Consider the following 43,944-nt stretch of genomic DNA (forward strand, 5'->3'; position numbering starts at 1 on the left):
GTCTGCTGGTCCGGGCGCGCCGGCTCGGGAGCCGGTGTGGTCGGCCGGTCGCCGCCGGGCTTGGCTTCGGCAGGCTTGTTCTGATCGTCGGACGGCGTGCCCTGGAGCGGCGGCGTCGCCTGCGCCAGCTCCACGCGACCATCAGCGCGGATTTGCGCGATCGATACCCCCGATATCACGACGCCGGCCGCAAGCATCGAGCAGGCGATCATGAAGTCGAGTTTCAGTCTGCGCTTGTCATTGCCGATCATGTCGATCACCGCCTTTTGTCTGCGAGATCAACGAAGTCGCCGGGCCGCGGTTCCGCAGCCGCTCAAGCGGGAACCGCGCGCTCGCGCGCGAAAACGCCGCGCTCAGTCCGAAGTGCTGACCTCCCAAGTGGCGTGGCGTACGCCCGGCAGGTGCTGGAGAGCGGTCGCAGCCGCGTTCAGCTCGTTCGGATCGACAGCCGTCGCGACCAGCTTGGCTACGATCTCCAGATTGTCTTCGCCGATCTCGACCACGTCGATATCGGCCACAGGATATTTCGCGGCCTCCAGCTTTTCGACGAGACGATCACGCATATCGGGGAGCGCGTCGGTGGCGACAGCGAGCTTGAAGTAATAGGTTGCCTCGGAGGCTTTCTCGTTCAGCGGGATGCGGTTGATGGCGTTGACCAGCGGGCGCAGCATGGTGTTGCCGGCGATGACGAACACGGTGAGCGCCGCGGCCTGCGCGATCATGTCGGCACCGGCGCAGGAGCCGACCGCAGCCGAGGCCCATAGCGTGGCGGCAGTGTTGAGTCCGCGCACGTCCATGCCCTGCTTCATGATGACGCCGGCGCCGAGGAAGCCGATGCCCGAGACGACATAGGCGATCACCCGGACCGCGCCGTCGGCGCCGTCCAGCTGCATGGCGAGATCGACGAAGGCGGCAGCGCCGACCGCAACCAGCACATTGGTGCGCAAGCCGGCGGTGCGCTGGCGATATTGCCGCTCGGCGCCGATCAGCGTGCCCAGCACGAAGGCCGTGAACAGGCTGACCAGCGTGTCGGCGAAGTCAGCAATCTCGAACGTCGTCAGAAACCGCATGGTCCCCCTATACGGTCAGAACCATGACAGATTAAAGCTCGAGAAGGCCGCCGTCCCCGTTTTCATCCGCAAATGCGAGCAGCGTGCCCTTGGCGTTCCAGGCGAGCGCGGCCACGGGCGGGGTGCCGTTGCGGCGGACCAGGATTTCCGCACCATCCTCCAGCCGCACCATCAGCACGGTGCCGTCGCTGTAGCCGGCGGCGAAAATGTCGTTCTTCGGATGACAAGCGACCACTGACACGCGCGCTTGCAGCGGCGCCAGCATCGCGGGCTCCTTGCCCATCGGGCCGTCCTTGCTGGCGAACGGCCATATGATGACGGTGTCGGCACCCGAGGTCGCCAATCCCTTGCCGCCCGCGCTCCATGACATCGAACGGACGCGGCCGGGATAGCCGGTCATGCGCATGTGCCTGTTATCGGCGAGGCGCCAGCCGTGCAGCGCCGACTCGTGCATCGTGGTGACCAGGAATTTGTTGTCCGGGCTGAAGGTAACGCCGAGATGCGAGCCGGCCCAGGGCAGGAATTCAGCCGAGTCCGCCATGTTGGGAAACCACAGCGTCGCGCCGTTGTAATGCGCGATCGCGAGGCGCAGCCCCTTGGGCGCGAACGCAAGCCCGCCGACGGTCGAGGGCACCTCGAGCGACCTCTCCTCGGCCTTGCCGCTCTTCACGGTCGCCGTCTTGCCGGCCGACCAGGCGAAGGCGCCGTCGGGATGCAGCGCCACCGCATCGATCCAGCGCCGCTTCGGATCGGTGGCGAGCAGCGTCACCTCGCCCTTGGCGTCGAGCGAGACGACCTTGCCGTCGTCGCCGCCCATCACGAGGCGCTTGCCGTCGCAGGCGGTGGAGAGAATGCCGCCGCTGTGAACGGTGACGGTGCTGATCTCGCCCTTGCCATCGACGAACGCGACGTTCTCCTCGCCACCGACGAAGGCGGCGCGATCCCCGAGGAAATGCACCGAGGTCACGCCCATACCGAGCGTAACGGGCTTGACGCGATCGGTGACGGAGACGATCGAGGCGGAATCGGGGGCCGGCGTAAACTCTTTCATCACGAGACGATGCAGCTCTCGAAACCCTCGCGGATGGCCTTCTCCGGCAATTCGCGGCCGATGAAGACGAGACGGCTCTGGCGCGGCTCGCCCTCCCTCCACTTCCGCTGATGGTCGCCCTCCAGCATCATGTGGACGCCCTGGAAGACGTAGCGGTCGTCGTCGTCGTGGAAGGAGAGAATCCCCTTGGAGCGCAGGATCTTGCCGCCCTCGACCTGCACCAAATTCTGCAGCCAGGGCATGAACACGTTCGGATCGAGCGGCTTGTCGGTCTTGAGCGACAGCGACTGCATGTCCTCGTCGTGATAGTGCTTCAGGCCGTGGCCATGATCATGATGATGGTCGTGGCCGTGGTGGTGGTGATCATGGTCGTGGTCATGATCGTCGGCATTCAGAAAGTCCGGCTCGACTTCGAGGATGCGGTCGAGGTCGAACGCACCACGGTCGAGCACGTCGGCCAGGGCCACCGCGCAGCGCTCGGTGCGATGCAGCTTGGCATAGGGGTTGATGGCGCGAATGCGGGCCTCGACCTCGGCAAGCTCGCCCTTGCTGACGAGATCGGTCTTGTTCAGCACGATGACGTCGGCGAAGGCGATCTGGTTCTTGGCCTCGGGCGCGTCCTTGAGCCGGTCCGACAGCCATTTGGCGTCGGCCACCGTGACCACGGCGTCGAGCCGCGCATTCTTCTGCACGTCCTCGTCGACGAAGAAGGTCTGGGCGACCGGCGCCGGATCGGCGAGGCCGGTGGTCTCGACGATGATGGCGTCGAACTTGCCCTTGCGCTTCATCAGGCCGTCCATGATGCGGACGAGGTCGCCGCGCACGGTGCAGCAGATGCAGCCGTTGTTCATCTCGAACACTTCCTCGTCGGCGCCGATGATGAGATCGTTGTCGATGCCGATCTCGCCGAATTCGTTGACGATCACGGCGTATTTCTTGCCGTGGTTCTCCGACAGGATGCGGTTGAGGAGCGTGGTCTTGCCGGCACCGAGATAGCCGGTCAGGACGGTCACGGGAATTTTCTGGGACGCTTCAGACATAACAACTCCGACATCGGGCTTTTTCGCGCGACGCGAGGCGGGGTGGCCCCTGCCTTAGTGGTCAAGCGCGCTGGTCATGGCCTTTATATTGTGCCTGACCATATCAATGTAAGTGGGTGCAGGCCCCTTTTCGCCGGTCAAACCATCCGAAATCAGGGTCCCGCCTACTTTTGAGCCGGTCTCCGCCGCGATCCGCCGGATCAGCCGGTCATCGCTGATATTTTCCAGGAACACGGCCGGTATTTTCTGGGCCTTGATCTGGCCGATAATGGCCGCGATGTCGCGCGCGCTCGGCTCGGTTTCGGTGGAGACGCCCAGGGGGGCGATGAACTGGATACCGTATTCGGCGGAAAAATAGCCAAAGGCGTCATGGGTCGAGATCACCTTGCGCCGATCCGGCGGGATCTTGGCCACGGCCTCGCGGACCTCGCGGTCGAGCGTTTCGAGCCTTTCCAGGTAGGCTTTTGCCTGGGCCCGGAAGAAATCCGCATCATCCGGCGCGGCCACGGCCAGCGCATTGGCGATATCGGTCGCGTAGACCTTGGCGTTGGGGACGGACTGCCAGGCATGGGGATCGGAGGCCGAGCCGAGCTTCAGCGGCGTGATGCCGGCGCTCGCGGTGACGACTGTTGCCTTGCTGCCGGAGGATTGCACGAGGCGCGGCAGCCAGCCTTCGAGACCGAGCCCGTTGACGACGACAAGCTTCGCATCAGCGATCCTCTTCGCATCGCTCGGTGCCGGCGTATAGACGTGGACGTCGCTGTCGGGGCCGACCAGCGTCGTGACGTTGACCCGGTCGCCGCCGATGGTGCGGACGAAGTCGCCGAGGATCGAGAAGCTCGCGACGACGTTGAGCCGCTCCGCGGCGCGCAGCGGCGAGGCAGCCAGCAACAGCACACAAAGCAGGATGAGCCGCATCACCGTCACGCTTCCAGATGCCGGCCGGGAAACAGCTGCCGGACGATGCCGCCGACGCGGCCGAAAAGCACGGAGACGATGTAGAGCATGGTTGCGACCAGGATGATCGCAGGGCCCGAGGGCACGCGGGTCTGGAACGACAACACGAGGCCGGCATAACCCGAGATCGCAGCCGCGACCACCGCGATGCAGATCATGGCGGTGAGATCGCGCGACCAGAACCGCGCGATACCCGCCGGCAGGATCATCAGGCCGACCGCAAGCAGCGTGCCGAGCGCCTGAAAGCCGTTGACGAGGTTGATCACGACCAGCGCAAGGAAGGCGAGATGCGCGGGACCGCCGGCGCGGCTGATAGTGCGCAAAAACAAGGGATCGACGCTCTCGATCACCAGCGGGCGGTAGATCACGGCGAGCACCAGCAGCGTCACCGTGGCGTTGAAGGCCACCACCAGCAGCGTCTGGTCGTCCATCGCGAGGATGTTGCCGAACAAAACATGGAGCAGGTCGATATTGGTGCCCTTGATCGAGACGATGGTGACGCCGAGCGCCAGCGAGGCCAGATAGAAAGTTGCGAGCGAGGCGTCCTCCTTCAGCCCGGTCGAGCGCGCGACCACGCCGGCGAGGATCGCAACCGCAAAGCCGGCGATCAGGCCGCCCGCGGTCATCGCGAACAGATTGAGGCCGGAAAGCAGGAAGCCGACAGCGGCGCCCGGCAGGATCGCATGCGCCATGGCATCGCCGACCAGGCTCATCCGCCGCAGCATCAGGAAGACGCCGATCGGCGCGCCCGCCAGCGCCAGCGCGATCACGGCGGCAAGCGCGCGCCGCATGAACTCGAATTCGGTGAACGGGCCGATCAGCGCGTCATAGAGCATTGGTGATCACGCCGCCCGCGAGCTGATATCGTCGCCTGCGCACGCTGCGGCGGTGTCGTCGAACGCCTCGCACATCCGCATCGCCACCAGCAGGTTTTCCGGCGTCAGCACCTCCGCCGTCGGTCCCCACGCGACGGGGCCGCGCGCCAGCACCAGCGTTTCGCTGAAATGGTTACGCACCATCTCCATGTCGTGCAGCGCGGCCAGCACGGTACGGCCCTCGCCGTGCCAGCGCTCGACCAGCGCGAGCAGGTCGGTCGTGGTCTTGCTGTCGATGGCGTTGAAGGGCTCGTCGAGCACGATGAGCGAGGCGTCCTGGAGCAGCACGCGCGCGAACAGCACGCGCTGCATCTGGCCACCCGAGAGCGTGCCGATCGGACGGTTCTCGAAACCGTTGAGGCCAACGGCGCCGATCGCGCCCAGGATCTTCCCGCGCGCGGCCTTGCCGATGCCGCCGAACAGGCCGGTCCCGCGCCACAGCCCGGTGCCGACGAAGTCGAACACCGAGATCGGGAAGCTGCGGTCGATCTCCGCGCTCTGCGGCAGATAGGCGATATCGCGGGAGTCGAGCCCGCCGAGATGGATGCTGCCGTCGAGCGGCCGGAGGATGCCGACGATGCCGCGCAGCAGGGTCGACTTGCCGGCGCCATTCGGTCCGATTACGGCGACCAGCGCGCCCCGCACGACCTCGCCGTTGAGATGGTGCACGGCCGGGTGCCGGTCGTAGCCGAGCGTGACATTGTGAAAGTGCAGCGCCGCCATAGTCACCTCATCGCCAGCAAGACCACGCCCCAGAGCACGGCACAGACGGCGAGCGCGGCCAGAAGGCGCGCGGCCATCGTCATGCGCAGGATCGACCAGTGCGCCGTTTGGGCGGGATGCGGAGAGGCAGCGTCGTGGACATGGGCATGGCTGTGGTCGTGCCCGTGAGCATGCCCGTGGCCATGGGAGTGGCCGTCGGCATGGTCGTGATGATGGGCGTGAGACACGGCGGGAACCATGCTAAAGACGTTATATTATAACATTACCCCTGTCCACGCCGGGCTCAGGGCTTGCCGATCACCATCGCGATGGCGGCTGCCACGAACGGAAATGGCACCGACACCGCACAGCGGAACCAGACGAAACGGGCCGGCATGAACGGGATTTCCCACAAGATCACCCGCTGGAAGGCAAACAGGGCCCAGGCGACGACATAGGCCACCACCTGCGGCACCCCGCCGCCCGACTTCAGCGCCACGGTGCCGATGGAGAAGCCGATCACGGGCCCGCCGGGCGTGGCCGCGCCGGCGACCACGGCGGTCGCAACGCCGAGCCAGCCGCTGTCCGGCCCGAGCCAGCCGGTGATCACCTCCTGCGGGATGATGGCGGCGATGTAGCCGGAGCCGATCACCCCTAACGCGATGCGCGGCACGATGTTGATGAAATCCATCGAGCCTTCGCGCAGCGAGGCCTTGAACACCGGAGGGCCGCGGCGAAAGGCGATCAGGCCGACGCCGAACACCGAGCCCCACAGCAGGATGTCGATGAAAAGCGCGGCGCTCAAGTCTCGTCGTCCTTGGTCTGGGGCTGCGGATACAGCCGGACATAGACGAAGCGGCCGAGGGCCCCGGCGAGGACCGGCAGCGGCAGCGAGATCAGAATCCGCCACAGCGTGAAATCTGTGCCCATGATCGGGATTTCCCAGGCCACCGCCCGGCCATAGCCGATCAGGGTCCAGCTCACGACCATGGCGATGGTGGCGCCGAAATCGGCGCCGACCGCGAGCAGCGCGCTCGCCACGGGATAAGCGGTGAAGGGCCCGCCGGGCAGGATCGCACCAAAGGCGGTGCCGATCAAAAGCCCCTTCAGGCCGGATTTCGGCCCGAGCGAGCGCGAGACTTTTTCGTGCGGCAGGATCTCCGAGATGAACGCGCCAAGCAGGCAACCGGCGAGCACGCGCGGCAGGATGCCTGAGAACAGCGAGAGATCGTGAGTGAGAATGTCGAGAACGCCGTCGGTGCCGTCACGCCGCCAGACCATCGCCGCACTCACTGCGACCAGCGCTGCGATGATGATGGTCGACCAGCCGATTGGCTTGCGGATCCGCCCCGGACGCGGCTCGGACTCCGCGTCCTCGGCAGGCGCCGGGTTCTTCGGGAAAGGTTCTGGCAATGGGTGTGAGCGGCTCGAGGGTGATGCCCGTCCTGATTAAGGGCGGCATCCGTTCGATGCAAACGGTACCATCACAGGCTGATGCGCGTACTGTGCAGGACTCGTTCAATCAATTCCGCACAGCAAAAGGGCGGCCGCGCATGCGACCGCCCTTTTGTCATTCCGGGGCGGCGAAGCCGAACCCCGGAATCCATGTATCCGCTCGGGCTGACGCCCGATGGATTCCGGGCTCGCGCGTCGCGCGCCCCGGAATGAGGCTTACGCCTTCTCGTAGAGGGACTCGACGTATTCCCAGTTCACGAGGTTCTCGACGAACGCCTTGAGATAATCGGGGCGGCGGTTGCGGTAGTCGATGTAGTAGGAGTGCTCCCAGACGTCGCAGCCGAGGATCGGGGTTGCGCCGTGCACCAGCGGATTCTCGCCGTTCGGGGTCTTGGAGATCTCGAGCTTGCCGTTCTTGACCTGGAGCCAGCACCAGCCGGAGCCGAACTGGCCGACGCCGGCCGCCTGGAAGTCGGTCTTGAACTTCTCGAAGCCGCCGAGGTCCTCGTTGATTTTCTTCTCGATCTTGCCCGGCAGCTTGGTGCCGCCGCCATTGGGCTTCATCCAGCTCCAGAAGTGGATGTGGTTGTAGTGCTGGCCGGCATTGTTGAACACCGCGGGGTTCTTGCCGAACGAGCCCTTGACGATCTCTTCAAGGGACTTGCCTTCCCATTCGGTGCCCTTGAGCGCGTTGTTGCCGTTGGTGACGTAGGCCTGATGATGCTTGTCGTGGTGGAATTCCAGCGTCTCCTTCGACATGAACTGGCCGAGGGCGTCATAGGCGTAAGGGAGGGGGGGCAGCGTGAAGGTCATGGGATGTTGTCCGCGACTGATGGGGAACTGGCTTAACGGGGAGTCTTATAGAAGGTTCCGGCGCCGTTAAATACCGCCAATTTGCGAAAAGGCGCGATGGGACGGCTTGGCCGGATTGCACAACTTCGCCGCACAGAGCGACGATCAACCCGGGCCGGTCAGCCACCGCAAAATCTCATTGCCTTTGAAGCGGTTATGACAGAACGAATGGACCGCGCAGCCGCGTTGCGAGAGACAGAGCCATGAGCATCGAGATCGACATTTTGAACGGTGACGCCTCGTGGCGAATCGCGGAGCCGCTGCATCAGGCGGTCTGGGGCCCGCAACAGGTTGCGGACAAGCCCTGGGCCCATGTCAAATGGGCCAATGCCGATTTGCGCGTGCTGATCGAGACGCCCGAGGACGGCCTCGTCTGTCATGTCGGCATCTATTTCCGCACCGTCACCTGGAATGGGCAGAAGGTCCATATCGGCGGCATCGGCGGGGTCTGCACCCGCGAAGACCGGCGCGGCCGCGGCTATGCGACCGTGGCGATCGACGCGGCGGTTCACACCATGCGCGCCAACGAGGCCGTCCGCTTCGCGCTGCTGTTCTGCGAACCGCACAATTTCTCGTTCTACGAGACCCGGAGCTGGCTGCCCTTCAAGGGCGAGGTCTATTGCGAACAGCCGGAGGGGCAGATCCGTTTCACCGACATGGCGCCCTACGTCTTCAATATCGTCCGCGCGCCGACGCTGGGCACCATCGACCTATGCGGCCTGCCCTGGTGAGCCCTGCGTGAGCGAGGGCTGCGCCGGCCGCCTCGCGACCTATAATATGTCGATCATCATCCAATATTCCGCCCGGTGAACATGACGATCGACGCCCCCGTAGACGCCGTCCCGCCGCTTGCGCCGGTCGCCTCCCCGATCGCCAGTCTGCTGAGCGCGCCGATCCTGCCGACGCTGCTGCGGCTCGCGATCCCCAACATGATCGCGATGGTCGGCAGCACGCTGGTTGCGATCGCCGAGACCTCCTATATCGGCCGGCTCGGCACCATACCGCTCGCCGCGATCGCGCTGGTGTTTCCGTTCGCGATGCTGACCCAGATGATGAGCGCGGGCGCGATGGGCGGCGGCGTCTCGTCCGCGATCAGCCGCGCGCTCGGCGCCGGGGATCGCGACCGCGCCGCGACGCTGGCGCTGCATGCCGCCATCATCGGCCTCTGCGGCGGGCTGTTCTTCACGGTGATGATGCTCGCCTTTGGCCGCTCGTTCTTCACGCTGCTCGGCGGACGCGATCGCGTGCTCGAGGAGGCCAGCGGCTATTCGCAGGTGCTGTTCTCCGGCGCGGTCGCGATCTGGCTCGTCAACACGCTGGCCTCGGTGATCCGCGGCACCGGCGACATGCGCCTGCCCTCGATGACACTGATCGGGGCCAGCGTGCTGCAGATCGCGCTCGGCGGCACCTTGGGGCTCGGCTTGTTCGGCGTGAAGGCCTTCGGCATGCCGGGCGTCGCCAGCGGCCAGTTGATCGCGTTCACCTGCGCCGCGATCTTCTTCCTCTGGTATCTCGCGTCCGGCCGCAGCCGGCTGCCGCTAAACTTGCGCGCGTTTCATTTCGAGCGCGCGATGTTCCTGGACATCCTCAAGGTTGGTGCGGTGGCCTGCCTGTCGCCGCTCCAGACCGTGCTCACCATTTTGATCTTTACCAAGATCCTGGCCACGTTCGGCACCGAGATGCTGGCCGGCTACGGCATCGGCTCGCGGCTGGAATTCCTGCTGATTCCGATCACCTTCGCCATCGGCATCGCCTCGGTGCCGATGGTCGGCATGGCCATGGGCGCCGGACATGTGAAGCGGGCGCGCCGTGTCGCCTGGACGGCGGCCGCGGCCTCAGGACTCACGGTTGGTCTGATCGGGCTCGTCATTGCGCTCGATCCCTCGCTGTGGGTTGCGCTCTTCACGCAGGATCCCGGCGTCACCGCCGCCGCGCACAGCTATTTCCACTGGGCCGGCCCGGCCTTCGTGTTCTTCGGCATCGGCGTGTCGCTCTACTTCTCCTCGCAAGGCGCCGCGCGTGTCGGCGGCCCCGTGCTCGCTTCCACCGCGCGGCTTCTGATCGTCGCCATCGGCGGCGTAGTCCTGATGACGGCGCAGGCGCCGGCCTGGACGTTGTTCGCATTGGTCGGCGGCGCCATGGTCGTGTTCGGCCTGTCGACCGCAGCCTCGGTCGCCTTCGCGCGCTGGGACAAATGAGCGCAGGCAAGTAGGCAACCGAACAAATGGGCGGGCCAGATCTACAATGCCGACAATGGCAGGACCTATGCCAGCAGCGTCACCGTGACGGGAGCGGAGTCGCTGCGGGTCGAAGGCTGCGTTGGCGCGCTCTGCGGCGGCGAGACCTGGACGCGCGCGGGGCGCTAACTCGCGACCATCATCTCCTTCAGCGCCGTCGCCGCAGAAGCGTAGCCGCCTCGTGCACCGTCGATGAAGTGCACGTGATCGCTGCGCAGCACCGACGGGGTGAAGCAGGTCATCATGGCGGCGTCCTGCTGATGAAGACCGTAGCGCACGATACCCTCACGTGCGGCCGCCGCCAGACGACCGCTGAGGGCGCGCTCGAGCTCCGGCGTACAATCGAGGATCATGCGCAGACCGTCATCGTATTTCCTGAAGTCGGAGTTCTCGACCACCTGCCGCTTGTAGACCTTCGGCACGAAGCCGCCGACCTCGAGGTCGAAGCGCATGACCAGATAGATGAACAAGTTGTAGGCCAGCACGCTGGCGCGGCGCGCGAGCAGCGGACCACCGCGCCTGGTGCGGGCTTCGTATTCCACCCCCTGCGGCGGCCATTTCAGCGGCGGCCCTTGCGCCGGCACCGGACGGGCGCCGTCCGGGCTGCGTTCGACGAGGTGAACGATGTCCTCGATCACCTTGCGGAAGGCATGCGGGTCGGCGCCACGCGCCGGCATCACCAGTACTGACAGGATCAGCCCCCGCGAGGCCGGCATCACCTCGAAGCGGCAGGACAGGCCCGAGAGATCGGGCTGCGTGCCCGCCGGGGCTTCCGGCACGGCAAACTCGCCGCGTTTCATCGCGGCATCGGCGAAGGCGAGCCCGCCGCCCGAGAACATCGCATAGGACAGGTTCGCGGACGGCCCGAAGCGCGCGACCCGCACGTCGAGGCCCTGCGCGCGGATGGCGCTGACCGGCACCAGCGCGACGCGCATCGTCAGATCGAGATCTTCCCGCACCCAGGTCGCGGTTGCCGCCAGCGCGTCGCGCGCAGCATCAAGGTCGGAGGACGCAACCGCAAAGCTGGCGCCGTCGCCGCCAAACACGAAGGGGAATTCGCGGCCCTCCAATGCGTTCGTCACCGCCGCAATCACGGCAGCGCCGGCCATGTTCACCGCCTTGTAGCGCTCCGCCGCGATCGCCTTGGTGGAATCGACGATGTCGGCAACGCCGATGCTCCAGTCGTCCGGCAGCGGCGCATAGAGCGCGGGGTCCATCAGGCTGGTGAAGCCCCGGAAGACCGGAATGCCGCCATAGAAGGAGTCGCCTGAGGTCATCGGGGATGCCGTATGGTTGGAATGCGAAACAAATACGTAGCGGGATCGATCCGGGTTCGCCGGCCGGGGGCTCTTTGCGATCATTGGCCGAAACGGGCCAGGACAACAAGATACGGCAACAACAGGATGCGGCCGCGTTGCAATGCCGCAGCGTGTCATTGATCGGCATCAAGCGACCTGCCGGAAAGAGCGGCTATCGTCCTCAACTCCAATGGTTGCATGGGATGATCGAGGTGTCCGACTTCGGCAACAAGGACTCCGCCTCTCCGGTCCGCCGGCGCACGGGCGTCGACCCGATCAGCGCGGTGAAGATGCCCGAACGGCTGACGGAAGCCGTCGATGCCTGGGCGGAAGCTCATCGCCTGACCCGCGCAGACGCAATCTGCAAGCTGATCGAGCTGGGCCTGCAGATCGCAACCCCGGTCCTCACGTCGGAGCATCCGATCGCATCGGACGCCACCAGGATCGAAGAGATCGCAGTCCACGAGATCGAGGCGCTGCTCGATCCGGCATTGCCGGCCGACGAACGCGAACGCCGCATCCGCCGCCTTACCGAAGGGCCGCCGGAATTTTCACACGAGCGGATCGACCTGCCGAAGGACCCGCCGAAGCACCGGACGTGAGGATAGCTAGTGCAGCTTCTCGTCCTGGCGCTTGCGCAAGCTATCGAGAGACGCATCGTGGCAACCGACCAGACGTACGAATTGCTGCGGATACATCTCGTGGCCGTGGTCACCGGAATTCTGATGCGCCATCGGCGGGCAACGGACGTCGTCCGGCTTGCCGCGGGATTGCTCCGTCCGGCCCTGACCTGAAGCGGTTACGTTGGGCATGGTCATGGACTGCTCCCTGTCGATTAGGGCAGATCGATTGACGTAACCCAATCGATTGCGGGGCATCTTATGACCAAATCCGGCTGAATGTCATTGTGCCGGATCAATTCAATTGTGGCGGCGGAGTTCCGCTTACGCCGTGTTTCCCGCATCAATGGTGAACACGGTCCCGGTGACGTTGCGACCGCCCTCGCCGAGCAGATATTCCACCATGCGCGCGACGTCGTCCGTCTCCGGCAGGCGGCGCAGCGCGCTGCGGCCGGCGATGCGCTTGCGCGCCTCGTCGGACAGGTTGTGCGTGAGCTCGGTGTCGATGAAGCCCGGCGCGATCGCGTTCACGGTGATGCCGAGCTTGCCGACCTCGCGCGCCAGCGAGCGGGTGAAGCCGGTGGCAGCCGCCTTGGTCGCGCCATAGACGGACAAGCCGTTGTAGCCGGTGGTCGCGATGATCGAAGAGATGTTGATGATGCGGCCGGCGCCGTCGGCCATCATCTGCCGCGCGACATATTTGGTGAGGATGATCGGCGACAGCACGTTGAGCTGCACCAGCGCCTCGATCTCGGAATTGTGCATGGTGGCAAGCAGGCCTTCGGTGCCGAGGCCGGCATTGTTGACGAGGCCGTAGGTCGGCCCGAATTCGTCGCGCACGAGTTTTGCAAGCGCCGGAATGGCGTCGATCACGGCAAGATCGCAGGCGCGGAAATGCAGGCGCCCGCCCGACTCGGCAATCGCCGCCTTGAGCTCGTCGCTCTCTCGTCGCGCCGCCGCGATCACGTTGTAGCCGGCGCCGACCAGGCGTCTGCCGATCGCAAGACCGATGCCGCGGCTGCCGCCGGTGACCAGAACATTATCATGCATCGGTGCGCGCCAGTTTTCCGGCCGGGGTGACGTCGAGCGCATCGACGAAGCGGATCACCGCCGGCACCTTGTGAGACGCGAGCTGCGCGCGGCACTGATCGAGGATCTGCTCGCGGATCTCCTTCGCGCGGGCGGGATCGGTGCCCTCAGCGAGGATCACGTCGGCGACGACGATGCCGCCGGTGATCGGGCTCTTGCGCGATTTGGCCCGCGACATCCGCACGTCGGCATGGCGGTTGATGACCGCCTCGATCTCTTCGGGGTGGACCTTCAGCCCGCCGATATTGATGATGCCGCCGCGGCGGCCCACGAAATAGTAGCGCTCGCCGCGCAGCTCGACGATGTCGCCGCTGTCGACAAATCCATCGCCATCTGTGAGCGCGGCGGCATTGCGGCCGACATAGGCGTGCGCGGTACGCGTCGAACGGATACGGAGCGAACCGTCGACCACTTTCATCTCGACGCCATTGCGATTGCCGAGATAGTCGGCCGGAAAACCTTCCAGCCCGTCATTCACGGCGAAACCGACACCGGCCTCGGTCGAGGCATAGGCATGACCGACGGAGGAATTGGGGAATGCCGCCTTCAGCCCGTCGAGCACCGCCTGGTCGGCGATTTCGCCGGAGAGGCGGACATAGCGAGGTGTGAACTGCGCGGCCGAACCGCTCATCAGGAGCTTGCGCCAGTGCGAGGGGGTGCCGGAGATGTGCGAGACCCCGCGCGCCTTCAGCCGCGCGACTTGATCGCCGAGCGCTTCGTGCGGGTCCGACAGCACCATCGAGCCGCCGGATAGGACGGCGCGGAGGAAGATCTGCAGGCCGCCGTAGCGGCGAATGTCGTAGAAGGTCGCCCAGACCGGCGCAGGTCCCCGTGCGGAGCCCTCGGCAACGATCGCACCGGTCAGCGCGTCCAGCGTGTGGCCGACGATCTTCGGCACGCCTGAGGTGCCCGAGGTGAGCATCAGCCATTCCGTCGCGCGTTCGGTCTTGGCCGGCGCGGTCGCTTCGAGCGGCAATTGCGCGGTGACGATGAGCGGAACGCCTGTGCTGGCCCAGCGATCAGGCTCGTCGGTCACGACGGCATCGATCTCGGCATCGGCGATCAATGCCTCCAGATGCGCCGGGTTGAGATCGGGTGGGCACAGCAACATACGAGGGGCGATGCCGTCGAGCTCGATCATCGCGAGGCCCGACCGAAGCTGATCGGACAATTTGAGCAGCACGGAGCGGCCGGACAATTCGCGTAGGCGGCCGCCCAGGACCGTCTGCGACAGGATATCGGTCAGCGACACGCTGGTCCGCGCATCGGACAGCGTACGGCCGGTCAGCTCCGCGCCGAGATGGTCGCGAAGCGCGAAGATCTCACGCGGGGACATTTTCGTAGGCCCGCACGAAATCACCCACCGTGGCGGGAAACGCTGCGTCCTCGGAAATGGTGAAGGGATCGACGCCGGTCTCGTCCTCGAGACGCGCGACCAGAATGGCGAAGGCGAGCGAGTCGAAACCCGTCTCGTGCAGCGACAGATCGTCCGAGAGTACGGGAAGCGTGACGTGCTGCTCTTTGGCGATCTGCTGGATCGCCTCAATGACCTTAGACCTTACCGACATGGCTGGCTCGCTTTGTTATCATTGGTGTTGCGGCGGCTCTTGCTGGCCGCCTCCCCATGGCCGCTTGTTTACCCGAGAGAAGTAAATGGCTTCTTGGACAATTCAGATAAAATTGGACCTATCAGCGGATTTTGGCGGCATCTACAGCCTGATCGAGCCGTCCACGATCCGCGCATGGGCCTCCGTATCCAACGCCACATAGGTCCCGGACTTCGGATCTGCCATGAACAGCGGGTCGGAGATCGCGCCGGGATCGAAGCCCTCCCGTGCGAGGTCGCCCTTCTTCTGCTTGAACGTCTCGGTCGCATCGATCTCGCTGGAGATGCGAATGAAGACCGGGCGCGCATAGGCCGGCAAGCGTTGCGCCAGATGTGCGGGCAATGCCTCGATCTCGAAGCCCCCATTGACGACGATCGCGCTCATGCCGGCGCGGCCGTCCGCGCCGGGAATGTTGACGCCGTAGGTGGTGGCGTCGACCACACCGGTAAAGTCGCGCATCGCGTCGTTCACCTCCGAGGTCGCGACGTTCTCGCCCTTCCAGCGGAAGGTGTCCCCGATCCGATCGACGAAATGGAAGAAGCCCTTGTCGTCGATCCGCATCAGATCGCCGGTGCGAAACCAGGCATCGCCGCTGGCGAAGACATCGCGAAGAACCTTCTTCTCGGTCTCGCCGGCATCGGTGTAGCCCTCGAAGCGGCCACCGCCTTCATCGGCGGTGCCGATGCGGCCGATGGCCTCGCCAGCCTCACCGCGGGCGCAGGCGAGGCAAAACCCCTCTTCGTTGCGCAGCGGCACGCCGCTGTCAGGGTCGAGCTTGACGAGATTGGCGGGAAAGCGATGCGCCAGCAGCGGCGGGATGCGGCCGATCGCGCCCGGCTGTCCCTCGACGTTGAACAGCGAGAAATTGCCTTCGGTGGCCGCATAGAATTCGAGGATGCGCGGAATGGCAAAGCGCGCCTGAAAGTCTTCCCAGATGTCGCCGCGCAGGCCGTTGCCGCAGACGAGGCGGAGACGATGCCGGTTCTCATATTCCGAGGGCGCCGCCTTGAGCAGATAACGGCAGAGCTCGCCGATATATTGAAACAGCGTGCAGTCATGCCGCACGATGTCTGACCAGAAATGCGAGGCCGAGAATTTCTCCGCGATCACCACCGAGCCGCCGGCGGCCAGCATGCTGCACGGCGCGACGATGCCGCCGACCGAGTGGAACAGCGGCAGGCAATCGTAGAGCCGGTCTTGCGGGCTCGCGCCGGTGAGACCGGCGAACCAGAAGCCCCAATTGAGAATGCGGCGGTGGCTGATGCTGGCGGCCTTCGGCAGGCCTGTCGTGCCCGAGGTGTAGATCAGCAGCGCACGGTCGTCGATGGTGACCTCACCGCGCTCCTCCGGCGACATGGGAGCATCGTCCAGCGCCGCGAGGGCGACGTCGATGGCGCGCTCGCTGCGGGCATCGCCATGAGTCCAGACCTTGGCCTGCGTCTTCAGATGCGGCGTTGCACTCTCCAGCATCTCCGTCAGCTCCTGCGCAACGATGATATGCGAGGGCTTTGCGACGTCGAGGCAATGCGCGAGCGACTGTCCCACCAGCTTGGTGTTGAGCAGCGCGGCCACGCCGCCGATCCGGCTGATGCCGAGCCATGCCGCGACATAATCGACGCCGTTCGGCATGATCAAGGCGACCGTATCACCCTTGGCCACGCCGGCCGAGCGCGCCCAGCGCGCGTAGCGGTTGATGCGCTTCGACAGGCCTTCATAGTCGAGACTTGCGTCGTCCGTGATCAGCGCGACGCGGTCGGGCTGCCGCTGCGCCCAATCGTCGATGACGTCCGCGAACAGACGTCCCGGCAGCGTCTCGATCCGCGCGGTGAGCTCGATGGCCTTCAGCCAGATCTTTGAAGCCGAAGGCGCACGCGCGGCTTTCGGGCGCTCGATGATACCGGTCGTCATACCGTTCATGCTTTCGGGGCTATCTGCTGTCTTCCGAAGCTTAGCCCGCGCGCCCTGCCCAGGTGTTAAGAGACAAGGTAAAACCCGGTTAGGACGCGATTAACTCTAGCGATCCTTTACCACGCCAATGGGATCGGCATGCGCGGTTGCAGAGTATCGCGCTGCCTCAATCCGCCGTGAATTCGAGATTGAACCGGATCGGATTGATCGGCTTCGTGACGAATCCGACCGTCTTGCCGTTCAGGCCGGCGAATGGGCCGGATGCGAACTTGACGATTCCCTTGCCCACGGATTCGACGCCAACGGGCTTGCCGTCCTTCATCACGGCCTTGGCGGAGCCTTCGGTCAGCTGCGTCACGAGGCGTCCGCCGGGAATGCGGTGCACGCCGCCACCCATCACCATCGTCGCCTTGGGGCCGTCCCACTCGACGACATTCGACGCGGAATAGACCGCGCCCTTCAGCAATCCCTCGACGCCGACGCAGACATAGTCCTGCGCCACCAGATTGTGATCGGGATGGTCGCCAATCGGCTCCTCGGTGAAGAAGCCGGCAAGGCTGCATTCCTAACGCGCGATCACGTCCGCGCGGGCCGGCTGGACGGCGATCATGACAAGGGTCGAGCCGACGAGCGCCGTAAGGGTGCACCTGTTCATGGAATCCTCCTCGCGTCATGCGCCCGATCTGAAGGGCCGGCATGACGCCGGCCTCCTGACGTCGGGCTGCGCGCCGAGAGTGTCCGGGGACGCAGATGCAGACTTTGACCTAGCTCAACGGTCGTCGCCGAGGGGAGCCCAAAGGCTAACGGCCGCGCGGCTTGCGGGAATGGTACGATGCCGGCGCGTGGACCGGATAATACGGGTTGATATCGCAGATTGCGGAGCGGCCCGATGCGGTGGCGCGGCACTGCGGCAACGAGGTGAAGGAGCAGTCGTACCACTCCCCGCCGCCCCCGTTCGCACCTGAATAAACGTGCATGCAGACGGGGTACCGCGGATCAAAGGTCTGCGCATGCGAGGACGCGGGCGTGAGCAGCGTCCCGGCGATCATGATCAGGCCGAATGAGAAACGCATGAGCTGTGTTCCGATACCCTGCATTGCGGATCCTCAATGCTGTTTCTTGTGACGCCGGCGCGGCTGCTGCGGCGGCTGGTCGAAGCGGTAGTAGGGGTTGACGTCGCAGCTCGCCGAGCGGCCCGACGCGGTCGCACGGCACTGCGGCAGCGAAGTGAAGGAGCAGTCGAAATAGTCGCCGCCGCCACCGCCGAAGCCGCCGGGCGTATAGACGTGCATGCACACGGGGTAGCGCGGATCGTAGGTTTGGGCGCTGGCATCGGCCGCGACCAACAGCGTGGCAATCGCGGCGAGAGTCAGAATCGGCAAGCGCATGAACTTCATCCTCGAATCGGCGGCCCGGCTGATGCCGACGACCTGCTATGGCATAACACGAGGCCGACGGCGACTGTTCCTAGGACAGATGACGGCAAGGTGAGTGCTGGGACTGCGGCGCTAGGCGCCAAGCCCTTGCAACACCAGCCGGTTCAGCCTCGCCGCAAACGCGGCCGGATCCTCCGGCAGTTCACCGTCCAGGATCTGCGCCTGCTCGAGCAGGAGCAGGCTGAGATCGTCGACCGCCTTGGAGCCGGCTTGCGCCTTGGTGATCGCGCCCACCATCGGATGGCGCAGATTGATTTCCAGGATCGGCTTGGTCTTCACGCCGCGGTTCTGCTGCGACAGGATGCGCTCGAGCTCGCGGCTCGGGCCCTGGCTGTCGGCGACGAGGCAGGAGGCCGAGCTGGTGAGGCGCGTCGAGGCCTTGACGTCACTGACGCGCTCGCCGAGCGCGGCCTTGATGACGGCGATGGTGGCCGCTTCATCGGCCTCCGGCTCGTCCTTCTTTGCTTCATCGTTGTCGTCGACGCGCGGAATCAGGTCGAGATTGAGATCGCCCTGGCTCAGCGACTTCAGCGGCTTGCCGTCGAACTCCGACGGCATCGAGGTCCAGAACGCATCGACGGGATCGGACAGCAGCAGCACCTCGATGCCGCGCGCGGTCGCAGCCTCCAGCCGCGGATTGGATTTCAGCCGCTCGATGCTGTCGCCGACGAGATAATAGATCTCGGTCTGGTTCGGCTTGAAATCGGCGATGACCTGCTTCAGCGACCGCTTCTCGCCCGATGTCGTTGTGAAGCGTGACAGTGCCAGCAGCTTTTCGCGGCGCTCGAAATCCTCGTAAATGCCTTCCTTGAGCACCGCGCCGAAGGCGTCCCAGATCTTCGCAAAATTCTCGGCGTCCTTCTCGGCGAGGCTTTCGAGCTCGTTGACGACGCGGGTCGCCACCGCTTTCCGGATCTGCGCCAGCTGCGGATTGTTCTGCAACATCTCGCGGGAGATGTTGAGCGGGAGGTCCTCGCTGTCGACGACGCCACGGATGAAGCGCAAGTATCCCGGGAGCAGATCGGCATCGTCGGTGATGAAGACGCGGCGGACGTAGAGCTTCACCCGGCCCTTGCGGTTCGGCTCGAACAGGTCGAATGGCTTGGTCGAGGGCGCGAACAGCAACACGGCGTAAGAGTAGCGGCCCTCGGCACGGTAATGCAGTGTCATCGCGGGATCGTCGAAGGCGGATGCGATCTGCTGATAGGCCTTCTTGTAGTCGTCCGCCGTCAGCTCGGATTTCGAGCGTTGCCACAACGCGCTCGCCGAATTGATCTGGCGCGGCTCGCCTTCTTCCGGCACCAGCTCGATCGGGAACAGGATGTTGTCGGAATAGGCACCGATGATGCGCTCGATCTCGAAGGCCTCGAGATATTTCTTGGCGTCGTCTTTCAGATGCAGGACGATCTCGGTGCCGCGCGTCACACGCGCCGCTTCCTCGTCGCTGGCACGGGCGATCTCGAAGCCGGAGCCGCCGGAGGACGTCCAGGTCCAGACGTCGCTCTCGCCGGCGCGGCGGCTGACCACGACGATCTTATCGGCGACCATGAAGGCGGAATAGAAGCCGACGCCGAACTGGCCGATCAGGCCGAGGCCGTCCTTGGCCTCCTTCAGCTTGGACACGAACGCCTTGGTGCCGGAGCGGGCGATGGTGCCGAGATGGTCGATCAGCTCCTGCCGCTCCATGCCGATGCCGTTGTCGGCGATCGTGAGCGTCCCGGCCGCCTTGTTCGGGATGATGCGGATCTTGAGCGCGTCGCCCTCGCCCAGCAGCGAAGGACTTGCGATCACCTCATAGCGAAGCTTGTCGCAGGCGTCCGAGGCGTTGGAGACGAGCTCGCGCAGGAAGATATCGGTCTCGGAATAGACGGAGTGCACCATCAGGTGCAGCAGCTCGGAAACCTCGGCCTGGAAAGGCTGTGTATGCACAGCCGTGTCTGACGTCGTCATGCGTTTACCCGGTCAAAACGAAAGGGAAGAAACCCGGGATATAACGCGAGCGTACAGGGGATCAAGTGGATGTGAAGAATCGCCTCCGGCCGGATAACGATCTATCCGGCGCCCCGGCGGGTCAGGTCACGCAGCGGCCCGGTTGGAGCAGCTTTGCGACCTCGGTAAGGGAGCTGACCATCGGCTCGCAGGCGATCGTCGGCTTGTTTCGGCCCTGCTTCTGCAGCGTGAGCGGCGGCTTGGCACTGCCGGTCTCGATGACTGCGGGGACGCGGAGCAGCACTGACGTAGCGGGAAGGTCATTCAACCGCATTGAGACGGTGCGGGTGGGAACTCCCTGCTTGATGTCGGCGAGCCGGTCGGACTTGCCGGAGCGGTTGATGTTGTGGCCGGGCTGATCGGCTTTGCCGGCGACCGTCTGCCAACGGTCGGCCAGATCGTGGCCGGAGGCCAGCTGCGCAGCGCCGAGCGCGAATGTAATCGAGGCGGCACCGAAAAATGCTTTGTAAATCTGTGACATGGCTGTCGATCCCTCGCCCCATGGCGATCGCGGGAACAACGCCGGGGGAGGATCAGGGGTTCTCAGCGGTTACGATCACTTAACCGTGTCCGATACGCGCGACAGCGTACGCAAAAAATTTCGCCAAAATATTTCGCACGGCGTGGAACGTCTCGCGCAGGCGGGAGTCGTCTCAACAGCCGGCTATTCCCCCCTGCCCCATAAGCCGGCGACGTAGGGCGCGACTGTGGTGATGCCAGTCGCGCCTTACTCTTGTCTGGGGTTCACTTCCCCGCCAGCCATTCCCGCCCTTCGCCGTAGAGCTTCTCGACCTCGGGACCAATCAGGCCCGGCATGTCGCGCTTGACCTTGTAGCCGATCAGCTCCTGCATGTAGGCGAGGTGGCGATAGCCTTCAGGGAGCGCGGCGAGCGCTTTCTGGTCGAGGCGGAGCTCTGCTGCGGGATCGACCGGGTCGATCCGGTCCTTCTCATAGATCGGCTGGCGGCGGACGATGCCCCAGCGCCCCTGTCGCTTTTCCAGGAAATCGTAGAAGCGGCCGGTACAGACGACATCGCAGACCACGTCGTGCACCGGGGCGCGCTGCGAGATCGTCATCTTGGTCTGGGCGATGGCGCGCGCGCCTGCGAGATCGATGCTGGTGCCGCCGAGGAAATGCAGGATGCGAACGCCCCTGGTAAACCCCTCCTGGCTGACGCGCATGAAATCCCGCGCCGGCCCCTGAAACCAGGTGGCCGACATCCAGCCCTCGTCGTGCCAGACCGTGGCGAAGCGCTCCCAATCACCGGCATCGCGCCAGACCGCCCAGTTCTCGACGAGGTCGCGGATGGCGAGGCGGTCGAGCAACTGCTGGTCCATGGGCACATCTCATCTCCGGCTGGGATCCCTGCAGGAGGTATGAGCGGCGGAGCCGGCACGCGTCAAGCACGACAGGCGGTCACGAAAAATGCGACGTGCCTTGCGGCACGCCGGATCGGATCGTTTCGCCAAATGGCCGGCGCTGTTAAGCCGCCGGCGCCTTCGGCGCGCGGTTGCGCGAGTTGCGCTGGAAGAATAGTGCCTGGCTCGCCACCGCCGACACCATCGCGGGCTGGAACGGCTTTGAGATCAGGAACGCCGGCTCGGGGCGCTCGCCGGTGAGGAAGCGCTCCGGGTACGCCGTGATGAACACCACAGGCACCTCGAAGGTGCGGAGCAGCTCGTTGACCGCGTCCAGGCCCGACGAGCCGTCGGCGAGCTGGATGTCGGCGAGGATGAGGCCGGGCCGCTTGTTCTTGGCCAGTGCCACCGCATCAGCATGCGTGCGGGCGACGCCGACGACATTGTGGCCGAGATTCTTCACCAGGCTCTCGAGGTCCATGGCGATGAAGGTCTCGTCCTCGATGATCAGCACGTCGGTGGCGATCTCGGCGGCCATCTCGCGTCCCGCGGCATCCGCAAGCCGCCGGGTTTCGGCGACGTCGGTGCCGAGGATGTAGCCGACTTCCTCTTCCGAAAATCCCTCCAGCGAGAGCAGCAGGAACGCCTGCCGCGGCAGCGGCGTGATGTTCGACAGCCGCCGCTCCGGCGGCATCGGCAAGGTCGCCACCTCGGAATCGTCGTTAACGGAGACCGAATTCCAGATCTGAGTGAACAACCGGAACAGGCCGACGCGCGGCCCATGGCTCTCGTCGAGCACCGCCGGATCCCCCAGCATGGCTTCCAACATGGCTGCGACATAAGCGTCACCGGAGGCCTGGCTGCCCGTCAGGGCGCGTGCGTACCGGCGCAACAACGGCAAGTGTTCAGCAACAAGCTGTGAACGGGACATCCCCACTCCATTCATCTTCGGACCTACCTTGACGTCCAGGCAATCGGAGGGGGGCCCGGGTTCCCCTGCTGGGCTGTTTACGCCTCAGGCCAAGAAAAGTTCCGCTTGAGCGGGAACTATTTATCGAACCTGGAATTGTGCCTATCCAGGGAACGGCTCCCGGTTGAGAAAACTTCTCGATTTTACAGTCACTTAACTCGGGGAAACGTGGAACAGGTCATGAAAGATCTCAAGTCTCAAGCCAGCAGAAGCACGACCCCCGGCAAGGGAGGCCTTACTCCGGAGATACAATCCCGGATAGGGCATCAGTTGCGCGCCATGTACGACGATGTCGTGCGACAGGGGGTTCCGGATCGGTTCGCCGAACTGATCAAGAAGCTTGATGCGCCGGGGGCCACACCCCAATTGGGCGAAGAGGGCGGATCCAACGACAACAATGGGAGGGATTAATGCCTCTCACGGACTCCCTGCGTAACGACATTCTGGCGGCCGTGCCGAGCCTGCGCGCGTTCGCCATTTCGCTCAGCGGCAATGCGGACCGCGCCGATGATTTGGTCCAGGAGACGCTGCTCCGCGCCCTCGCCAACATCGACTCGTTCCAGCCCGGCTCCAATCTGCCGGCGTGGCTGTTCACGATCCTGCGCAACCTGTTCCGCTCCGACTATCGCAAGCGGCGGCGCGAGGTCGAGGATGCCGAAGGCAACTACGCCAAGACGCTGAAGACACAGCCGTCGCAGAACGCGCATCTCGAATTCGAGGAATTCCGCACGGCGCTCGAAAAACTTCCGCAGGACCAGCGTGAAGCGCTGATCCTGGTCGGCGCCTCCGGCTTCTCCTACGAAGACGCGGCCTCGATCTGCGGCTGTGCGGTCGGCACGATCAAGAGCCGCGTCAACCGCGCGCGCTCGAAGCTCGCCGCGCTGCTCTATGTCGACGGCGCCGAGGACTTCGGGCCCGACGAGACCATTCGCGCCGTAATCGGTGGCAGCGGCGGATAGCGGCCGGCGTCAATCGATCGGAAACGATGTAAAGGCGGCCGTTTCGCGGCCGCCTTTACGCGTCTCGATCACTCGTCGGCGAAAGTTACCGTTTCAGCCACGCTCGCACGCGAGGTGCGGTAGCTGTTGACCTTGTGCGCGTTGTCAGCGTAGCCGAACGAGATGCCGCAGACGATGCGGCGATCGTCAGGCAGATTGAAGTGGCGGCGGATCAGGCCGGAATGCCGCGCAAGCGCCGCCTGCGGAATCGTGCCGAGCCCGAGCGCCTGCGCAGCCAGCATGAAATTGGAGACATAGGCGCCGCAATCGATCGCACCGTAGATGCCGAGCGGCTCGTTGGTGTGAATGACGGCGACATGCGGCGCGCCGAAGAAATTGTAGTTCTCGAGCGCCTGCCTGGCGTAGGCGCTTCTGTCGCCACGGGCGATGCCGAGCGTGTTGTAGAGCTGAAAACCGCTTTCGCGGCGGCGATCGAGATAGACGCCGACATATTCGCGCGGCGGGGTGAAGTCGTAATCGTCACCGAGACCGCCCGAGGCCTCCTTGTAGATCGCCTGGCGAAAGCGCTCCTTGGCCTCGCCACTGGCGATGATCACCTGCCAGGGCTGGCTGTTGCACCAGGACGCCGTGCGCTGTGCGGTCGTCAGCACATGCTCGATAGTCGCGCGGTCGACCTCTTTGGGCAGGAAGGCGCGGACGGAGTAGCGCTCGTTGAGCAGCTCTTCGAGCACGCCGATGCGGTCGTTTTGTTTCACTTGTGCGTCCATGGATCAGCTCGCGCTCTTCTCGTAGGGTGGGCAAAGGCGCATGGCGCCGTGCCCACCGACAGAATTGCCCCGGAGCATCTGGATATGGAGATACCGCGAGACGTAAGATCACCGTCCCTTGGTCGGGATCTTGTTATAAGGCACGTCTTTGTCGACTCGGATGTCGCCGGGCAGGCCCAGCACCCGCTCGGCGATGATGTTTGCGCAGGATCTCGTCGGTGCCGCCGGCGATGCGCATCGAGGGAGAGGACAACAGCATCTGCTGGAACTGGCCCTGCACCGTCTCCTCGTCGTTGCCGGTGAGAACACCGGCCGCACCTTGCAGGTCCATGGCGTAGGTCGCGATGTCCTGCAGCATCATGCCCGACACCAGCTTGCCTATCGAATTCTCCGGCCCCGGCCGCTCGCCCTTCGACAGCGCCGAGATGGTGCGATAGCTGGTGAATTTCAGCCCGTTCGACTTCGCCGCCCAGCTCGCGAGTTTCGAACGCACCGCAGGATCGTCGATGGCGAGACCGTCCTCCAGCATCAGATTGGAGCAGAACTCGAACATCTCAGGTACGCCGGTGGCAAGGCGCGAGCCGATCGACATGCGTTCGTTCATCAGCGTGGTCAACGACACGCTCCAGCCCTCGCCGACAGCGCCCAGCCGCTGGCTGTCGGGGATCACGACATCGGTGAAATAGACCTCATTGAACTCCTGCATGCCATTGGCCTGCCTGATCGGCCGGACCTCGACGCCGGGGCTCTTCATGTCCAGGAAGAACATGGTGAGGCCCTTGTGCTTGGGGACATTCGGATCGGTGCGCGCGATCAGAAGGCCGTAATCGGAATAATGGGCGCCCGAGGTCCAGATCTTCTGGCCGTTGACGACCCAGTTGTCGCCCTTCTTCTCCGCGCGGGTGCGCAGGCCTGCGACGTCGGAGCCGGCGGACGGCTCGGAGAACAGCTGACACCAGATCTCCTCGCCCGAAGCGAGCTTCGGCAAATAGCGGCGCTTGGCATCCTCGCTGCCGAAGGCCATCACGGTCGGGCCGCACATGCCCTCGCCGATCTGGAACGGCTGCGTCAGCTTGCCGTAGACGCCCTCTTCCTGCTGCCAGATCACCTTCTCGATCGGCGTCGCGCCACGGCCGCCATATTCCTTCGGCCAGTGCAGACAGGCCCAATTGCCCTCGAACTTCTTCTTCTGCCAAGCCTTGCCGACATCGACGATGTCGTGGCTCGCAAGCCGGATACGGCCGAGCGAGGATTTCGACAGCTCGGCCTGCAATTCCTTCGGCGCATTGGCATCGATCCATTTGCGCGCGGTGGCGCGGAATGCGGCTTCCTGCGGGGTGTCGTCGAAATTCATGGCGAGCCTCTACCCTCTTCCCTTGGTCGGGATCTTGTTGAACGGCACGTCCTTGTCGACCCTGATGTCACCCGGCAGGCCCAGTACCCGCTCGGCGATGATGTTGCGCATGATCTCGTCGGTGCCGCCTTCGACGCGCGTGCCGGGCGCACGCAGCAGCATCGCCTGGAAACGGCCGGCAAGCTCGGCGTCCTCGCCGCTGACGACACCGCTCGCGCCCTGCAAATCCAGCGCGTAGGTCGCGACGTCCTGGATCATCGAGCCCGCCACCAGCTTGCCGATGGAATTCTCCGGGCCCGGCCGCTCGCCCTTCGACAGCGCCGAGATCGCGCGCATGCTGGTGTATTTCAGCCCGCTCGCCTTCACCGCCCAGTTCGCCAGCTTCGAGCGCACCGCGCGATCCTCGATCGCCGGGCCGTCGTCGAGCATCAAGCTGGAGCAGTATTCGAACAATTCAGGAAATCCAGTCGAGACGGCCGCACCGATCGCGCTGCGCTCGTTCATCAGCGTGGTCAGCGAGACATTCCAGCCATCGCCGACCTCGCCGAGGCGCTGGTGATCGGGAATCCTGACATTAGTGAAATAGACCTCGTTGAAGTCCGAGGCCCCGCTCGCCTGCTTGATCGGCCTTACCTCGACGCCGGGGCTCTTCATGTCCAGGAAGAACATGGTAAGACCCTTGTGCTTGGGCACGGTCGGATCGGTGCGGGTCAGCAAAATGCCGTAGTCGGAATAATGCGCGCCCGAGGTCCAGATTTTCTGGCCGTTGATGACCCAGTCGTCGCCGTCCTTCTCCGCGCGCGTGCGAAGCCCCGCGACGTCGGAGCCGCCCGCCGGCTCGGAGAACAGCTGGCACCAGACTTTTTCGCCGGAGGCGAGGGGCGGGAGGTAGGTGCGCTTATGCTCCTCGCGCGCGAACGCCATCATGGTTGGTCCGCACATGCCGTGGCCGATGATGAACATGCGGGACAACAGGCCGAACGGTCCCTCCTCCTGCTGCCAGATCACGCGCTCGATCGGCGACGACCCGCGGCCGCCATATTCCTTGGGCCAATGCAGGCAGGCCCAGCCGGCGTCGGCCTTCTTTTTCTGCCAGGCTTTCGCCACGTCGAGAATGTCGGCATTCCTGAGCACGGTGCGGCCGAGCGAGGATTTGCGCAGCTCGTCCTCGTATTGCTTGGGCGCATTGGCACCGATCCAGGCGCGGGCGGTGGCGCGAAATTCGGCTTCCTGCGGCGTGTCTTCGAAGTTCATGGTCTCGTCTCTGTCTTCGTAGGGTGGATTAGCCGAAGGCGTAATCCACCTCTTTGGTTTCCATCGGGAGAAGAGGTGGGTTACGCCAAGCGACTTGCGCTTCGCGCAAGCCGCTCGGCTAACCCACCCTACGCACCTGCATCACGCCGCGTTCTTCTTCCGCATGCGGTCGATCAACTGGTCTTCCCAATAAGAGAGACTGCCGAGCCCGAGCGCCATCGCGTTGGCGCGGCGGTAGTACATGTGGCAGTCGAACTCCCACGTGAAGCCCATGCCGCCGTGAACCTGGATGTTGTTCTTGGCGCAGTGCTGGAACGCCTGCGTCGCGCTGATGCGCGCGGCGGCCGCGGCTTCCGGCAATTCGGCTGCGTTGGTCGAGAGCGCCCAGGCGCCATAATAGCTGTTGGAGCGCGCCAGCGTCGCCGACACATACATGTCGGCCAGCATGTGCTTGACCGCCTGGAACGAGCCAATCTGGCGACCGAAGGCGATTCGGTCGAGCGCGTAGTCACGGCCCATCTCCAGCGCGCGGTCGGAGCCGCCGACCTGCTCGAACGCACAGAGTACGGCGGCGCGATCGAGCACCTGGGTGAGGACGCTCCAGCCATCGCCGGCAGCGCCCAGCGGCTCGGCCTTGCAATCGCTAAAAGTGATCTCGGCTTGTCCACGGGTCGGATCGAGATTGGTGAGGCTCTTCACCTCGACGCCGGCGCCCTTGAGATCGACCAGGAACAGCGAGGTGTCGCCATCGCGCCCGCTCGATCCCGTCCGCGCTGCGACCACCGCGAAATCCGCAATCGCACCATCGGGGACCGGCTTCTTGACCCCGTTCAAGACGCCGTTCGCAGCCGTGAGCTTGACGTTTTTCGGCGCCGGATTGCCCTTGCCCTCGAACAGCGCCAGCGTGCCGATCGCCTCGCCCGAGGCGATTGCCGGCAGCCACTTCTTTTTCTGCGCGTCGTTGCCCGCGAGCAGCAGCGCCTCGGCGGCAAGGTACACGGTCGAGGAGAACGGCACCGGCGCATTGGCCCGGCCCATCTCTTCTGCGATGACGCAGAGTTCGAGATGGCCGGCGCCGGCACCACCAAACTCTTCGGGGATCGCGACGCCGAGAAAGCCCATCTCGGCGAGGCCCTTCCACAGCTCCTTGTCATAGGGCGCCTTGCCGTCGAGCACCACGCGCACCGCCTTCGGGGAGCATTTTTCAGCGAGGAATTTGCGCGCCTGATCGCGGAGCTGTTTCTGGTCGTCAGAGAAGTCGAAGTTCATGGCGGCTTACCTCTTATTCATCGTTATTGAGCCGTCATTCCGGGATGGCCCGAAGGGCCAGGCCCGGAATCCATAACCCAGACTGGTGGTTATGGATTCCGGGTTCGCGACTTCGTCGCGCCCCGGAATGACGAGGTTGAGAGAGCGTTGCTTCATCGCAGCACGATCACATCCTGATCCGGCTTGTCGGCATAGAGCCGCTCCACCAGCACAGCGCGGCGTTCGAGGCCTGCGCGCTGGTTGATGTAGCCCTTGTCTGTCAGCTCGTTGCCGTCGATCGAGGGAGGCTCGGCCATCAGCATCGCGCGCCCGATGATGCGGCTGCTGGCGCCCTCGCAGTCCCGATTGTGCGCTTCCAGCCCTCGCCTGAAGCAGGCGATCACCTCGGGATGCTTCACCGCGTCCTCGAAGCTGAGATCGACGTTGCCGACGAGCTGGCGGCAGGCGTGCAAATTCGGCCAGGCCAGCAGGCCGATGAAGGCACGATCCTGCCCGGCGACCAGCGCATCATGCACGACAGGCGTCGCGGCTGCGATCGCATCGGTGCGGAGCGAGCCGACATGCACGAAGGTGCCGGTGGTGAGCTTGAAATCCTCGACCACGCGCCCGGCGAAGATGATGCCCTTCACCGGATCGGCATCGTCGACGAAGATGCCGGCATCGCCGATGCAATAAAAGCCCTCCTCGTCGAACATCTTCTTCGTCAGCTCCGGCTGGCCGAAATAGCCGGGCGTGACGTTGACGCCGCGAAGACGCAGCTCGTATTTCGAGCCGCACGGCACCATCTTCAACTCGACGCCGGGGAATGGCAGGCCGATCAGGCCGACGCGCTCGGTGTTCCAATAGGTGCCGGTCGAGGTCGGTGCGGTCTCCGTCGAACCCCAGCCGGTATAGAACACGATGCGCTCGCCGGTGGTCTTCACGGCGAGAGCTTGCATGCGGTCGTAGAGATCGTCGGGCAGCCGCGCGCCGCCATAGGCCATGATCGAGAGGTTCTTGAAGAAGGAACGACATAGCGCGTCGTCCTTCTCCATCGCGGCCGCGAGCGCCGCGTAACCCGCCGGCACATTGGCGTAGTAGGTCGGCGAGATCTCGCGGAGGTTTCGCAGCGTCTCCTCGAACTGGCCCGGCATCGGCCGGCCGTCGTCGATATAGAGCGTGCCGCCATCGACCAGGATCGGGTGAAACGCCGCGTTGCCGCCCATGGTGTGATTCCATGGCATCCAATCCAGCATGGTCGCGATCGGACCATCAGGCGAACGCGGCCGCACCTGCATCATCATCGCAGCATTGGCGCACATCATTGCTTGCGTGTTGATGACGGCCTTGGGCATGCCGGTCGAGCCGGACGTGAACAGCAGTTTTCCGACCGTCTGCGGCGCGATCTTCGCGATCGACGCACCGACATCGGCAGTCACTGGCGTCGCCGCCAGATCGGCGAAACTGACGCTTGTGATGCCGTCGCAGGGGCGCATGACGTGAACCACGGTCACGCCGGTGAGGTCGATCGCCTTCAGCGCCTTCTCGAAAGTCGGGCCGTCCTGCACCATCACCACGGCCGGCTTGATCAGGTCGAACAGGTACTTCAGCTTGACGTGATCGTGGCTCATCAGGGAATAGGCCGGCGACACCGGCGCCGCGGGGGAGCGAGCCTGCATCGCGGCCTGCGTCATCAGCGCATGCTCGATGGAATTTCCGGAGAGGATCGCAACGGGACGACCGTCGAGTCCGAGATTGAGCAGGCCTTGCGTCAGCGCATCCACGGTGCGCTTGGCTTCGCCATAGGACACCTTGCGCCATTCGCGGTTGGGGCCGCCGCGCTGCGCCAGCCAGATGCGCTCGGGCGCTTCCTTCGCCCATTTCGCCAGCGAGGCCGGAATGTGCGTCTCGTAAGCTTGCAGCGGAATGCGCGACTTCAGCACAACCGTACCGTCGCTGCGGCGCTCGACGTCGATGTCGCGCTTAAGCCATTCGATCTTGCGAAAGGCGGGCTTCGTCATCACGGCCGCCGCGCTTCCACTCATTTTGCGTCTCCCGGAATTATCGTCCTTTGCGGATCGTTCTCGTTCAGCGCTTGATATAGACAGGCTTTCGCTTCTCAAGGAAGGCCCTGATGCCTTCCGAAAATTCCTCGGAGCGGCTGCACAGGACCTGGTTGCGATCCTCCATGGCGATGACCGCTTCCAGCGATCCCGCGTCGACACTCATGTTGAGGCATTCCTTGGACAGACGCAGGCCCACGGGCGAAGCCATCATCATCGCCTCGACATAGGGCTCGGCCGCGGCGTCGAGCTTGTCCTCCGCGACGACTTCCGAGACCAGCCCAACCGCCAGCGCGCGCTCGGCGCCGATGAAGCGCCCGGTGAGGATCAGTTCCGATGCCACGGACACACCGACCAACCGCGGCAGGAAATAGCTGGTGCCGATGTCACAGCCGCCAAGCCCAAGCTTGATGAAAGCGCAATTCATTCGCGCCGATTTCGTCGCGATACGGATGTCGGACGCCAGCGCCAGCGCAAAGCCTCCGCCGGCCGCCGCGCCCTGCACCAGTGACAGGATCGGCTGCGGACAGCGCCGCATCAGCATCACGATGTCGGCGATGCGCCGCTGCGAGTCGAGTGACTCCGTGACACCGGGCGGCTCCTGTTGCCCGGCCCGGCGAGCCATCGCCGCTTTGAGGTCGAGGCCCGCGCAAAAATTCTGACCGGCGCCCCGGAGTACGACGACGCGCGTCTCCCGGTTGCGCTGGAGGCCCTGGAAATAGTCATTGAGCGCGTCGATCAGCGCCGGATCGAGCGCATTGAGACTGTCAGGACGATTGAGCGTCACCCGGTCGACGCCGTCGTCATGCTCGATCAGCAGCGGTTGGGACATGGGAGCCTCGTCCTTTCGTGCCACACGGAGGCCGTCTACCACCCTCCCCTGGAGGGGGAGGGTCGGCTCACGTTGAGCGCAGCGAAATGTGAGACGGGGTGGGGTGACAGTCTCTCCACCTGAGACGCTGCCCGTGTGGAGAGATCACCCCTCCCCGCTCGCGCTTCGCGCGATCGACCCTCTCCCTCCAGGGGAGGGTAAGAAGCCCGCCTACCGCGGAGCCATGCGGATGGCGCCGTCGAGGCGGATGGTCTCGCCATTCAGCATCGGATTCTCGACGATATGCACGGCGAGCGAGCCGTATTCCTTGGCGTCACCGAGACGCGAGGGATGCGGCACCTGGGCGCCCAGGCTCTTGCGGGCTTCCTCGTTCAGCCCCATCAGCAGCGGCGTGAAGAACAGGCCGGGAGCGATGGTGTTGACGCGGATCTTTTGGCTGGCGAGGTCGCGCGCGGCCGGCAGGGTCAGGCCGACGACGCCGCCCTTCGAGGCCGAATAGGCGATCTGGCCGATCTGGCCTTCGTAAGCGGCAACCGACGCCGTGTTGATGATGACGCCGCGTTCTTCACCGACCGGCTCGATCGTGACGAGGCGCTCGGCGAACAGCCGCAGGCAGTTGAAGGTGCCGATCAGGTTGACATTGATGATGCGCGCGAATTTCTCCAGCGGATAGACGCCGTCGCGGCCGACGATGCGTTGCGAGCCGCCAATGCCGGCGCAGTTCATCAGCACGCGGGCAACGCCATGGGCAGCTTCCGCCTTGGCAATCGCCGCCTTGATCTGCTCCTCGCTGGTGACGTCGGCATGGAGCGCGACGCCCTTCACCTCGGCCGCGACCTTCTCGGCATTGTCCTTGTTCTGGTCGATCACGCCGATCCTGGCGCCCTTGGCCGCCATGGCGCGGGCGGTCGCTTCGCCAAGGCCCGAACCGCCGCCGGTGATGAGAACGGCTACGTCTTTCAATTCCATCGCTTGTACCTTTCCTTGGGCGTTTCTTCTCTAGACTTCAAAGTCTCGGCCGGATTATCCGGCCGCTGCAGCTTCCTCGACTTGCGTGAGGATGCCGCCGCAGATCAGCGTTTCCATGTGCTTGATATATTGCCGGCAGACGTCGTCGGTGACCGGGCCGACGCCGGTCGCGCGAGACATCGCGTGCCGGCCGAAGAACAGGTGATCGCAGGCGCCGATCAGGCTGGTGTAGAACAGCACCGGATCGGTGGCGCGGAACTCGCCGCGGCTGACGCCCTCGGCGAGCAGGCGGCGGTGAAAGTCGAGCAGCGGCGCGACGAAGAACTTTGAGACTTCGTCGGCGGAGCCGGCGACGCTCTCGTGCAGGAGATAATGGATCAGCCGGTTCATATAGGGGAACCGGTGATAGGCCCGGATGATGCCGGCGATATGCAGCTTCAGCTTCGCCGTCGCCGTGATCGGTTGCGCCAGCAGATATTCGAGATTGGACATCTCCGTCGCCGCGTCCCGCGCGAGCAGCGCCAGCAGCAGGCCGTCCTTGTTGCCGAAATGATATTTGACCAGCGCGGCGTTCGCGCCCGACTTCTGCGCGATGTCGCTGAGTGAAATCTCGATCGAGGAGCGTTCGATCATCAACTCGCTCGCGGCCACGAGCAATTTCTCTGCCGTGGAATTTTTTCCGCTCGGGAGCCTGTTCGGTACGCTGGTAACCACGGATATCCCTGAATCTGCGTCGAGAGGGCGCAGATAAGCGCAAGCAGCGCCTCATCACAAGAGTTAATTGATCGATTGACTAAATCACGTCGCGCCCTTTTAATCCGCCGCGACAACCAGCCTATTCAGAGCAATTCAGGGAGAGACTAACATGGCCGAGGCATACATCGTCGCCGCTGCGCGTACCGCGGGCGGGCGCAAGGGGGGCCGTCTCGCCGGCTGGCATCCGGCGGATCTCGCCGCAAAAGTGCTGAACGAGCTGGTCGACCGCACCAAGGTCGATCCCGCCATGGTCGAGGACGTGATCATGGGCTGCGTCATGCAGGTCGGCGAGCAATCCAACAATGTCGCGCGCAACGCGATCATGGCCTCGAAGCTGCCGGAGAGCGTGCCGGGCACCTCGATCGACCGCCAGTGCGGCTCCTCGCAGCAGGCGCTGCATTTCGCCGCGCAGGCCGTGATGTCCGGCGCCATGGACGTCGTCATCGCCGCCGGCGTGGAATCGATGACGCGCGTGCCGATGGGCCTGTCCTCGCAGCTGCCGGCCAAGAACGGCTTCGGCAATTACAAGAGCCCGGGCATCGAGGCGAGATATCCGAATATCGTGTTCAGCCAGTTCACCGGCGCCGAGATGATGGCCGAGAAGTACGGCCTGTCGAAGGATGATCTGGACCAATATTCCTATAACAGCCATCAGCGCGCGATCGCGGCAACGCAAGCCGGGCACTTCAAGAAGGAGATCTTGCCGCTCGACATCACCCGCGCCGACGGCAGCAAGGACACCCACCACATCGATGAGGGCATCCGCTTCGACGTCACGCTCGACGGCATCAAGGGCGTCAAGCTGATCGCCGAGAACGGCAAGCTCAGCGCCGCCAGCGCCAGCCAGATCTGCGACGGCGCCTCCGGCGTGATGGTCGTGAACGAGCGCGGGCTGAAGCAGCTCGGCGTCACACCGCTGGCGCGCATCCACCACATGACCATGACCGGCGGCGACCCCGTCATCATGCTCGACGCTCCCCTGCACGCCACCAAGCGCGCGCTCGAGAAGGCCGGCATGAAGATCGACGACATAGACCTGTTCGAGGTCAATGAGGCCTTCGCCTCGGTGCCGACCGGCTGGCTCAAGACCACCGGCGCCGACCCGGCGCGCCTGAACGTCAACGGCGGCGCCATCGCGCTCGGCCATCCGCTCGGCGGCTCCGGCACCAAGCTGATGACCACGCTGGTCCACGCCCTGCACCAGCGCGGCAAGCGCTACGGCCTCCAGACCATGTGCGAAGGCGGCGGCATGGCCAACGTCACGATCGTCGAGCGGCTGTAAGAAAAAAAAGCGAGTAGTGAGTGGCGAGTTGCGAATGGTGACTAGGCGAAGAGCGGCTTGCCCTTCCCTATTCGCCATTCGCTGCTCGCCATTCGCGTTTTGAGGAAACGCCATGACCCACCCCTCCATCCACGCAAAGACCACGCCCGACAAGATCGCCTACCGAATGGCCGGGACCGGCAAGGCGATCACCTATCGCGAGCTCGACGAGCTTTCGAACCAGGGCGCGCAGCTGTTCCGCTCGCTTGGCCTCAAGGCCGGCGACCACATCGCTCTGCTGATGGAGAATCGCCTCGCCTTCATGGAGCTGTGCTGGGCCGCGCAGCGGAGCGGACTCTATTACACCGCGATCAGCCGCTATCTGAAGCAGGACGAGATCGACTACATCATCGCCGATTGCGGCGCCAAAATCGTGATCACCACGTCGAAATGCGCCGATCAGATCAAGGATCTCGTCAAGGGCGCCGCCGGCGAGCCGCTCTTCTACATGATGGACGACCCGCTGCCTGGCTTCCGCTCCTACGACAAGGAAGCCGCCGCGCAGCCGACCACGCCGATCGCCGACGAGGTCGCCGGCTACGACATGCTGTATTCGTCGGGCACGACCGGCCGTCCCAAAGGCATCAAGAAGGCCTTCGAAGGCAACAGGATCGATACGCCGAACGCCTTCCTGCGCGTGCTCTGCGCCGACATGTGCGGCATGAACGCCGACAGCATCTATCTCTCGCCGGCACCGCTCTATCACGCAGCTCCGTTGCGCTTCAATATGATGGCAATCGTGCTCGGCGGCACCTCCATCATCATGGAGCACTTCGACGCCGAAGAATTCCTGAAGCTTGTCGAGACATACAAAGTCACCCAATCCCAGCTGGTGCCGACCATGTTCGTGCGCATGCTGAAGCTGCCGGACGAAGTCCGCGCGAAGTACAACGTTTCCACGCTCAAGGGCGCGATCCACGCCGCCGCGCCTTGCCCCGTCGACGTGAAAGCGAAGATGATCGAGTGGTGGGGACCGATCCTGATCGAGTATTATGCCGGCTCGGAAGGCAATGGCGTCACCGTCTGCAACTCGCAGCAATGGCTGGAGCATCGCGGCAGCGTCGGCCGCGCCGTGGTCGGCAAGATCAAGATTCTCGACGAGAACGATGAGGAGCAACCGACCGGCGAGATCGGCACGGTCTATTTCGCCGACGCCCCCGCGTTCGCCTATCACAACGACGCCGAGAAGACGAAGAAAGCCTACAACGCCAAGGGCTGGTCCACGCTCGGCGACGTCGGCTACCTCGACAAGGACGGCTTTCTCTATCTCACCGACCGCAAGTCCTACATGATCATCTCCGGCGGCGTGAACATCTATCCGCAAGAGACCGAGGACGTGCTGATCACCCACCCCGACGTTGCCGATGTCGCCGTGTTCGGCGTGCCGAACGAGGAGATGGGCGAAGAGGTGAAGGCGGTGGTGCAGCCGCACGACATGGCTCGTGCCGGCAAGGCGCTCGAGGTCGATTTGATCGCCTACTGCAAGACGCGGCTGTCGGCGATCAAATGCCCGCGCTCGATCGATTTCGAGCCCGAGCTGCCGCGCACGCCCACGGGCAAGCTGGTGAAGCGGCATCTGCGCGACAAATATTGGCCGAAGACGGCGGCGAAGATTTAGGCTGGTACTTGTAGCAACCATTAAGGTTCTCCCGATTTTCCGCAAGCATGACGCCGGGCTTGCAGCCGTCAAGGTGTGGCCTGGCGGCAGCGAGTTTGACGCGGGGCGTTCGCGACGGCCAACCTTGACGGCCGCGGCGCACGGCGTCGTCCAGGCGGAAGGTCGGGACGAAGAAACGGCCGCCTGATCGAACAAAGAAACGCGATCAGGTGGCGGGCAGCTTGGCAGTTTGAGGCGCTTCGGCGATCCACGGAGTTCCGCGGGCGACCACGGCGTTGATCGTGACGAGCAACTTTCTGGCGCAAGCGACCAGCGCGCATTTATGAGATTTTCCGGCGGCGATCAGCCTTGTATAGAGAGCCTTCATCTGCGGGTTCCATCGGGAGGATGCCGGAAGAGCCGCGTTGTAGAGCGCCCAACGCAGCCGCTCACGGCCACCTTTGATGTGACGGGCACCGGATCGTTCGCCGCTATCGTCGTCGTAAGGCGCCAGTCCACTGAGAGCTGAGGCCCGTTCGCGTGTGATGTTGCCGATCTCGGGCATCCTGATCAGGACGGCAGCCGCGGTCGGCAGACCGCAGCCGGCGACGCTGTAGATCAGATCGAGCCGTGCGGCGAGATCAGGATGCTTGCGGATCGCCGCCAGCAGCGCCTTGAACTCGGCTCGTTTGGACTTTGCCAACAGCGCGATCTGCGCCTTCCAAACCCCTTGAATCCGCTTGTCGCGGCAACTCTCGAGCCGGTTCTTCAGCCTTGCGATGTCTTCCGTGATCTGATCGATCATGGTCAGATGCTCGGCAAAGGGCTGCAACCGCGGATCCGGTGCAGGATGGATCGTCTTGACCGCGGCAGTGCACGTCGCGATCAGCGCCGCGTCGATCCTGTCGTTCTTAGCCAGCAGCAGACGGAACGTGGCATAGGCGCGGACCTGCTTCGGCTGAAACAGCACGACGACGAAACGCTTGCGCCGCAGCTCCGCAACGACCGCCTGCTCGTAGCCTCCACTTGCCTCGATCCCGACCCTCTTTACCTTGCGGCACTTCAACCACTCCACCAGCGCCTGGTGACCTCTTGCCGTGTTGTCGACCCGCAACTGCTCAGAGTTGCCATCGATCGCCACGTCGAGCTTGCGTTTGCCGGTATCGATCCCGGCACAGATCGTGTTACGCTTGGCCATCTTCCTCGACCCTCCCTTGTTATGCGAACCTGAAGTTCGTTCAACCATGCGGGTCCCGATGAAGTGCCGACCGCGATCTTGCTACGAAACGCAGCCCTCAAGGCTTCGGTGGGCATCGATCCGATCGATCGGCGGCCCAGCCAGGGTGGCCACCCGGGCTGGGCCATTCCTCACGGAACGGGGCCAATCCTATACCGATGCGCTAATACAAGGGTGGGCAAAGGCGCAAAGCGCCGCGCCCACCATTTTTCCTCGTTACGATCGATGTGGTGGACACGCTTGGCTTTGCCCACCCTACGACGCCAGCGCAAGCCGCCTCAGTCAAACAAACTCGGCGTGTGGTTCACCAGCGCGCCTTCGATCTCCAGCATCTTCAGCTTCGTCACCACGCCGCCATTGGCCGAGAAGCCGCCGGGCTTGTTGCCGGCGGCGAGCACGCGATGGCAGGGCACGACGATCGGGCACGGGTTGTGGCCGAGCGCCTGGCCGACGTCGCGCGACAGCTGCACGCCGCCGAGCTGCCTGGCGATGTCGCCATAGGTGACGGTCTTGCCGGGCGGAATGGCGCGGGCGATCTCGTAGACGCCGCGGTTGAAGTCAGGCACGCCGTCGAGATCGAGCTCGATATCGGTGAGATCGTCCGGCTCGCCCGCGAGCAGCTTGACGATGCGGTCGATCGCCTGGCGCACCTCGGCGGTCGGCTCGGCCTCGATGGCATCACCGTGGCGCTGGCTGATGCGGGTGCGGATCTTCTGCTCGCCGCCCATCGGCAATTGCGTGCCGTTGATGCCGCGCGGGCCCCAGGCGATGGCGCAGAGGCCGATCCTGGTGTCGAACAGGACAAAATGCTGGTCGGTCATGGCTTGGTTCCTGAGCTTGCGTTGCCGTCGCATGCCCCCAATGTGATCTCGCGCTAAATCTAGGCTTGGAAATAGTTGCGATCCACCCGGTTTCCGGGAATCTTGCACAGGAGTTCCGCCCGCCTAGCGAGTCCCGAATGCAAAGCCTCCACGTCAACGGTTACGACATGCCCTATCTCGACGTGGGCGAGGACAGCGGCCGGCCGCCGCTGGTCTGCGTGCACGGCTCGCTCAACGACTTCCGGGTCTGGGGCTGCGTGCTCGGCCCGCTGACCCAGCGGCATCGGCTGATCGCCGTCAGCCTGCGGCACTTCTTTCCGGAGAAATGGGATGGTGTTGGCGACACCTATTCGATCGCCCAGCATGTCAGCGACGTCATCGCCTTCATCGAGAAGCTCGACCTCGGCCCGGTCGACCTGATGGGCCATTCCCGCGGCGGCCACATCTGCTTCCGCGTAGCGCAGCGCCGGCCGGACCTGCTCCGGCGGCTGGTGCTGGCCGAACCGGGCGGTGAGCTCGATGCGAGCCTCGACCCCGACTATGCCGGCGGTCCCTCGCCGTTGCTGGCGCGCTTCACGGCCTCGGCCGAGAAGATCGCGGCCGGCGATGTCGACAGCGGCCTCGCCGTCTTCGTCGACACGCTGGAAGGCGCCGGCACCTGGCCTCGGCTGCCAGCCCTGGTGAAGCAAAACCTGCGCGACAACGCCACGACCCTGATCGGCCAGGTCCGCGACAATCGTCCGCCATTCTCGAAGGCGGATGCGGAGGCGATCAAGATGCCGACGCTGTTCATCCTGGGGGCGCGGACCAAGGGCCTGCTGCCGAAGGTGCTGCACGCGCTGGCCGCGCATGTGCCTTACTCCAAGACGGCGATCATCCCGAACGCGACGCACCCGATGTTCGAGCAGGCGCCGCAGAAATACTCCGAAGTCGTCCTGGATTTTCTGGCGAGCTGATCATGCAGACCTTTCGCGTCAACGGTTACGACATGGCCTATCTCGAAGTCGGAGAGGGTCATCCGCTGGTCTGCGTGCACGGCACGCTCGGCGACTTCCGCACCTGGTATGCGGTGCTCGGGCCGCTGTCGAAGAGCCATCGCGTGATCTCGGTCAGCCTGCGGCATTTCTTCCCCGAGCATTGGGACGCCGTCGGCGACGACTACAAGATGGCGCAGCACGTCGCCGATGTGATCGCCTTCATCGAGCAGATCAAGCCCGGACCGGTCGACCTGATGGGCCATTCGCGCGGCGGTCACATCGCGTTTCGCGTGGCTCAGGCCCGGCCGGATCTGGTGCGGAAGCTGGTGCTGGCCGAGCCGGGCGGCGATCTCGACGCATCCCTGCCGGTGCCGGAAGGCACGCCCGCGCATCCGCCGCTGGCGGCGCGCACCGCGCGATCGGTCGAGATGATCCGTGCCGGCGATATCGAGGGCGCGCTGCAGAATTTCTACGAGGGCATCGAGGGCGACGGCTCGTGGCGGCGCGTGCCCGCGGCGGCCAAGCAACAGCTGCGCGACAACGCGCTGACGTTCCTCGGCCAGATCAACGAGCAGCGCCGGCCCTACACGCTGAGCGATGCGCAGGCGATCAAGACCCCGACGCTGCTGATCGGCGGCGGCGCTACCACCGGCAGCCTGTCGGTGATGTGGCGCGTGCTGGCCGAGCACATCACGGGCAGCAAGACGGCGGTGATTCCGAACGCCGGCCACTGGATGTTCGAGCATGCCCCGCTGGAGTTCGGGGAGCGAGTGAGCGTGTTTCTGGCGGAGTAAGGTCCTCCCTTCCGAACCCTTTTTCTGCGAAAACAACCCCATGCACAGTAGGCTACCCCAATGAAATCAGTGGCTTAGCAGGTCTAAAATGGGCTACCTTGACGCCCTTCCCCTCCTGCAATACCTTCGAATACGGAATTCCGTATTCGCTCGCAGGAGCCGCTGGCGTGATCCCCCTCGACCCGCTCCCGAACCTGATCGATCAGGTCTATGCCCGAATCCTGGAGGCGATCTCCGACCGCACGCTTCAGCCCGGCCAACGCATCCGGCAGAACGAGCTGGCCGACAAGCTCGGCGTCTCGCGCCAGCCTGTCTCGCATGCGCTGCACCTGCTCCACCGCCAGGGTCTGGTCGCCGAGAGCGGCAAGCGCGGCTTCGAGGTCACTCAGCTCGATCCCGCGCGCATCCGCCAACTCTACGAGGTCCGGGGCGCGATCGACGCGCTGGCCGCCCGGCTCGCGGCTGAACGCGCGGGATATGACGCGGCCGGCCGCGCGCGGCTGGAAGCGGCACTCGCCGCCGGACGCGGCATCGACCGCAACACGACACTCGCAGAGCTGATCGTGCGCGACGTCGATTTTCACCGCGCGATCTATCAGCTCGCCGGCAATCCCGTAATCGAGGAGACCATCGCACCGCAATGGCCGCATATGCGCCGCTCGATGGCGACGGTGCTGTCCGAGCTCGACTATCGCGGCAGCGCCTGGGCGGAGCATGCGACGATTGCCGGACACATTCTCAGCGGTGATGCGAATGCGGCCGAACGCGCGGCGCTGTCGCATGCACAGACGGCGGGACGGATGACTGAGGAGAGATTGAGGGCGACGGACGAGGCGGCGGCGTAACCCACGATCTCCGTCGCCGTCATGCCCGGGCTTGTCCCGGGCATCCACGTTCTTCCTGGACGTGCAACGAAAGACGTGGATGGCCGGGTCAAGCCCGGCCATGACGGCAGAGAAAATACGACAACAAAGACAAAACAGGAGGACGACCCATGAGACTGTCTCAGGAGCAATTGGAGTTCTTCCACCGCGAGGGCTGGCTGTTTTTGCCCGAGCTATTCAGCCAGGAAGAGGTCGATTTCCTCGCGCGCGAGGCGATCGGCATTTACGATGCCAACCGGCCCGAGGTCTGGCGCGAGAAGAGCGGCGCGCCGCGCACGGCGTTTGCCGCGCATCTCTACAACGAGGCGTTCGGCCTCCTCGGCGCCCATCCGCGCATGATCGACCCGGTCGAGCAGCTGTTCGGCGAGCCGGTCTACATGCATCAGTTCAAGATCAACGCGAAATCGGCTTTCACCGGCGACGTCTGGCAGTGGCACCAGGATTACGGCACCTGGAAGCGCGACGACGGCATGCCGGAGCCGCGCGCCATGAACATCGCGATCTTCCTCGACGAGGTGATGCCGATCAACGGCCCCCTGATGCTGGTGCCGCGCAGCCAGAACGCCGGCGATCTCGAAGCCTCGCACGACCTCGCCACCACATCCTATCCGCTGTGGACGCTGGACGAGGCCACCGTGACGCGGCTGGTCGCGCAGGGCGGCATCGTGGCGCCGACCGGAAAGCCCGGCGGCATGCTGATGTTTCACGGCAATCTCGTGCACGGTTCGGCCGGCAACATCACGCCCTTCCCGCGCAAGATCGTGTACCTGACGCTGAACGCGGTTTCGAACCACATCCGCAATCCCACGCGGCCGGACTACATCGCGCATCGCGACTTCGCCCCGATCAAGACGGTGGACGACGACGCGCTGCTGCGCCTCGCACGTGCGCCGCGGCAGGCGGCGGAATAGAACTCCTCGCGCAACATCCTCAGTCGTCATGCCCGGGCTTGACCCGGGCATCCACGTCTTGACACAGTCGCCAGCCGCAAGTCGGGGATGGCCGGGTCAAGCCCGGCCATGACGAGCTGATAGACACGCGCGTCTCACAACAATTCTGCATCATCGGAATCCGCCCATGAATCTCTACCGCCTCCTCCAGGCCCGCGCGTCCGCCGGCAAGCCTGTCCGTGTCGCCCTGATCGGCGCCGGCAAGTTCGGCTCGATGTTCCTGGCGCAGGTGCCGCACACGCCGGGGCTGGAGGTGCCCGTCATCGTCGACATCGACCGCGACCGCGCACGCGAGGCCTGCCGCACCGTCGGCTGGAGCGCCGAGCGTATTGCCGCCACCGTCTTCACCGATGACGGCGCGCGCGCCATTGCCGGCGGCGCGATGGACGTCGTGGTGGAGGCGACCGGCAATCCAGCCGTCGGCATCAAGCATGCGCGCGCCGCGATCGCCGCGGGCAAGCATATCGTGATGGTGAATGTCGAAGCCGACGTGCTGGCGGGCCCGCTGCTCGCCGAGGAAGCGCGAAAAGCAGGCGTGGTCTATTCGCTCGCCTATGGCGACCAGCCGGCGCTGACCGCCGAGATGGTCGACTGGGCCCGCGCCACCGGCTTCCGCGTCGTCGCCGCCGGCAAGGGCACGAAATATCTGCCCGCCTATCACGACGTCACACCGGACGGCGTCTGGCAGCATTACGGCCTCACCGCGGGCGAGGCACAGTCGGCCGGCATGAATCCGCAGATGTTCAACTCCTTCCTCGATGGCACCAAATCGGCGATCGAGATGGCCGCGATCGCCAACGCCTGCGCTCTCGACGTGCCCGCGGACGGCTTGCTGTTTCCGCCCTGCGGCGTCGACGATCTGCCTCACATCATGCGGCCGCGCTCGCGCGGTGGCGTGCTGGAGCGGTCGGGCCTGGTCGAAGTCGTCTCCTCGCTCGAGCGCGACGGACGGCCAGTGTTTCGCGACCTGCGCTGGGGCGTCTATGTCGTGCTGGAGGCGCCGAACGACTACGCCGCCGACTGCTTCAGGCAATACGGCCTCAAGACCGACGGCAGCGGGCGCTTTGCCGCGATGTACAAGCCGTATCACCTGATCGGGCTCGAGCTGAACATCTCGGTGCTGTCGGCCGCGCTGCGCGGCGAGCCGACCGGCCAGGCCAGCGGCTTCCGCGGCGACGTCGCGGCGGTCGCCAAGCGCAATCTGCGCGCAGGCGAGATGCTGGACGGCGAAGGCGGTTACACGGTGTGGGGCAAGCTGGTACCGGCGGCGGCGAGCCTGAAGGCCGGCGCGCTGCCGATTGGCCTCGCCCACCGCGTGAAGCTGAAGCATGGCATCGCGCACGGCGCGGTGGTGCACTGGAGCGACGTCGAGTTCGACGCCAGCAACGAGACGGTGAAGACGCGCAAGGCGATGGAGAGGGCGTTCGCAGCGCAGCATTAATCGGCGACACCGCAAGCACAACCAAAGTGCGCTTGCTTTGCGATGCTCCTTTGGTCATCCTGCCCCCCGATCCGGGAACACAGATTTTCGGACGCCAAAAACGTCGGCCACCGGCGAAGACAAAGCGGCGTCAAGACCGCAATCCCCTCGTCGAGGACTCGACATCACAGGGAGGGAAATGCATGGAACGTCGTAAATTCCTGACGGCAGGCGGGCTGGGCCTGGCCGCGAGTGCCGTTGCCGCACCGGCTATCGCACAGTCGATGCCCGAGGTGAAATGGCGGCTGACGGCGAGCTGGCCGAAATCGCTCGATACGCTCTATGGCGGCTGCGAATATTTCTGCAAGCGCGTTGCCGAGATCACAGACAATCGTTTCCAGATCCAGCCCTTTGCGGCCGGCGAGATTGTGCCGGGCCTGCAAGTGCTCGACGCCGTCTCGAACGGCACAGTCGAGATGGGCAACACTGCGCTCTATTACTATTGGGGCAAGAACCCGGCGTTCACCTTCGGCACATCGCTGCCATTCGGTCTCAACACGCGCCAGCATATCTCCTGGCTGTTGTGGAACGGCGGACAGGACATGCTCAACGATCTCCTCAGGGAGCATAATGCCATCGGCGTGCCGACAGGCTCGACCGGCGCCCAGATGGGCGGCTGGTTCCGCAAGGAGATCAAGACCGTCGACGATCTCAAGGGCTTGAAATTCCGCGTCGGCGGTTTCGCCGGTACCATCATCGGCAAGCTCGGCGGTGTGCCGCAGCAGATCGCGGCCGGCGACATCTACCCTGCACTGGAGAAGGGCACGATCGACGCGGCCGAATGGGTGGGCCCGTATGACGACGAGAAGCTCGGCTTCGTGAAAGTCGCGAAGTACTATTACTATCCGGGCTGGTGGGAAGGCACCGGCCAGGGCCATAACATCATGAATCTCGAGAAGTGGAATACGCTGCCGAAACATTATCAGGCGGCGATTTCGGCGGCCTCACTCGATACCTTCACCTGGGTGACCGGCAAGTACGATTCGGTCAATCCACCCGCGCTCAAGCGGCTACTCGCCGCCGGCGCGATCCTCAAACCCTTCCCGCAGGAAGTGCTCGAGGCCTGCTACGGCGCGGCCAACGGGATCTACGCTGATCTCGCCAAGAGCAATCCGCATTTCGGCAAAATGTATGCGAGCCTCACGGCTTACCGGGCCGATTCGCTC

46 protein-coding genes and 2 pseudogenes (2 of these 48 only partly in view) are annotated in these 43,944 nt (G+C 64.6%); 14 read left to right on the forward strand and 34 right to left on the reverse strand.

Going from position 1 to position 43,944, the window contains the following annotated elements; translation table 11 throughout:
• The 11 genes from IVB24_RS37365 to IVB24_RS37415 form a co-directional block, all read right to left on the reverse strand.
• Nucleotides 1-251: the 5' portion of a hypothetical protein gene (locus IVB24_RS37365; RefSeq protein WP_247771547.1), read on the reverse strand. It extends 76 nt beyond the left edge of the window; 251 of the gene's 327 nt are visible here — the first part of the coding sequence; it begins with the start codon at nucleotides 249-251; the stop codon falls past the left edge of the window.
• Nucleotides 252-353: 102 nt separating this feature from the next.
• Complete coding sequence (locus tag IVB24_RS37370) at nucleotides 354-1,070, reverse strand: MgtC/SapB family protein (RefSeq protein WP_247771548.1); 717 nt, start codon at nucleotides 1,068-1,070, stop codon at nucleotides 354-356.
• A gap of 31 nt (nucleotides 1,071-1,101) precedes the next feature.
• Nucleotides 1,102-2,121: a WD40 repeat domain-containing protein gene (locus IVB24_RS37375; protein WP_247774246.1), complete on the reverse strand. Its 1,020-nt coding sequence runs from the start codon at nucleotides 2,119-2,121 to the stop codon at nucleotides 1,102-1,104.
• Nucleotides 2,121-3,161 (reverse strand): GTP-binding protein, encoded by a 1,041-nt coding sequence (locus IVB24_RS37380; protein ID WP_247771549.1) that lies wholly within the window; start codon nucleotides 3,159-3,161, stop codon nucleotides 2,121-2,123. Before IVB24_RS37380 ends, IVB24_RS37375 begins: the two co-directional genes overlap by 1 nt.
• Nucleotides 3,162-3,215: 54 nt before the next feature.
• Nucleotides 3,216-4,079 (reverse strand): metal ABC transporter substrate-binding protein, encoded by an 864-nt coding sequence (locus IVB24_RS37385; protein ID WP_247774247.1) that lies wholly within the window; start codon nucleotides 4,077-4,079, stop codon nucleotides 3,216-3,218.
• 5 nt (nucleotides 4,080-4,084) lie between these two features.
• On the reverse strand, nucleotides 4,085-4,954 hold the full coding sequence (locus tag IVB24_RS37390) for a metal ABC transporter permease (protein ID WP_247771550.1): 870 nt from the start codon (nucleotides 4,952-4,954) through the stop codon (nucleotides 4,085-4,087).
• 6 nt (nucleotides 4,955-4,960) lie between these two features.
• Complete coding sequence (locus IVB24_RS37395) at nucleotides 4,961-5,716, reverse strand: ABC transporter ATP-binding protein (RefSeq protein ID WP_247771551.1); 756 nt, start codon at nucleotides 5,714-5,716, stop codon at nucleotides 4,961-4,963.
• A 2-nt stretch (nucleotides 5,717-5,718) separates the two neighbouring features.
• Nucleotides 5,719-5,955 carry a hypothetical protein gene (locus IVB24_RS37400; RefSeq protein ID WP_140482557.1) on the reverse strand — a complete coding sequence of 79 codons (237 nt, stop codon included), beginning with the start codon at nucleotides 5,953-5,955 and terminating at the stop codon, nucleotides 5,719-5,721.
• Between the two features lie 44 nt (nucleotides 5,956-5,999).
• The gene (locus tag IVB24_RS37405; RefSeq protein ID WP_018316197.1) at nucleotides 6,000-6,500 is read right to left on the reverse strand and encodes a hypothetical protein; all 501 of its coding nucleotides are present in this window, start codon (nucleotides 6,498-6,500) and stop codon (nucleotides 6,000-6,002) included.
• Entirely contained in the window at nucleotides 6,497-7,108 is a 612-nt protein-coding gene (locus tag IVB24_RS37410) for a permease (RefSeq protein ID WP_140482555.1), read from the reverse strand. The genes IVB24_RS37405 and IVB24_RS37410 overlap by 4 nt, the downstream gene beginning before the upstream one ends.
• Before the next feature lie 258 nt (nucleotides 7,109-7,366).
• Nucleotides 7,367-7,963: a superoxide dismutase gene (locus IVB24_RS37415; RefSeq protein ID WP_094973217.1), complete on the reverse strand. Its 597-nt coding sequence runs from the start codon at nucleotides 7,961-7,963 to the stop codon at nucleotides 7,367-7,369.
• A 242-nt stretch (nucleotides 7,964-8,205) separates the two neighbouring features.
• Here IVB24_RS37415 and IVB24_RS37420 point away from each other — a divergent pair, with 242 nt between their 5' ends.
• The 3 genes and pseudogenes from IVB24_RS37420 to IVB24_RS37430 form a co-directional block, all read left to right on the forward strand.
• A complete protein-coding gene (locus IVB24_RS37420) occupies nucleotides 8,206-8,733 on the forward strand; it encodes a GNAT family N-acetyltransferase (protein ID WP_140482551.1) in 528 nt (175 codons plus the stop codon).
• A gap of 81 nt (nucleotides 8,734-8,814) precedes the next feature.
• Complete coding sequence (locus tag IVB24_RS37425) at nucleotides 8,815-10,200, forward strand: MATE family efflux transporter (protein ID WP_247771552.1); 1,386 nt, start codon at nucleotides 8,815-8,817, stop codon at nucleotides 10,198-10,200.
• Between the two features lie 18 nt (nucleotides 10,201-10,218).
• A pseudogene (locus tag IVB24_RS37430) lies at nucleotides 10,219-10,368 on the forward strand (DUF2147 domain-containing protein); the annotation flags it as partial.
• On the opposite strand, the gene IVB24_RS37435 reads toward IVB24_RS37430, so the two are convergent.
• Entirely contained in the window at nucleotides 10,365-11,516 is a 1,152-nt protein-coding gene (locus tag IVB24_RS37435; RefSeq protein WP_247771553.1) for a DUF3095 domain-containing protein, read from the reverse strand. The pseudogene IVB24_RS37430 and the gene IVB24_RS37435 overlap by 4 nt on opposite strands.
• A 224-nt stretch (nucleotides 11,517-11,740) precedes the next feature.
• Between IVB24_RS37435 and IVB24_RS37440 the strand changes: the two genes are divergently transcribed.
• A complete protein-coding gene (locus IVB24_RS37440; protein WP_094973506.1) occupies nucleotides 11,741-12,139 on the forward strand; it encodes a hypothetical protein in 399 nt (132 codons plus the stop codon).
• A 6-nt stretch (nucleotides 12,140-12,145) separates the two neighbouring features.
• Here the strand turns inward: IVB24_RS37440 and IVB24_RS37445 are convergent, their stop codons facing one another.
• The 12 genes from IVB24_RS37445 to IVB24_RS37500 form a co-directional block, all read right to left on the reverse strand.
• Nucleotides 12,146-12,355, reverse strand: coding sequence for a hypothetical protein (locus tag IVB24_RS37445; RefSeq protein ID WP_094973221.1), 210 nt, complete (start codon nucleotides 12,353-12,355; stop codon nucleotides 12,146-12,148).
• Nucleotides 12,356-12,481: 126 nt separating this feature from the next.
• The gene (locus IVB24_RS37450) at nucleotides 12,482-13,207 is read right to left on the reverse strand and encodes an SDR family NAD(P)-dependent oxidoreductase (protein WP_247771554.1); all 726 of its coding nucleotides are present in this window, start codon (nucleotides 13,205-13,207) and stop codon (nucleotides 12,482-12,484) included.
• Nucleotides 13,200-14,582, reverse strand: a complete 1,383-nt coding sequence (locus tag IVB24_RS37455) for a fatty acid--CoA ligase family protein (RefSeq protein WP_247771555.1) — start codon at nucleotides 14,580-14,582, stop codon at nucleotides 13,200-13,202. Before IVB24_RS37455 ends, IVB24_RS37450 begins: the two co-directional genes overlap by 8 nt.
• Nucleotides 14,569-14,814, reverse strand: a complete 246-nt coding sequence (locus IVB24_RS37460; protein WP_025032285.1) for an acyl carrier protein — start codon at nucleotides 14,812-14,814, stop codon at nucleotides 14,569-14,571. The genes IVB24_RS37455 and IVB24_RS37460 overlap by 14 nt, the downstream gene beginning before the upstream one ends.
• A gap of 141 nt (nucleotides 14,815-14,955) precedes the next feature.
• Nucleotides 14,956-16,770, reverse strand: a complete 1,815-nt coding sequence (locus IVB24_RS37465; protein WP_247771556.1) for a long-chain-acyl-CoA synthetase — start codon at nucleotides 16,768-16,770, stop codon at nucleotides 14,956-14,958.
• A 157-nt stretch (nucleotides 16,771-16,927) separates the two neighbouring features.
• Nucleotides 16,928-17,263 (reverse strand): hypothetical protein, encoded by a 336-nt coding sequence (locus tag IVB24_RS37470; protein ID WP_247771557.1) that lies wholly within the window; start codon nucleotides 17,261-17,263, stop codon nucleotides 16,928-16,930.
• Nucleotides 17,264-17,561: 298 nt separating this feature from the next.
• Nucleotides 17,562-17,834 carry a DUF3551 domain-containing protein gene (locus IVB24_RS37475; protein ID WP_166477230.1) on the reverse strand — a complete coding sequence of 91 codons (273 nt, stop codon included), beginning with the start codon at nucleotides 17,832-17,834 and terminating at the stop codon, nucleotides 17,562-17,564.
• A 33-nt stretch (nucleotides 17,835-17,867) separates the two neighbouring features.
• On the reverse strand, nucleotides 17,868-18,149 hold the full coding sequence (locus tag IVB24_RS37480; RefSeq protein WP_094973508.1) for a DUF3551 domain-containing protein: 282 nt from the start codon (nucleotides 18,147-18,149) through the stop codon (nucleotides 17,868-17,870).
• Nucleotides 18,150-18,269: 120 nt separating this feature from the next.
• Nucleotides 18,270-20,147 carry a molecular chaperone HtpG gene (gene htpG, locus IVB24_RS37485; protein WP_247771558.1) on the reverse strand — a complete coding sequence of 626 codons (1,878 nt, stop codon included), beginning with the start codon at nucleotides 20,145-20,147 and terminating at the stop codon, nucleotides 18,270-18,272.
• A 121-nt stretch (nucleotides 20,148-20,268) separates the two neighbouring features.
• On the reverse strand, nucleotides 20,269-20,667 hold the full coding sequence (locus IVB24_RS37490) for a hypothetical protein (protein WP_247771559.1): 399 nt from the start codon (nucleotides 20,665-20,667) through the stop codon (nucleotides 20,269-20,271).
• A gap of 263 nt (nucleotides 20,668-20,930) precedes the next feature.
• Nucleotides 20,931-21,524, reverse strand: coding sequence for a nuclear transport factor 2 family protein (locus IVB24_RS37495; protein ID WP_247771560.1), 594 nt, complete (start codon nucleotides 21,522-21,524; stop codon nucleotides 20,931-20,933).
• Nucleotides 21,525-21,669: 145 nt separating this feature from the next.
• The gene (locus IVB24_RS37500; RefSeq protein ID WP_162307352.1) at nucleotides 21,670-22,476 is read right to left on the reverse strand and encodes a response regulator; all 807 of its coding nucleotides are present in this window, start codon (nucleotides 22,474-22,476) and stop codon (nucleotides 21,670-21,672) included.
• 219 nt (nucleotides 22,477-22,695) lie between these two features.
• On the opposite strand from IVB24_RS37500, the gene IVB24_RS37505 reads away from it, so the two are divergent.
• A complete protein-coding gene (locus IVB24_RS37505) occupies nucleotides 22,696-22,926 on the forward strand; it encodes a NepR family anti-sigma factor (RefSeq protein WP_162406989.1) in 231 nt (76 codons plus the stop codon).
• Nucleotides 22,926-23,474 carry a sigma-70 family RNA polymerase sigma factor gene (locus IVB24_RS37510; RefSeq protein ID WP_084251855.1) on the forward strand — a complete coding sequence of 183 codons (549 nt, stop codon included), beginning with the start codon at nucleotides 22,926-22,928 and terminating at the stop codon, nucleotides 23,472-23,474. The genes IVB24_RS37505 and IVB24_RS37510 overlap by 1 nt, the downstream gene beginning before the upstream one ends.
• 68 nt (nucleotides 23,475-23,542) lie before the next feature.
• Here IVB24_RS37510 and IVB24_RS37515 read toward each other — a convergent pair whose 3' ends face one another.
• From IVB24_RS37515 to IVB24_RS37550, 8 genes and pseudogenes are all read right to left on the reverse strand, one after another.
• The gene (locus tag IVB24_RS37515; protein WP_166467279.1) at nucleotides 23,543-24,241 is read right to left on the reverse strand and encodes a nitroreductase; all 699 of its coding nucleotides are present in this window, start codon (nucleotides 24,239-24,241) and stop codon (nucleotides 23,543-23,545) included.
• A gap of 108 nt (nucleotides 24,242-24,349) precedes the next feature.
• Nucleotides 24,350-25,595: pseudogene (locus IVB24_RS37520) on the reverse strand (acyl-CoA dehydrogenase).
• Nucleotides 25,596-25,604: 9 nt separating this feature from the next.
• A complete protein-coding gene (locus tag IVB24_RS37525) occupies nucleotides 25,605-26,849 on the reverse strand; it encodes an acyl-CoA dehydrogenase (RefSeq protein WP_094973232.1) in 1,245 nt (414 codons plus the stop codon).
• A gap of 141 nt (nucleotides 26,850-26,990) precedes the next feature.
• Nucleotides 26,991-28,118: an acyl-CoA dehydrogenase family protein gene (locus IVB24_RS37530; RefSeq protein WP_247771561.1), complete on the reverse strand. Its 1,128-nt coding sequence runs from the start codon at nucleotides 28,116-28,118 to the stop codon at nucleotides 26,991-26,993.
• A 152-nt stretch (nucleotides 28,119-28,270) separates the two neighbouring features.
• Nucleotides 28,271-30,142, reverse strand: a complete 1,872-nt coding sequence (locus tag IVB24_RS37535; protein WP_247771562.1) for an AMP-binding protein — start codon at nucleotides 30,140-30,142, stop codon at nucleotides 28,271-28,273.
• Between the two features lie 43 nt (nucleotides 30,143-30,185).
• Nucleotides 30,186-30,992 (reverse strand): enoyl-CoA hydratase/isomerase family protein, encoded by an 807-nt coding sequence (locus IVB24_RS37540; protein ID WP_247771563.1) that lies wholly within the window; start codon nucleotides 30,990-30,992, stop codon nucleotides 30,186-30,188.
• A gap of 210 nt (nucleotides 30,993-31,202) precedes the next feature.
• Entirely contained in the window at nucleotides 31,203-31,961 is a 759-nt protein-coding gene (locus IVB24_RS37545; RefSeq protein ID WP_094973236.1) for an SDR family NAD(P)-dependent oxidoreductase, read from the reverse strand.
• A gap of 54 nt (nucleotides 31,962-32,015) precedes the next feature.
• Nucleotides 32,016-32,594 carry a TetR family transcriptional regulator gene (locus IVB24_RS37550; RefSeq protein ID WP_244607515.1) on the reverse strand — a complete coding sequence of 193 codons (579 nt, stop codon included), beginning with the start codon at nucleotides 32,592-32,594 and terminating at the stop codon, nucleotides 32,016-32,018.
• 232 nt (nucleotides 32,595-32,826) lie between these two features.
• Here IVB24_RS37550 and IVB24_RS37555 point away from each other — a divergent pair, with 232 nt between their 5' ends.
• Entirely contained in the window at nucleotides 32,827-33,999 is a 1,173-nt protein-coding gene (locus tag IVB24_RS37555) for an acetyl-CoA C-acetyltransferase (RefSeq protein WP_247771564.1), read from the forward strand.
• Between the two features lie 112 nt (nucleotides 34,000-34,111).
• Entirely contained in the window at nucleotides 34,112-35,656 is a 1,545-nt protein-coding gene (locus tag IVB24_RS37560) for an acyl-CoA synthetase (protein ID WP_247771565.1), read from the forward strand.
• Nucleotides 35,657-35,861: 205 nt separating this feature from the next.
• Here the strand turns inward: IVB24_RS37560 and IVB24_RS37565 are convergent, their stop codons facing one another.
• Both IVB24_RS37565 and IVB24_RS37570 read right to left on the reverse strand, forming a co-directional pair.
• A complete protein-coding gene (locus tag IVB24_RS37565) occupies nucleotides 35,862-36,833 on the reverse strand; it encodes an IS110 family transposase (protein ID WP_247768358.1) in 972 nt (323 codons plus the stop codon).
• 317 nt (nucleotides 36,834-37,150) lie between these two features.
• Nucleotides 37,151-37,693, reverse strand: a complete 543-nt coding sequence (locus IVB24_RS37570; RefSeq protein ID WP_247771566.1) for a methylated-DNA--[protein]-cysteine S-methyltransferase — start codon at nucleotides 37,691-37,693, stop codon at nucleotides 37,151-37,153.
• Between the two features lie 137 nt (nucleotides 37,694-37,830).
• On the opposite strand from IVB24_RS37570, the gene IVB24_RS37575 reads away from it, so the two are divergent.
• From IVB24_RS37575 to IVB24_RS37600, 6 genes are all read left to right on the forward strand, one after another.
• The gene (locus tag IVB24_RS37575; RefSeq protein WP_247771567.1) at nucleotides 37,831-38,649 is read left to right on the forward strand and encodes an alpha/beta hydrolase; all 819 of its coding nucleotides are present in this window, start codon (nucleotides 37,831-37,833) and stop codon (nucleotides 38,647-38,649) included.
• A gap of 2 nt (nucleotides 38,650-38,651) precedes the next feature.
• Nucleotides 38,652-39,464: an alpha/beta hydrolase gene (locus IVB24_RS37580; protein ID WP_247771568.1), complete on the forward strand. Its 813-nt coding sequence runs from the start codon at nucleotides 38,652-38,654 to the stop codon at nucleotides 39,462-39,464.
• A gap of 167 nt (nucleotides 39,465-39,631) precedes the next feature.
• Nucleotides 39,632-40,309, forward strand: coding sequence for a GntR family transcriptional regulator (locus tag IVB24_RS37585; protein WP_247771569.1), 678 nt, complete (start codon nucleotides 39,632-39,634; stop codon nucleotides 40,307-40,309).
• Nucleotides 40,310-40,458: 149 nt separating this feature from the next.
• On the forward strand, nucleotides 40,459-41,259 hold the full coding sequence (locus IVB24_RS37590) for a phytanoyl-CoA dioxygenase family protein (RefSeq protein ID WP_247771570.1): 801 nt from the start codon (nucleotides 40,459-40,461) through the stop codon (nucleotides 41,257-41,259).
• Between the two features lie 166 nt (nucleotides 41,260-41,425).
• Nucleotides 41,426-42,739, forward strand: a complete 1,314-nt coding sequence (locus IVB24_RS37595) for a Gfo/Idh/MocA family oxidoreductase (protein WP_247771571.1) — start codon at nucleotides 41,426-41,428, stop codon at nucleotides 42,737-42,739.
• A 182-nt stretch (nucleotides 42,740-42,921) separates the two neighbouring features.
• A protein-coding gene (locus tag IVB24_RS37600) for an ABC transporter substrate-binding protein (protein ID WP_247771572.1) crosses the window boundary here: on the forward strand, nucleotides 42,922-43,944 show its 5' portion. The gene runs 66 nt beyond the window's last position; 1,023 of the gene's 1,089 nt are visible here — the first part of the coding sequence; its start codon is at nucleotides 42,922-42,924; the stop codon falls past the right edge of the window.

Source organism: Bradyrhizobium sp. 192 (assembly GCF_023100965.1).
GTDB classification, from domain to species: Bacteria; Pseudomonadota; Alphaproteobacteria; order Rhizobiales; family Xanthobacteraceae; genus Bradyrhizobium; species Bradyrhizobium symbiodeficiens.

Excerpts from the sequence above, each read along its gene's own strand:
- IVB24_RS37495 (WP_247771560.1), bottom strand. The coding sequence starts at position 21,524 with ATGGACCAGCAGTTGCTCGACCGCCTCGCCATCCGCGACCTCGTCGAG.
- IVB24_RS37515 (WP_166467279.1), bottom strand. The coding sequence starts at position 24,241 with ATGGACGCACAAGTGAAACAAAACGACCGCATCGGCGTGCTCGAAGAG.
- IVB24_RS37525 (WP_094973232.1), bottom strand. The coding sequence starts at position 26,849 with ATGAACTTCGAAGACACGCCGCAGGAAGCCGAATTTCGCGCCACCGCC.
- IVB24_RS37540 (WP_247771563.1), bottom strand. The coding sequence starts at position 30,992 with ATGTCCCAACCGCTGCTGATCGAGCATGACGACGGCGTCGACCGGGTG.
- IVB24_RS37415 (WP_094973217.1), bottom strand. The coding sequence starts at position 7,963 with ATGACCTTCACGCTGCCCCCCCTCCCTTACGCCTATGACGCCCTCGGC.
- IVB24_RS37580 (WP_247771568.1), top strand. The coding sequence starts at position 38,652 with ATGCAGACCTTTCGCGTCAACGGTTACGACATGGCCTATCTCGAAGTC.
- IVB24_RS37455 (WP_247771555.1), bottom strand. The coding sequence starts at position 14,582 with ATGTCCCCGCGTGAGATCTTCGCGCTTCGCGACCATCTCGGCGCGGAG.
- IVB24_RS37390 (WP_247771550.1), bottom strand. The coding sequence starts at position 4,954 with ATGCTCTATGACGCGCTGATCGGCCCGTTCACCGAATTCGAGTTCATG.
- IVB24_RS37450 (WP_247771554.1), bottom strand. The coding sequence starts at position 13,207 with ATGCATGATAATGTTCTGGTCACCGGCGGCAGCCGCGGCATCGGTCTT.
- IVB24_RS37570 (WP_247771566.1), bottom strand. The coding sequence starts at position 37,693 with ATGACCGACCAGCATTTTGTCCTGTTCGACACCAGGATCGGCCTCTGC.
- htpG (WP_247771558.1), bottom strand. The coding sequence starts at position 20,147 with ATGACGACGTCAGACACGGCTGTGCATACACAGCCTTTCCAGGCCGAG.
- IVB24_RS37590 (WP_247771570.1), top strand. The coding sequence starts at position 40,459 with ATGAGACTGTCTCAGGAGCAATTGGAGTTCTTCCACCGCGAGGGCTGG.
- IVB24_RS37370 (WP_247771548.1), bottom strand. The coding sequence starts at position 1,070 with ATGCGGTTTCTGACGACGTTCGAGATTGCTGACTTCGCCGACACGCTG.
- IVB24_RS37550 (WP_244607515.1), bottom strand. The coding sequence starts at position 32,594 with ATGATCGAACGCTCCTCGATCGAGATTTCACTCAGCGACATCGCGCAG.
- IVB24_RS37420 (WP_140482551.1), top strand. The coding sequence starts at position 8,206 with ATGAGCATCGAGATCGACATTTTGAACGGTGACGCCTCGTGGCGAATC.
- IVB24_RS37375 (WP_247774246.1), bottom strand. The coding sequence starts at position 2,121 with ATGAAAGAGTTTACGCCGGCCCCCGATTCCGCCTCGATCGTCTCCGTC.
- IVB24_RS37380 (WP_247771549.1), bottom strand. The coding sequence starts at position 3,161 with ATGTCTGAAGCGTCCCAGAAAATTCCCGTGACCGTCCTGACCGGCTAT.
- IVB24_RS37440 (WP_094973506.1), top strand. The coding sequence starts at position 11,741 with ATGATCGAGGTGTCCGACTTCGGCAACAAGGACTCCGCCTCTCCGGTC.
- IVB24_RS37545 (WP_094973236.1), bottom strand. The coding sequence starts at position 31,961 with ATGGAATTGAAAGACGTAGCCGTTCTCATCACCGGCGGCGGTTCGGGC.
- IVB24_RS37575 (WP_247771567.1), top strand. The coding sequence starts at position 37,831 with ATGCAAAGCCTCCACGTCAACGGTTACGACATGCCCTATCTCGACGTG.
- IVB24_RS37465 (WP_247771556.1), bottom strand. The coding sequence starts at position 16,770 with ATGAACGGTATGACGACCGGTATCATCGAGCGCCCGAAAGCCGCGCGT.
- IVB24_RS37475 (WP_166477230.1), bottom strand. The coding sequence starts at position 17,834 with ATGCGTTTCTCATTCGGCCTGATCATGATCGCCGGGACGCTGCTCACG.
- IVB24_RS37425 (WP_247771552.1), top strand. The coding sequence starts at position 8,815 with ATGACGATCGACGCCCCCGTAGACGCCGTCCCGCCGCTTGCGCCGGTC.
- IVB24_RS37530 (WP_247771561.1), bottom strand. The coding sequence starts at position 28,118 with ATGAACTTCGACTTCTCTGACGACCAGAAACAGCTCCGCGATCAGGCG.
- IVB24_RS37555 (WP_247771564.1), top strand. The coding sequence starts at position 32,827 with ATGGCCGAGGCATACATCGTCGCCGCTGCGCGTACCGCGGGCGGGCGC.
- IVB24_RS37565 (WP_247768358.1), bottom strand. The coding sequence starts at position 36,833 with ATGGCCAAGCGTAACACGATCTGTGCCGGGATCGATACCGGCAAACGC.
- IVB24_RS37395 (WP_247771551.1), bottom strand. The coding sequence starts at position 5,716 with ATGGCGGCGCTGCACTTTCACAATGTCACGCTCGGCTACGACCGGCAC.
- IVB24_RS37510 (WP_084251855.1), top strand. The coding sequence starts at position 22,926 with ATGCCTCTCACGGACTCCCTGCGTAACGACATTCTGGCGGCCGTGCCG.
- IVB24_RS37460 (WP_025032285.1), bottom strand. The coding sequence starts at position 14,814 with ATGTCGGTAAGGTCTAAGGTCATTGAGGCGATCCAGCAGATCGCCAAA.
- IVB24_RS37500 (WP_162307352.1), bottom strand. The coding sequence starts at position 22,476 with ATGTCCCGTTCACAGCTTGTTGCTGAACACTTGCCGTTGTTGCGCCGG.
- IVB24_RS37445 (WP_094973221.1), bottom strand. The coding sequence starts at position 12,355 with ATGACCATGCCCAACGTAACCGCTTCAGGTCAGGGCCGGACGGAGCAA.
- IVB24_RS37385 (WP_247774247.1), bottom strand. The coding sequence starts at position 4,079 with ATGCGGCTCATCCTGCTTTGTGTGCTGTTGCTGGCTGCCTCGCCGCTG.
- IVB24_RS37490 (WP_247771559.1), bottom strand. The coding sequence starts at position 20,667 with ATGTCACAGATTTACAAAGCATTTTTCGGTGCCGCCTCGATTACATTC.
- IVB24_RS37435 (WP_247771553.1), bottom strand. The coding sequence starts at position 11,516 with ATGACCTCAGGCGACTCCTTCTATGGCGGCATTCCGGTCTTCCGGGGC.
- IVB24_RS37535 (WP_247771562.1), bottom strand. The coding sequence starts at position 30,142 with ATGAGTGGAAGCGCGGCGGCCGTGATGACGAAGCCCGCCTTTCGCAAG.
- IVB24_RS37505 (WP_162406989.1), top strand. The coding sequence starts at position 22,696 with ATGAAAGATCTCAAGTCTCAAGCCAGCAGAAGCACGACCCCCGGCAAG.
- IVB24_RS37595 (WP_247771571.1), top strand. The coding sequence starts at position 41,426 with ATGAATCTCTACCGCCTCCTCCAGGCCCGCGCGTCCGCCGGCAAGCCT.
- IVB24_RS37560 (WP_247771565.1), top strand. The coding sequence starts at position 34,112 with ATGACCCACCCCTCCATCCACGCAAAGACCACGCCCGACAAGATCGCC.
- IVB24_RS37400 (WP_140482557.1), bottom strand. The coding sequence starts at position 5,955 with ATGGTTCCCGCCGTGTCTCACGCCCATCATCACGACCATGCCGACGGC.
- IVB24_RS37480 (WP_094973508.1), bottom strand. The coding sequence starts at position 18,149 with ATGCGCTTGCCGATTCTGACTCTCGCCGCGATTGCCACGCTGTTGGTC.